We start from the raw sequence: 48,298 nt of genomic DNA, 5'->3' as shown, positions 1-48,298 counted from the left end.
AGCCAGGGGAGTATGGCTGGACGAGTTGTATGTCGCGAGCGGATGCGGTCCCGCTCAAGACGTGCCCGGTTCGGCCCCGACCTGGCGAACCACGCTTAACTCCCTGAAGGCAAGGTCGTCGAGCACATCCGCAGTGTTCTCGTCGCCACCGGCGTCCTGCCCAGGCGGGACGAGCAGATGGTCCGTCTCGAACGGCACGTGAAGAACCTCGTCGCCTCTCACACGACCGCCGAGGGAGGGAAAATCCTGCACAGGTACGCAACTTGGCACCTCCTTCGCCGGGTTCGCCGACGCAGCCGCGGCAAGGAGATCACCCACTACCAACTCGCGGTCGCGCGGCAACATCTGCGGGCGGCCGTCTGCCTTCTGGACTGGCTCGAGGACGAGAACCTCACCCTTGCCACCTGCCGTCAGGCCGACCTTGAACGCTGGATGACCAGCGAGGACGTCCGTCACCGCCGGGAGACAGGCCACTTCGTGCGCTGGGCCCTGGCCCAGAAGATCACCAGCGATCTCAGCTTTCCGGCCGTGAGATGGAACGGTCCGACCCCGGCGATGGACGACGACGCCCGCTGGGACACCGCCCGTCGACTGCTGCGCGACGACACTCTCAAGCCTGAAGACCGCCTCGCCTGCCTGCTGTTGCTCCTCTATGCCCAGTGACCCGCCACGATCTAGCGGCTCACTGTCGACCACATCGAGGCGACGGACGGAGCCGTCCGCATCCGCCTCGGCGCCGTCCCGGTCGAACTTCCGGCACCCGTCGCTGAACTCGCCCTCCAACAAGTCGCGGTCCACCGCAGCCATGCCGTCCTTGCCCGGACAGACTCACCCTGGCTGTTTCCCGGAGGCCAGCCCGGTCGTCCGATCAGCACCTGGGCCATGGGCGAACGGCTCCGCAAGCTCGGCATCCGGCTCACGGAAGCCCGCTCGACCGCGCTCTTCCAGCTCGCCACCGAGCTGCCCGCCGCAGTCCTCGCACGCACCCTCGGCATCGACATCACCGTCGCCGTCAAATGCCAGCGAGCCGCCGCCGGAGACTGGGCCGCCTACGCCGCCGATGTCAGCAGAAAAAACCTGCAGCGGCCCGGTTGAGTGGTCAGGCAACCGATCTCGCCGCACTGGCAACACACAACGCTTGACCACCAGAATCTCACCATGGACGCAGGACTCGCAGGACTTCTCGGTGGCGTCATCGGTGCGGCGGTCGGGGCGGTCGGGGCTACGGCATCCGCGTGGATCACGGGGAGGAAGGCAGAGCAACAGGCCAAGATCCAGTCTGAAGCTCAGCTGGGGCAAGCCCGCCTTCAGATTGATGCTGAACGGACTCGTGCTCTTCGCGAATCACGCAAGAGTGCCTACTTGGCCTTTGCTGAAGGCTGGCACCTCGTATTTGGAACGCTGAGCGAAGCGAGCATCAAGCTCGGGGGCATCGAAGCAAGCGACCCTCCCGAGGAGCGCGAAGAGCGGCGCCAAACAGCCCGCCGCCTCTGGAACGAAGCACGTGCTCTCAACCGCTCCCTCGACCGCCTTCAGCACGTCGTTTACGTGGAAGGTCCCCACCAGATGGGGGGCGCAGCACAAGCGGCGACTGGCGCCTTGGTGACGTACTTCGGCGCAGTCCTGGACTGGCTGCACGCGGTTGACCACGGAGCAGAAACACCGCAACACGGGTCAGATCAGCAAGGAGCCAGCAGCGACGCACATGGCAAGCTCCTGGACTTTCTCTACGCCGCGTCAGACGCCACCGGTCTGGACATATCAGACACCAGAGCTCCGTGAGCCTGGGGAATTCAGCCAGTTTCAATACCCGACTCCACCACTAGCCGTCTATCCGACCGAGGCCATCGAGGCCCACCACGCGTTTATCGCCCGCCGTCGCACCCTGCGTCCGAACGAGGAATACCGCATCCCACCCCCGGAAGAATGGGACTCCTTCCTGGGATACTTCGAGCGCCGCAAGCTCTCGGTGGGCACCTGCGGCCGGGCCTTCGGCACCAGACTGCGTCCGCTGTCCAATGCTCCGCCCTGATCCAACCCAGCATCCCCGCCTTGTCGAGATCCGCGACAACCTCATCGCCCGGGTTGCTGAAGCGTAACGGGAAGGGTGGCCGGGCGAAGTCGAAGGGCTCCGCGTCAGCCTGGCCAGCGCAGAGGAGAAACTCAACCAACTGGCCACGGAGGAGCGGCGAAGGGCGACCGTCGTGCACCTTGGCATGCCCACCTTCGGGCAGATGGCCACTCGGACAAGTGAAGTCGCGACCCCATGACGGTGCATTGAGCGATGTGCATCTTGAAAACGGCTGGTCATCGGGGCTGGTCTCGGTGGGTGGTCGTCTCCTCGGCTGGCCGCGGGCGGGTGCCTGTGGTGAAGATCGTCTGACAGACCGATGAGTAATGCCGCCACGCCAGGTCTACACGCAGTGAAACCAGTCTGGAGGAAGACCACAGGAGGTCGAAGTGTCAAGGCGGGCTCGCAGCCCATCGTTCAAGATCGGCCTGCCCATGCTGATTCCCCGGGCACCCCTTGTCCTGACGGTCGCACCGTACGACCGGGCCGAAGCCTGGTCACCAGGACACGGACAGCGGCACCCACGACTTTCATACCTGGTACAACCCGATCGAGTCGACCTTCGCGACCGTCCGGCTGCGGACCAAGGTCACCAAAGGGGCCGGCTCTCGAGCGGCCGCACTTGCCATGGTGTTCAAGCTCGTCGAGTCCGCCCAGACCCGCTGGCGAGCCGTGAATGCACCTCACCTCGTCGCCCTCGTCCGAGTCGGAGCCCACTTCGAACGCGGCTACCTCGTGGAACGGCCGCAGACGACCGCAGCATGAATCATGAACAGGGTGGCGGACCTGCCTCAAAATTCGAGATCATCCGATCATGTCGGATGACACGCCAGAACAGAGCCTCCCAGCCGGCTTCGGGTTCCGGCCGTATCGGGGCGACGAGGACCACGGCCCCATGGCCGCGGTGCGGCTGGGATGTGTCGAACGGGACCGGGTCGACGCCCGTTCGGTTGTGGAAGGGCTCCCGACAGCGGCCGAGATCGCCGAGGCATCTGCCAAGCTGGACGAGCCGTCCAAGAACCAGGTCCTGGTGGTGCGCGACGGGAGCGTCGTCGGCTACTTGACGATCCGGTGGTGGCAGGAGCGGGACGATACGTGGCTGTACCTGCACCGCGGTTACCTCTTGCCCGAGCATCGCGACCAGGGCATCGGATCAGCCATGCTGAGCTGGGCCGAAGAGCGGATCCGCCAGCTCGTCGAAAAACATGGCACGGTGCGGACTGCAGTGATCGGTGCGAACGCCGTGGTCTCCGAGCAGGACGCCACGGCGCTTCTGCTCGCAGCCGGCTACCGACGTGTCTTCAGTCTGGTCGAGCTAGAGCTGGGCGATCTGCAGCAGTTGCCCGAGCCGGACAGCGAACTCCCGGCCGGCATACGGACGGGGCCGATCGGGACCAGCCACTACCGTGCGGCCTGGAGGACAGTCGTCGATTCGTATGCGGACACCGGTTTCACTCAGAAATGGTCCTTCCAGGACTTTGTCGACACCGCCGACCCGGCATGTTGGAGGGCTGCCTGGAACGGGCAGGACATGCTCGGCGTGGCCCTCTGCTCCATCCGCAGCCACGACCACACCGTGGGCGAGGTGGAAGAGCTAAGTGTCCGAACGGACAAGCGACGCCTCGGAATCGGCCGGATCCTGCTGCTGGACGGGCTGCGAAGCCTACGCGAGCGGGGTGCAACGACTGCCATGCTGTACACGGGCACGGCAAATCCACACCGGTCCTACGATCTTTACGAGAGCGTGGGGTTCCGGAGACAGAGCGAGTATGTCCGTTACCGCAAGCCGCTCGCTTGATCGACCGGTCATTGGACTGTCCGGTCGGTCCACAGAATTTGACTATTCCTCCACCCGAGCCCTCCTAGACCTACTGCTCACTCACGCTTTCCCAGTGAAATGATCTCTCTGAATTGCGCGATTCGGGCAGGCGGCACCCGGTTGCAGGCGGCGCGATGCCCGTGAGGTCTGGGCACAGAAGGTCATCGCTGGGCACCTCTCAGCGGTCAGAGCACCGTCGCCGCCATCACTGTGGCTGCCTGCACCACCTTGAACCACGACGAGCGCCGCGGCTGTGGCCAGGGCGGCTGCACCAAGCCCGCCATGATGCGGGCTACACGCTCGCGGGCCGCAGTCTTCCAGGCCCGCTTCGGCGCCCGTCGTCATCGACGGATCCGTCTGGCAGGCAAGCGGGCTTCCATTGAGCAGTGTGCATCGTGAAAACTGCAGGTCGGATGGTCTGGTGTGCGTGGGCGTCGGGATGCTCGGCCAGGTCCGGGTCGGTAGTCCAGCGACAAGATCGTCGGTCATCGGGCAACTTCCTTGTTCGTGAGGACCAGCAGGGCCCGCACCAGCGCGGTCGCCCACTTCGGATCCTTGCGGACCTTGCCCAGGACGCGCCAGCACGATCCCCCGCGATCTTTCCCGCAGGCAGGGCCCGGCACCGCGAGCCGATCTTCTTCATGTGACCGCGTATCAGGTCGGCGAGCCAGTTCAGGGCGGCGCTCGCCAACGGCAGGCGGGCGGTGTAGACAAAGCCGTCAGGGGCCCTCGACGGTGTCGTTGTTTTTCTTCACACAAACTCAACTGCCGCCGGCAGCCGGTCGCTGAGCGGTCAGGACCGGGCTGCTGGTGCCGCGGCGCGGGCGCGGTGTGCGCGGATCTCGTCGTGGTGGTCGGTGGCCCAGCCGATCAGGGAGGTCACGATCTCGTGGAGGCCGCGTCCCAGCGGGGTGAGGGCGTACTCGACGCGCGGCGGGACCTCCGCGTATGCGGTGCGGGTGATCAGACCGTCCTCGTGGAGCTGGCGGAGCGTGAGGGTGAGCATCCGCTGGGAGATTCCGGGGACCTGGCGCTGCAGGTCGGTGTAGCGCAGCGGGCCGGCCTCCACCACCGCGATGAGCAGCAGGCTCCACTTGTCGCCGACGCGGTCGAGGACCTGCCGGATGAACTCCATGTGCTCGGCGGGGATGGCGGCGCAGGGCCCCACTGCCGCCGCGCCGCCCGAACTGCTGGTGACCTCCATGACGCACATTCCTCTCCGGCACGAACACCGATGTGCCTTTTGTATCGACTTCCATACTGGCCCATCGTGGCGCTACGAACAAAAAGTAGGAAGCAAGCGCAGGCATGGGAGGCGCGTCGTGAAGATCGAGATCTGGGCCGAGGTCACCTGCCCCTGGTACGGACTGGGCAGCCACCGTCTGGACCGGGCTGTGGAGCGGTTCGAGCACGGCGACGAGGTGGAGGTCGTCCACCACTCGTTCCCGCTGAGCAGCTCCTTCCCCGTGGATGAGACGTTCAGCGTCCGTGACGCGCTGCTGCGCCGGCACGGCATGGGCGGCACCCAGGCCGAGGCGTCCACGCGTCGGATCGAGGCGCTGGCCGAGGCCGAAGGGCTCACCCCCTACAAGGTGCTGGACAACCTGGTCGCCAACACCGACCTGGCGCACGAGTTCCTCGCCCACGCCTCCGCCGAGGGCAAGAACCGCGAAGCCTGGGACGCGATCTTCCGCGCCTACTTCGGCCAGGCCCGCCCCGTCTTCAGCATGGACGACCTGCTCGACCTGGGCCACGAGATCGGCCTGGACCGGGAGGGCACCCGCCGGGCGCTCACCGAGCACCGCTACCAGCGCCACGTCCGCGACGACGCTGCCCGCGCCCAGCGCCTGGGCGCCACCGGCGCCCCCTTCATCGTCGTCGACGGCAGGTACGGCATCCCCGGCGCGCAGGACAGCGACGGCCTTCTCCACGTGCTGCGCACGGCCTGGGACGCATCCCACCCGCTCACCCTGACGACCGACGGCGACGCTGCGGTCTGCGGCCCCGACGGCTGCGCCGTACCGGCCCGCAGCTGACCTCCACCGGTCACCCCACGACCCACCCTTGATCGATTTGAAAGGCTGAAATCTCCATGTCCTACCTGCTGCACATCGACGCCTCCTCGCTCGGCGAGGCATCCGTCTCCCGTCAGGTCGCCGAGTCCTTCCGTGACGAGTGGAAGGGCGCGGTCGTCCACCGCGACCTGGCCGTCTCCCCCGCCCCGCACCTCAGCGCGGCGGGCATCACCGCCCGCACCACCGACCCCGCCGCCCGCACCCCCGAGCAGGCGAAGGCCGCGGCGGTCCAGGACGAACTGATCGAGGAGTTCCTCGGCGCCGACGCCTACCTCTTCACCGTGCCGATGTACAACCTCACGATGCCGTCCGTGTTCAAGGCATGGCTGGACCAGATCATGGTCGCCGGGCGCACCCTGAGCTTCGACGGAGCCCCTCCCACCCTCGGCCGCCCGGCCGTGCTGATCTCCGCACGCGGCGGCGGCTACGGCCCCGGCGCCCCGAAGGAGGGCATGGACCACCTGGTGCCGACGCTGGAAACCGTCCTGGGCCACCCGGCCAACCTCGGCCTCGACCTGACGACGGTCCTGCCGGAGCTGACCATGGCCCCGTACGTGCCGATGATGGCCCCTCTCCTCCCCCTCCACGAGGCGTCCATGACCAAGGCGCACGACGAGGCCCGCCGCCTGGGCTCTGCCCTGGCCGGCCGGCCGGCCGCCTGATCCACCTCTGAACTGCCCGAAAGGCGTTTGATCACCATGAGCAACCTCCTGGTCCTCGGCGGCAGCGGCCGCACCGGCGCCCACGTCCTGGAGCACGCCGCCCAGCGCGGCCACCGCGTCCGCGCCCTCGTCCGCCACCCCGACACGGTGCAGGCACCGGCCGGCGTCGAACTGATCCAGGGCACCCCCGCCAACATCGACGACATCCGCAAGGCCGCCGAAGGCACCGAGGGGGTGATCAGCGCGCTGAACAACGCCCGCACCTCCGACAACCCATGGGCCAAGCCGGTCAGCCCGCCGATGTTCATGACCGACGCCGCCCGCAACACGCTCACCGTCATGGGCGAACAGGGCATACCCCGCATCGTGCTGACGTCCACGCAGGGCGCGGGCGACGACTGGGCCCGGCTCAACCCGCTGGTCAAGGCGTTCATCAACCTGTCGAACGTCAAGGCGGGCTTCGCGGACCACACCGGCCTCGACCGGGTCGTGCGCGCCTCGTCCGGCATCGACTGGACCCTGGCCCGCGCCGTCGCCCTCACCGACAAGCCCGCCAGCGGTCCCGTACGGGCCGCCGAGGCCGGCACCGAAAAGCCCGGCGCCCGGATCAACCGCGCCGACCTCGCCCAGTTCCTCGTCCAGACGATCGAGGACGACACCTGGATCCGCAAAGCCCCCCTCGTCTGGAACACACGAGGATGACCCACCCCATGATCCACACCCACCTCATGCACCACAGCTGTCCGACCTGAGGCGCGCCGTCCGTCGACGGCGACGCCGGACTGGAGTGACATGACAACAACTGACACCCCCCGCACCGACATCGAATTCAACCAGCGCCTGCGCGTCGTGTTCGACGATCTCCAGAAGACGTTCGGGGGGTCCCTCCTGGAAGGAGCGGCAGCATGAGCAGCACCACCGGATCACAAGGTCGCGGCGTCGTCGTCACCGGCGCCGGGTCGGGGATCGGACGCGCCACGGCACTGCGGTTCGCGCAGCTCGGCGACAAGGTCCTCGTCGCCGATCTCAACGCCGACGGCGCCGAGGCGGTCGTCAAGGAGATCGAAGCGGGCGGCGGCACCGCCCGCGCGGTCGTCGGCGACCTGAGCGACCAGCACACCGCCGACGAGGTGATCAGCACGGCCGTGGAAGCCTTCGGCGGCCTCGACGTCCTGGTCAACAACGCCGGGATCATAGACACCATGACCGCCACCGCCGACGTGAGCGACGCGAAGTGGGAGCGGGTCATACGGATCAACCTCACCGCTCCGTTCCTGCTCACCCGCGCCGCCCTGCCCCACCTGCTGGGCCGCGGCAACGGCGCCATCGTCAACACGGCTTCGGAGGCGGCCCTGCGCGGCAGCGCCGCCGGCACCGCGTACACCGTCTCCAAGCACGGGATCATCAGCACGGCGCCCGTCTCTCGCTCGCCCCCGACGTCCCCACGCCGGCCTCGCTGGTGGAGGCCGCGGACCTGGGGGCGGCCGGAGCGTACGTCCCGCACATCGAAGCCATGTACCCCCTCGACCGGATCGCCGAGGCCCACGCCCGCAGCCAGGCCGGCCACGCCCGGGGCAAGCTCGTCATCAAGATCTGAGCACGCCGCACGGCCCCGGCGATCGGCACCGCCCTACTCAACACGATCGCCGCCTACGCCAAGACCTCCCCCGTCACCGACCACCTCACCACGGCCACGACAAAGCCACAGCAGCAACTGCTCCGGCCTCGAAACCCAGACGCTCGTGATCGCACACTGACGCCGACCCATCCCCTTACCCCGTTTTGACCTGGCTGGGCATGACGCCGTGCCCATCGCATCCCACCTGCACACCTGCCTGCCCGGGCCGCCGACACAACGGCCCATGTCCCCGAATGGTTCATGATGGACAGACGAGCACTCCTGACCGACGACCGCAAGTCCGCTCTGGGCGACAAGGTCACCGGCAGCGTGAAGGTTCAACCAGTCGATACCGTCAGGCAGTTGAAGGGCGCCGTCCTGGCCCAGGGAATGACGGATGGTGGGCCAGGCCAGGGGGGATCCGCAGGTGACGAGGGTGGTCAGGTCGTCGGGGCCGGGGCCGGTGTCGTCGCGGGTGAGCATGTCGAAGGCGATGACGCTGTCGTAGGGACGGCAATCGCCCGCTGATGACGTGTCGCCGCTGCGCGTCAGCCTGCCGCCACTCCGCGCCCGGGGCCCGGGCCGATCCGAAGGCGACCATGGCCTCGTTGAGGTCGCTGGCCGTCACGTCGGCCGACGGTTTCGCGGCGAGCAGGTTCAATGTCAACACGCCTGTCCCCGCGGCCAGTTCGAGGATGCGCCGAGGGTGGAGTGCCGCCGCCCTCGCGGTCAGGTCCTCGGCGAAGGGCTGGCGGACCACGGGCACGTGGTACTGCTCATAGGCCGCCGGCATGGACTCGGACCACCGCTGGTCGGCATTGATTCCCGTCACCCTCATGACGGTAGTGCCGCACCCGGAGACCTCTGCCCCGCCGCGCCGCCCTGCACCCTGGAGCCGGCCCTGCCTGACAAGTCGGCAGGGCAAACGTTCTCTGACGCGGCACCAGGGTCCAGCTCACGGCCGGGGGCACCGGCCGGATCCGCCCGGAGCGCAGGCTGGTCCTGCGGAGTGATCCGTGGACGGCTGCCCGGATGATGGCATCCGTTCGGGCAGTCGGACTCGTCAGCGGGTGCGGAGCCGGTGTTCGGTGATCCAGCGGGTGGCAAGGAGTCCCGCGGCGGCGGTGAGGACTACGGCGGCGATGACGGTGGCCGCGGTCCCCGGCCTTCAGGATCTGACCGCAGTCGACGTCCTGGAGGCGGTCCTGAAGTTCAGGCCCGCTCGCTGCCAGGACCAGGACGGTCCGGAAGCGTTCCGGGCGCTCGCCGCGGGTCGGACGGCGCCGAGCATCCTGAGCCGGGCGTCGGGATACCCCAAAGTGTTGGGGTTCCGGAGCCAGCTTGGTGCGCCGAGGATTTTCCGTATGGACACCATTGAGCAGAACAAGCAGACCGTGACCGCTTTCATCGACGCGCTGTTCACCAGGGGTGACCTGTCGGCCGTCGACGTCTACCTCGCCGAGGACTTCGTCAATCACGACCCGCCGGTCGGCGTCGGCCCGGACCGGGAGGGCATGAGGGCCGCAGGCGCCCTGTTCCGGCAGGGGTTTCCGGACTGGCATTCCGACCTGGGTTTCCTGGTCGGCGAGGGGGAGCTGGTGGTCGAGCAGTTCACCGCCTCCGGCACCCAGCAGGGCGAGGTGATGGGCGTCGTGGGTGACGGGCGCACCGTGGTCCTGAAGGGGATCAACATCTTCCGGGTCCGGGGCGGCCGGATTGTGGAGCGTTGGGGCCGTCTGGACGACCTCGGACTGTTGCGCCAGCTCGGGCTCGTGCCGACGCCGGCCTCGGCGTAGCGTCGACGTCATGGCCACCGGCATCCCGGAGCGACGCGTCGAGCGGCTGATCGACCGCTGCTACGCAGGCCTGGACCTGCCCGAGCTGACCATCGAGGTGCTACGCCGTTTGCCGGACATCCTCCCGGTGGAGGCCGTCTTCTTCGCGTCCGTCGATCCGGCGACCCTGCTGTTCACCTCGATGGCGGCCCAGGAGCCCTTGGACGGCGTCGGTTCCCTCTTCCTGGACAACGAGTACGGGCGCGAGGACGTCAACAAGTTCACCGCGCTCGCCCGAGGGCCCGACACGGTCACGTCGTTGGACCGGGCCACCCGGGGGCAGCGCTGCGAGAGCGCCCGCTACCGGGAGATCATGGCCGGTCTGGGCCTGGGCGATGAGCTGCGGGCCGCCCTGACCGCCGGGCGCGACTGCTGGGGCGTGCTGTGCCTGCATCGGGCTGACGGGGAGGCCGGCTTCTGCGGCCAGGACCTCGATGTACTGAGGAAGCTCGCCCCGCACCTGGCCGAGGGCCTGCGCCGTACCGTCGTCCAGGAGACGCTGAGGCGAGTGGGGCCCGCAACACCGGGCACCCCCGGCGTGATCGTGCTCGACCAGGAGCTCGCCCTCGTCTCGATCAGCCCGGACGCTGAGCAGTGGCTCGCCCGGCTGCGCGGCCCCCGGATCGTGGGACTGCCCGTACCCGTGTACTCCGTCGCCGCGCACCTGGCCACACCCGATGACGTGCCGGGGTCGGCCGCGGCGGACCGCCACGGATCTGTCCGGCTGCGGACGAGCGATGGTCAGTGGCTGTCTCTGCACGCCACCCGGCTGCGGGGCCCTGCGGGGGAGCAGATCGGCGTGGTCGTCGAACCTGCCCCCGCTGCCGAGATCGGATCCCTCATCCTGGCCGCGCACGGCCTCACCCCGGCGCAGAATCGGGTGACCGCCCTTGTGCTGGAGGGCTGCTCGACCCGGGAGATCGTGGAGCGGCTCCACGTTTCCGCCTACACCGTCCAGGAGCACCTGACAGCCGTCTTCGCCCGGTTCGGCGTCCGCAGCCGACGGGAGCTCATCGCCGCGCTCCTCTCCTCGCACCGGCCGAGCCAGGAGTGCCGAGTCGCAGGGGGGAAGCGATCAAAGGATCCACCATGACGAACTCGAATGCTGAACTGATCGGACGGGGTTACCGTGCCTTCGCCGAAGGCGACATCCCCGGTGTCCTTGAGCTTTTCGACCCCGACATCACGTGGCACGTCCCAGGGCACAGCCCGCTGTCCGGCGACTACCACGGCCCCGACGGCGTCTTGAAGTTCTTCGGCCTGTGCATGGACCTTTCCGGCGGGACCCTCAAGGTCCCGGCCGACGAGATCCTCGCCGACGGGGAGCGGGTCGTGGTCCTCAGTGAGGTGTCGGCCGAGCGGCACGGCAAGTCCTGGTCCTCCCCGGAGGTCCACGTCTGGCGCGTCGTCGCTGGGAAGGCCGTGGAGTTCCGCGAGTTCCAGGGCGACGAGAAGGCCGAGGACGCCTTCTGGTCCTCGTGAACCTCCAGCTGGCCCCAGGCGCGGCCCTTCCACCCTTGCAGGGATGATCGCGCCCGCACCGACGGTGCCGCGGTCGCGGTCAGGAGGTCACGACGTTGAACGCGGGATAGATCTTCGGCCGAACGTCCGGGGCGCCAACCTCCTTGAGCATCGGCATGAGAAACTCCCCGAACTGTTGGAAGGCGTCCTCCGACTCCCAGACGTCCACGACCAGCCAGCCGTTCGGCGTGGGGCCGGCCGCGTGTGAGATGAGGCCCGGGACGGGCCAGTCGGACGCCTTCTTGACGCCCCCGCGCCCGCCGGTGATGTGGTTGGTGCCCTGCTCGTACATGGCCTGCGTCATGCCAGGCATATCGAATACGGCGATGATCGCCACAGCGAACTCCCGTGTGAGAATGCGAAATCGGACGAGCACCAGTCGAGCATCCCGCGGGATCTGTCGCGCGCTGGTCTAGGGGGGATGAGTGAGGCCGACCTGGTCGGCGGTCGAGTGGCCAGGCGACTGATCCATCGTGCCCGCCATGGCCGCTCCCAGAAGGCTTCACCGTTGCTGGCTCCACGACCACAACCCGGAGTTGCCGCGGCTGCGCTGCTGGCTGCTGGCTGACCCTTCTTGATCGCGGCCGCCGGCACCGCCCCGAGGTGACGCCCCGGCGCCACGGCCAGGGCCAATCGATGGCCGGACTGAACGGTCGGCCCGGGTCACAGCGTTATCCAGCTGTGTAGGTGTACTACCACCAGGCGATCTCGGAGTTAGACGCCGGCGGTCGCACGCCCGGGCGCACGGACCTGCGAGTTCATTTCACTGGCGAAGTGTCGTTATTCGAGAGTTGCAGTATTCACTCGCAGGCAATGTAGGCCCGTAACAGGCTTGGCCAGGTCAGCGGTGACAGTGTGGCAGCAAGCCGGGCCGTCCGCCGGTGTGGACGCGGCGGCAGCTCATAGACGGCATACGGTGGCGGACCCGGACCGGTGCCCCCTGGCGACGTGCCGGAACGCTATGGGCCGTGGGACCGGGTCTACGACCTGTTCCGGCGCTGGCAGAGGGACGGGACCTGGGCGAGGATCTCAGCCGGCTTCAGGCCGAGGCGGACGCCGAGGGCCTGATCACCTGGGACGTGAACGTCGCCTCCACCGTCTGCCGGGCCCACCAGGACGCCGCCGGAGCGGCGAAAAGGGGGACCTCCAGAAGGAGCCGCCCGGCGGGATCTTCGCCGAGCCGGCCGCCCACGCACTCGGACGATCCCGCGGCGGACTGACCAGCAAGATCCACCTCGCGGTCGAGCAGGGGCAAAAGCCTTTGTCCGTCGTGACCACGGCCGGGCAGCGGGGCGATTCCCCGCAGTTCGAAGCGGTCCTGGAAGCCATCCGGGTCCCCAGGCTGGGGCTCGGCAGGCCGCGCAAGCGTCCCGACCGGGTTCGGGCCGGCAAGGCGTACTCCCGCGGCAACCGCTCCTACCTGCGCAGAAGCGGGATCAAGGACACAATCCCTGTCCCTGCGGACCGTGTCCGCAATCGCCTCAAGCGCGGATCGCGCGGCGGGCGGCCACCGACGTTCGACAAGGACGACTACAAGCAACGGCACGCCGTCGAGTGCGGAATCAATCGTCTCAAGCGCCACCGGGCCGTCGCCACTAGGTACAACAAGCTCGCCGTCCGCTACACGGCGACAGTGCTGGTCACAGTCCTCAACGAGTGGCTGTGACCAGCACTTTCCCACCAGACCCTAACCGGCACGCCCGGGCGAGTGCCCCGGCATCTGCCCCGCGCCCTGGATCAGGCACTCCGTCAGGTAGTCGCCCGTGTCCTCATCGATGGTCACGCCGTGGGTCTCGCTGCGGAAGCCGGGGAAGCGGCGGTCGAAGGACTCCAGGGCGGTGAGATAGCGCAGCAGCGGGCCCTCGGGTGCGCCGATGGACTCGCCCGGCATCAGGACCGGGATGCCAGGCGGGGTGACCGTCACCATGGCGGCCGCCACCCGGCCCGCCGCCTCCGAGATCCGGACCCGCTCGGTGTCACCCCGCACCAGCCGCTGGTAACAGTGCTGAGGTGGCGCCACGGGCTGCGGGAGCTGCTGGAAGGCCCTGTCCAGAAGCTCCACCAGGCGCACCGAGCGCAGTTGCTCGTGCATCTCCTGGCACAGCCCGCGCAGGGTCAGGCCCGCGTACCGGCGGGGATGCGCGGCGACGGCCTCCGGCAGGACCCGCTCCAGTGGGGCGTCGGCGTCGTAGAGGGCCTTGAAATCCGTCAAGGCGTCCAGCAAGGTGCCCCACTTGCCCTTGGTGATGCCCATGGAGAACAGGATCAGCGTGGTGTAACTGTCGGTCTTCTCCACCACAATCTTCCGGGAGGCCAGATAGGCGGTGAGCACCCGGGCCGGGATGCCCTCCTCGGCCATCTCGCCGGTGGCGCTGATCCCCGGACAGGTCAGCGTGACCTTGACGGGGTCCAACATGCAGTGGCCCTCGGTCAGCCCGGGGAAACCGTGCCAGTCGGCGCCGGGCTCCAGCAGCCAGCAGGACTGCTCGGTGCGCAGCAGTTCCGGCGGGGCTTCCTCGAGCAGCAACCGTTCGCCGGTCACCGGATCGGTGACCGTGTCCGGCTGCCACACCCCGAAGAACCACGGCGGCCGGTCCCCGGCGCTCTCGATCCGCCGTCGCAGGCGCACCATCTCCTGACGGAAGCGGATCGCCTCGGTCACCGCCTCGTCGACCAGCCACTCGCCCTGCGGGCCGTCCATCATCGCCGTCGCCACGTCGAGCGAGGCGATCATCGGGTAGAGGGGCGAGGTGGTGCCGTGCATCATCAGCGCCTCGTTGAACCGGTCATGCTCCACCGGTGCCCGCGGTGCGGATCGCATGTGCACCATCGCGCTCTGCGACAGCGCCGCCAGCAGCTTGTGCGTGGACTGGGTGGCGAACACGGTCGGGCGGTCCGGGCCGGGGAAGGCATCCTCGTCCACCGACATGCCGTAACGGCCGGCGTAGAGCGGGTGGAAACGGGCGTACGCGAACCACGCCTCGTCGAAGTGCACCCGGGGCGTACTGGCGGCGAACGCGCGAGCGGTGGCTACGGCGTCGTAACTCAGGCCGTCGTAAGTGGAGTTGGTGAACACCGCGTACTGCGGGTGCGGGGACACCGCGCCCTCGGTGAGCGGATGCGCGGCGATCCGGGCCACCACCGCGTCCGCGGCGATCTCGGCCGGGGGCAGCGGTCCCGCCAGGCCGTAGCCATTACGGGTGGGGACCAGGTAGACCGGCCGGGCACCCGAGACGACCAGGCCGTGCAGCACGGACTTGTGGCAGTTGCGGTCCACCAGCGCGATCTCGTCGCGGGTGACGCTGAAATGGCCTACCAGGCGATTGCAGGTCGAGTCGCCGTGCAGCACGAAGTAGGTGAGTTCGGAGCCGAACACACGGGCCGCGTTGCGCTCGGCCTCGCCGATCGGGCCGGTGTGCTCGAACAGCGAGCCCAGTTCCTCGACCGAGATCGACAGGTCGCTGCGCAGCAGCCGCTCCCCGAAGTAGTCGTGGAAGGCGCGTCCCGCCGGCGACTTGAGGAAGGCGACACCGCCGGAGTGGGCCGGGGTGTGCCAGGAGTATTCGTGGGCGTCGTCGAAGCGGCGCAGTGCCCGGAAGAACGGCGGCAGCACGGATTCCCGGTAGGCGTGGGCGGCGGTGGTGATGCGGCCCGCGATGAAGCCCGGGGTGTCCTCCAGCGGCCAGACGTAGCCCACGACCGACTCGGACACCCACAGCGGAAGCTCCCCCAGACCCTCGCCGGCCATCACCAAGAAGACCGGCAGGTCCCGGAATCGGCGCCCGATCCGACGCAGCACAGCGCCGCCGCCCGGGGTCCCGTCGAGGGTGCTACCCGGCCGAGCGAGTGTGCCTCCCGGCGCGGCGAGCGCGGCGCCGGGCCCGTCACCGGCAGCCCTGGGAAGGTCCCAGGCCACCAGCGCCGCCGCCAGACCAGCCTCGGTGCGCAGCACCGCGTCCGCGTCCTCAGCCGTTACCGCCCACCGGACTTCGAAGCCGCCCGCCTCGATCGCGTCCCGGATCTTCCGTAACTGCTGGACCCCGGCTCCCTCGCCCCGAGGGTGTTCCGGTACCGCGACCAGGATCCTGCTGTCGGCCATGCGCTCTCCCGCCCTCCACGGCGGCGCCCCGGCCGCCCCGGTCAGTGTCCTGGCGGCACTTCGGGCAGAACGGCGGCCAGGACGGCAAACCACCGCTATGGCGGAAACCGCCGTCCCGACGTTGACTTTCGCAACACGTCCTAGTGCCTCCCACGGACGACCTCGCTGTCGATTCCCTGCTCAGCGATCATTCGCAGTTCCTAATTGGCAGCCGAGTCGTCGTGGGGTACCGGGCGGCCAATCAGTGGAAGCCACGTCATCGGCTATCAGGTGACAGCCACACCCGGCACCCCTGGGTGGGTGAACCATACGAAGGGGTCACCGCCTCCCACAGGACAACGTAGGGATCGGGTGACGGGGTCGATGCCCGCAACGCACGAGGCTCCTGTGCCGTTGGGGGAGGTGTTCGAAGTCTCAACCCACAGGCACAGGAGCCGCGTTGGTTCCGTATTCTGCCGCACTCGACCTGCCCCACACCCTGGTCGAGTGGGTCACCATGCTCATCGTCACCCGCGAGGGTGACCGCCGCTGCAAGCTCCCACCGCACCAGCGTGCCCAGGTCGGCCTGGTGTACCTGCGCCGGCACGACACCCTCGCCCAGCTCGCTGCCGGGTTCGGCATCTCCGTGGGCACCGCCCACGCATACACGACAGCCGTCGTCGACCTGCTCGCCGACCGCGCACCCGGTCTGCTGCGCGCACTGCGCGAGGCGGACCCGGACTACGTCCTGCTCGACGGCACCCTGGCGGAGTGCGACCGGGTCGGCGACTGCCGGGCCGACTTCTCCCACAAGCACCGCCGGCACGGAGTAAACGTGCAGGTGGTGACCGACCCGGCCGGGCGGCTGCTGTGGATCTCGCCGACGCTGCCCGGCCGCGCACACGATCTCACCGCGGCCCGCTCCCACCGGATCATCCGGATCTGCGAACGCCAGGGCGTCCCCATCCTCGCCGACCGCGCCTACCTGGGAGCGGCCCGTGGGTGACAACACCGCTCAGACGCCCGCCGGGCCGCGAACTCACGCCAACCCAGCAAACCGTCAACCGCGCGCTGTCCGCGGCACGGGCACCGGTCGAGCGAGGCGTCGCACGCCTGAAGTCCTGGCAGATCTTCCGCAGATCCCGGTGCAGCCCGAATCGAATGTCGTCAATCTCTGCTGCCGTCCTCACTCTCGAGCGGCAGCGCTGAAAGACCTCAGTAACTCGCGGGTGCAGGGCCGACCTTGGCCATTTCGCTTACTGGAACGGCTTTTGTCCACAGATTGACCGGCGGGAGCGCAGATCGTTCGTTCTCGACCGCATTGTTCCGATGTACTTCATTAAGAACCTCAACAGGCCTTGGCATGGCGCGAGGCCCTCGCCGCGCACCATAATCGGCGCGCTGGGCACGGAAGGGGGGCGCTGTGGCCGACGGTGGCTCCGACGGGCAGATCGCCGTCGTCATGGACCTCGCGAGGCGAACCTTGGGATCCGGCTTCCTGGTCGCTGCCAATCATGTCCTGGCCTGCGCGCATGTGGTGGCGGACGCCTTGGAGGCACCCGCGGGAGGCGAACGGCCTCGGGGGCAGATGCTGGTGCAGCTCCCGGAGCTGCCCCGCCTCCGACCCGGCCAGGCCCGGCCCGCTCCCGCTGGCCTCGCCATGAGTCGCACCGTGCCGTCGGTGAGGTCGGCGCTGCTGGAGGCACTGCGGTCGTTCACGCGGGGGGCCTTCGCTCTGGATCTCGTCGTGGAAGGCGCACCCTCCATGGACGTGTGGGACGACAAGCTGGCGCAGTTCGCCGCCGTGCTGGGCGAAGGGCCGTTCCACGGTGTCCGGGTATGCCGTCTGGACACGTCCGCGCCGGGGCCCCTGCGCTGTGTCGGGGAGGGCGGCCGGGCGGTGCCGGCGGACGAGCGGCTCGGGGAGCGCCGCGACGTCCGTGTGCTGTTGCTGGCCACCGACACGCTGGGGGCGGCCTGGCGCGACGGCAGGATGACAGGGCTGCTGCGCACCTGCGCCGACCACACGTCGCTGGCCGTGATGCAGGTGCTGCCGCAGCGGCTGTGGTTCCGCGCTGGCAGCCCTGTCGTCGATGTGGAGTGGTGCGCGGACGCCCCTGGCACACCCGCCGACGCCTTACACCGCAAACCTCCGGGGCTCGCCTTCGCCAGGCAGTCAGCGCCGCTCGACGACGCGGTGCCACTGATCGGCTCCGACCCGGCCGAACTGGGGACCTGGGCTCGGCTGACCGCCGACGGTGACGCCTCGTGGCAGCGGGGACTGGGGCTTCTACCGGAGCCGGGGCCGCGATCCACACCGGTGTCCCGGCCGCAGGACGGGGAACTCGTCCGCCGCTTCCGGCTCACCGCCGAACCGGACTCGGTCCGGCTCGCCGAACTGCTCGCGGTCGCCCCCGTGGTCACGGTCCCGCTACTGCGCGGCATGCACCGCCGGCTGCTGCCCGACCGGGGCGACTTCCCGGTCACCGAGGCGTCCCTGAGTGGCCTGCTCACCCCCGCGCCCGTCTCCGACGCGGTCACCGAGCGGGCCTACGTCTTCCAGCCCGGCGTCGCCGACGCTCTCAAGTCCGCCCTGTCCCCGGCGGACGTACGGCGTGCGCGGAGCGTCGCGGAAGAGTTCCTGCCGGTCGACGTGTGGGAGAGCGTCCGACTGCGGCCACCGGCCTCGGTCGGTTCACGACCCGAACGGGATGCGGGCGGGCCGAAGTTGGAGGTCTCGTACCAGCGTCTCCCCTCGCGCAACGGCTACTTCACCTGCCGGGCAGGGCTGCTGGAGAAGCTGCGCGCGACGTTGACGGCCGGCGGGGCCCGCGCGTGCGTGCTGTACGGCACTGGTGGCGTGGGCAAGTCCCAGACCGGGCTGGAGTACGCCCACCGGTACCAGGGCTGCTACGACTTCGTCTGGTGGATGGAGGCGGCCAGTCCCGCCATGGCCACACAGGCGCTGGAGGAGCTGCGGGCGGCACTCGGCATCGCGCCCGGCCCCTCGGGGGTGCCTCCGGCGGCCGCGGTCCTGGACCGGCTTCGCCGCGGCCGGGTGCGCGACGGCTGGCTGGTGGTGATGAACAACGCCGAGTCCCCCGACCGGCTGCCCCCGCTGCTGCCGCACGGCAACGGGCACGTCATCATCACGACCCGCAACCTGAGCTGGAACCAGCTCCCGGACTTTCTGCCAGTCCCGGTCTTCGAGCGCGCCGAGAGCGTCTCCCTGCTGCGCCGGCTGGTGCCGGAGCTGCCCGCCGACGACGCCAACGCCCTCGCCGAGCGGGCCGGGGACCTGCCGCGCGCCGTGGTGCAGGTCGGGCGGTCCCTGTCGGGGTTCGGCATGGACGTGGCCGCGCATCTGGCGGAGTTCGACGAGCTGTGTGCCACGTTGCTCCAGCAGAACGATCTCCTGGACTATCCGGTGTCGCTCGTGGCGAGCCGGCAGGTCACGCTGGAGGCGCTGGGGCGGGAGATGCCCTCGGCCGTCCAGCTGTTCCATGTGCTGTGTCATCTGGGTCTGGGGCCGGTCCCGCAGGACCCGTTGTTCTCCGCGGTGGGGCTGTCGATGCCGCCCGGACCCGGGGCCGTGCTGCGCCAGGCGCTCCCTGTGCATCAGGCGTTGCGGAGGCCCGGTGACACCGGGCTCGCGACCGTGGACAAGGAGATCCACGGCATCGAGGTGCACCGGGTGCTGCAAACCATCGCACGCCGCCGGTTCATGGATCACCAGCAGCGCCGCCAGGCCGACGGGGCTGTCCTGTGCCTGCTGGCGGCCGCGGTACCGACCTCGCCAGCCGACCCGCGCGGCCGACGGCGCTTGGCCGAGATCGTCCGGCGGCTGAACCTCGACCGGGCGCTGGCGAGCGAACCCCGGGACGTGCGCGCCCTGGTCCTGGCCACCGTCCGTCATCACCAGGTCCTCGGTGACGTCGACGCGGCTCGCGTCGCCGCCGAAATCGCCCAGCTCTCCTGGCAGTCGGGGACCGGGGCCCGGCCGACCAAGCTGGAGGAGATCCGGCGCTGCCTGGAGAGCCTTTCGCCCACCGTATGAGCCGCCCGCTGAGGCGTCACCCGTCCGCCGTCCGCCGTCAGGAGGCAACACCTGTGCGTCCGCTCACCGACAACCCCATCAGCCGCCCCGAGGACGACGCCTTCCACTTCGAGCCGTATGTCACCGTCCTGCACGAGGCAGTCGCCCAGGCCAAGCCGCTGCCGCTCACCGTCGGGGTGTTCGGCTCCTGGGGGTCCGGCAAGTCGAGCTTCCTGAAGCTGTGGGAGGAGCGCTTCGCGCGGGAGAAGGTCCGCACGATCTGGTTCAACCCGTGGAAGTACGACCGGAAGGTCGAGGTGTGGGCGGCGCTGCTGCACACGATCCTCGCCGAGCTGGAGAAGGAGGAGAGGCTCGGCGAGAAGGCGCGCCGGCTGGCCAGGGCGGCGACCTGGCTGTCCGTCAGGGCCGGTCTGGGAGCGGCGACGGCGCTCGGCACCGGCGGTGTCATCAAGGGCGAGGCCGTGGATCAGATGCTCCAGGACATCGCCGTACGGGACTCGGAGCAGTACCGGCAGATCAACCGCTTCGAGACTGATTTCGCCCAGGCGGTCAAGGAGTTCGTCGGCGACGAGGGCCGGCTCATCGTCTTCGTGGACGACCTCGACCGGTGCACGCCCGAATCCGCCATGACCGTACTGGAGTCGCTGAAGCTGTTCCTGGCCGAGACGCAGTGCGTGTTCGTACTGGCCCTGGACCTGGATGTGCTGGCTGCGGTGGCCACCAACAAGTTCGGCGAGGCGCTCAAGGGCGCACCGGCCGAGGTGGTGTCGGGCCTGGCGTATCTCGACAAGATCGTCCAACTGCCGTTCTTCCTGCCGGATGTGGGCTTCGACACGCTGCGGGCCGCCTACGGCACGACCATTCCGGATTTCGCGGACCTGGACTTCTTCTGGGGTCTGCTGCGGCACAGTCTGGGCAACAACCCCAGACGGCTGAAGCGCTACCTCAACGTCCTGAGCATGGCGCTGGCCGTCACCCGGGCCCAGACCGGCAGTGCTCCGACTCGCCTGACGGGCCTGCAGCTTGCGTTGCTCCTCATCTTCCGGACGCGGTACCGGAGTTTTTTCCATCACCTCGCTGCCGAACCGGACAGCTGGCGCGTCCTGACGGACTATTTCGAACGCGTGCAGGGGGATCCGAGGAACGCGGCGAGCTTCCGGACGGGTTTCTCCGGCGCTCTGCACCACTTCGCACTGGACGCCGAGCTGGAGAATCTGCTCATGTACGGCGGAGGGGATCGCGTCACCCCGCCGGACGGCCCCGCCGTGCTGGCGCTGATCAGCACGCTGCGCAGGACGGCCGGTCCGGACGGCGTCCCCGACTGACTGGGGTCAACTGCCTCGCTTGCGGGTGAACATGACGATGTCGTCGTCGATCCCGACCAGGATCCGGGTCGGCGTGGCAGTGACGGCGTATCCTTCCAGGGGCAGCGCGATGCAGTCGGCCGGCTCGTTCGACAGCAGGTCCCACACCCGTAGCGTGCGGTCGGCACCGGTGGTGAAAGCGAAGGGTCGGCCGTCCAGCTCGGCGCACGCCGCCGCGTAGACCCGGGCCGTGTGTCCGGCGAGGACGGCGCGCCGGGTACTGTCGGCGAGGTTCCACACCTCGACGCCGTCGCCGCAGGCGACGACATGGGGCTCATTCATGATGTGCGCGAGCGCGAGGACGGACACCCCTCCCGTGGCGCACCGCAGGACCTCGCGTGTCTCTCCGTCGGTCAGGTCCATGAGGTGCACCTCGGGATCGCGACCGCCCCAGGCCAGGGCCGCGTGCGGGCGTCCGTCGAGCTCGGTGCACACCACGGCGTAGGCGCTGCGGCCCGGATCGTACTCGTGCCGGGAGGGCCGACCGCAGTGCAGGACCCGTTCGGGACGGGAGTCGTCCGCCATGTCCCAGAGCCGCAGGGTCCAGTCGCCGCCGGTACTGAGGGCCTGTGGCTGCCACTGGAGGGTGGCGCAGGTCAGGGCATGGACCTGGTTCTCATGGCCGGTGCGCACGGACCGCTGCCGGGCGCCGGTGAGGTCCCAGACCCGTACGGTGTGGTCGGCACCGCCGGTGACCGCGTAGGGGCGTCCGCCGATCATGACGCAGTCCAGGCTCGGGGGATGTCCCCAGCCGCCGGCGGAGTGGCCGGTGAGCTGAGCGCGCGGTGCCCCGCTGTCCGCGTCCCAGACGCGCAGGACGTCGTCGCGGCCGATGGTGACCGCGTGCGGGCGTCCGTCGATGGTGACGCAGGCCGCGCCGGAGACCTGGGCGGTGTGCCCTCTCCTGATGGTGTTGATGCGGCTGTCCTCGGTGAGGTCCCACACGCGGGCGGCCGGCTCTCCGCTGCCGGTGATCGCATGGGCGCGTCCGTCGATGCCGATGCAGGCGACCGCGTTCACGCCGGAGGCGTGGCCGGTGAAGGCGGCCTGTTCCCTGCCGGTCTCCAGGTCCCACAGGCGCACCTTGCCATCCCGGCCTCCCGTGACCGCGTGCGGACGTCCCCCGATGTCCGTGCAGGCCAGGGCGGACAGACCGGACGTGGATCCGGTGAGTGTCGTACGCGGTGAGCCGTCGTCGAGGCACAGCACCCGCGGCTCTTCGTCGGTGCCGTGGGCGACGACGTGCGGGAGTCCGTCGATGGTGACGCAGGCGACGGCGTGCACCCAGCGGCTGTCGCCGGTGAGGACGGTGCGCAGGGTGCAGTCGACGAGGTCGTACACCCAGATCCCGCCGCCCTGACAGCCCACGACGGCGTGCGGGCGGCCGTCGATGTCGGCGCAGCCGAGGGAGGTGACCGCTCCGGTGTGGTCGGAGAGCCGGCGGCGCAGTTCATGCGTGGCCAGGTTCCATACGCGCACCGCGGCCTCGCCGGTCTGGTTCCCGGTGACGGCGTGGGGCTGCCCGTCGACGACCGCGCAGGCCACGGAGCTCATGTGGCCGAGGTCGCCCGACGCGACGACCTGCCCTGTTTCCTCGGCCAGGTCCCACAGCCTGACGGAGCCGTCGCCGGCGCCGTTGCCCAGAAGATCGGCGGGGCTGACCGTGACCGCGTAGGCCCGGCCCTCGAACTCGTAGCCCGCCACGGCGTTGATCCTTCCCCGGTGCCCGGCGAGAGTGCCCGTCTCGGAGCCGCTGGTGAGGTCCCAGATCCGGATCACGCCGTCGGGGAAGAAGGGGGAGGTGCGGGGACCAGGGGCCTCGCTGTCGATGGCGAGGACGTGCGGGCGGTCGTCGACCCGGACGCAGGAGATTCCCACGGCGTGACCCTGACGGCCCGTCAAAGTCGTGCGCAGCGCGCTGTGCACGAGACTGCCGGTCGCCCAGAGCGGCCGCCAGGGCCGCCCCTCGGCGAACGCGCGGACGGTGTCGTCGGGCCGGTTGAAACGGGCGGCGTCGATGGCGAGGATGTCGCGCCGCTCCCTCGGCGAGAGGCTCGCGTGGACGCTGGCCGAGGCGCGGTAGACCGAACCGGCGACGCCCCCGACGGTCGGCGGCGCCGTCCGCAGGGAACGCATCAGCGAGGCCGGACCGGCGTACACCAGGTACTCGTTGTCGTCGAGGAGCTGTTCGAGCATCCCGCCCGCGGCCGCGTGATCGGCGAGGTGCTCGCGGATGTAGGGATGGGCCCGCGCCCAGGCCTGTCCGCCGCTCTCGGACCGGACCTGGGCCAGCAGGGCTTCGGCGATGGCCCGGTGGGCGGCCGCCTCGCTGCCGGGCGTGCGCAGATGCTCGGCCAGCGTCTCGTGGTAGAGCCGGTAGCCCGATCCGCCGGCGGCGTCGACCACGTATTCACCCGCGTTCCTGTGCAACCACTCCAGGTCCTCCGGGTAGCAGCGCTCACCGGCAAGTGCCTCTACGACGGTTCCCCACACCGAGGACCAGGGCAGTCCGCTGCCCTGGGCGTAGGCCAGGGGCGTCAACAGGCGGGTGACCTTGTCCCGTTGCGGGCCGAAGCGGTCGAGGTAGCCGGCGAACGCCTGCCCGATGTCACTGGGCAGGTCCCGCTCCCAGCCGGGCCGTGTGGGATCGACGGTGATCTGCCCCTGCACCAGGGCGCGGGCGGTCATACGGGCGACCAGGAAGCAGGTTCCGGCCCGCTCGGCGATCCCCTGCGCGACCGTCTCGGCCAGGTCCGGGCGGTCGCGGTAGGGGGACAGGCTGTCCGGCTCGTCGGCGTCCAGGAGCAGGCTGCGGGCGTAGCCGAGGATGTCGTCGCGGGTGAAGAAGCCTTGCCGGTCCAGGTCCAGGACGGTCGTCGCGCGGCCGAGGGCGGGCAGCAGCGGGCGCCGGGCGCCCACGATCAGCCGCACCCCGGGCATCGCGGACAGCGGCTGGAGCAACCGCCGGGCGATCTCGGCGCCTTCCGCGCCGTCGCCGGCGGGTCCGGCCTCGTCCAGGGCGTCGACCACGACGGTCACCGGTGTGGTGCGCTGCCCCAGGGTCTCCAGCAGTGCGTCCCGTCCGTCGCCGCCCGAGCTGGGCACCCCCACCACGGCGGCCAGATCGTCGATCAGGTCTCCCACTGAGGCACGCCACGCGTCCAGGGGCACGAGGGGCATGCCGGGCGGGACAAGGGGGTTCGGGCACGCGTCCGGTGGCAGCAGGAGTCTTCCCAGGACCGCGGACTTCCCGGAGCCCGGGTCGCCGGTGACGACCCGGGCCCGGCGGTCGTGCCAGCCGGCGAGCCATCGGCCCAGTTCCGCCAGGACCGCGGCGCGCCCGACGAAGTGGTCCCCGCGCTCTCCGAGGTGCTCAAGGCCACGGGCCCGCGGTTCGAAGCGGCCGCGGTGACGGTGTCGTAGACGATCGATGGCGGCGACGTCCAGGCCGTCGGGCGGCAGGTCGGGGACGTGCCGAGGGTTGAGGAAGAAGGGGTCGGGACCGGTGTGGTCGGCGGGGTGCAGCGAGACGTGCTGAGCCAGGCGCCGCGCGCGGAAGTACTGGTTGATCCGCTCGACGACCTCCCGCAGCGGAAGGAACTCGGCACGCGCGCCGAGACACGGCTGCTCCAGGACCTGCCCCAGCGCGTCCGGGAACGCGCTCTCGCCGGGCTCGTCACGTACGCAGAGCAGGGTGGGGGAGGTTGCCGTGGCGGGCGGTTCGGCGTCGGCGGAGCGGACGTCACGGATGATCAGGAGGTGCCCGGGCGGCCGCTGTTGGAGCCGGACATCCAGGTCGTCGGCTGTGGACGAGTACGCGACGACGATGTCCTGCGCACCCAGGCCGACGCTCTCGGCCCAGTCGGCGCGTGTGGTTTCCGCCGTGTAGCCCCGCGGCACCAGCAGGTCGCGCAGGCGTGGCACGTCGGTGATCAGGAACCGCCGCTCGGCTGCCATGCGACCACTCCCCGTTGCTCGTCCCGGCCAGCTCCATGGTGAGCCTAGGAGGTGGTCCGCAAAAGGGCGCGTGCGAGCTCTTCGCGCCCGTCGCCGGCGCCTACGACGACCCGGTCATCGCCGTGATCGACGATTCTCTCCACGACAGCAACTCCCTGAGGATCAAGGCGCCGCGGCGATGGTGTCCAAGGCTCCCCGGGCACTCGTCTGGGTCACCCAGTTCGTGCGCCGCTGCCTGTGAGCCGCCGACCTGGACGGGGAGGACGACTTGAAGAGGGTGCTGAGCCGCCTTCTATGATGGGGATTCTTGGAAACGGCCGGTGTTGCTCCTCGCCTCGCTTGATCCAGTTCTCAACGACCGGGGAGGGTTGGCAGGTATCGTCGGCGACAAGCCGATGCCGCGAGGCTGGTCAAAGGCAGTCCGTGCTTTCGGCCCGGCTCGGGCTGTACGAGGCTCTTCCGGGCGGGCTTACGCCTCTTCGTTGGGAATGACGAGCCGTTCCGCGTAGCGGCTGCGCATCGCGTCGCTGGCCGCGGGGCCCGCGGTGAAGACGTAGGCGGTGCTGTCGTCGAGTCGGCGGCCGGTCTTGGCGTCGACGACGACGGGCTCGACCTCCTCGCCGCTGTGCGTGTCGACGAGGATCATGCTGCGCTCCGCCGGCTTGAGGCGGGAGTTGCCCCAGGCGGCCAGGGCGACAATCACCGGACGCAGGGAGCGTCCGAGTTCGGTGAGTACGTACTCGTGCCGGACGGGGCTGGTCTGGTAGGGCCGGCGCTCCAGCAGGCCGTCCGCGACGAGGGTCTTCAGCCGGGTGGTGAGCATGCTGGAGGAGATGCCCAGGCTCTCCTGGAACTGGTCGAAGCGGGTGTAGCCGTCGAAGGCGTCGTGGAGGATCAGCAGTGTCCACCACTCGCCGACGTGCTCCACCGTCGTGGACAGCGGGCACTCGCGGTCCTCCAGCCTGATCCGGCTTGCCACGGCGACCATCCCCTCAGTTACTGCTAAAGTCGAAGTAGGTAGCTTCTATTTTAGCAGTCGAAACGGGAGCGGCGCCCCGAACAGTCGCGCCCGGAAACGGACCACAACGTGACCACATCCATCAGTGAATCCCTCGAAGGCCGATGTGCTCTGGTCACCGGCGGCACCAAGGGCACCGGAGCCGCGATCGCCCGGCGGCTCGCCGAGGCCGGCGCGACCGTACTGGTCACCGCCCGCAGCCGCCCCGCCGACGTCGAGGAGAAGACGTTCATCACCGCCGACCTGTCCACCGCCCAGGGCGCCGCCCACGTCGCCTCCGAGGTGGACGCCCGCCTGGGAGGCGTCGACATCCTGGTCAACACCCTCGGCGGCTCCGAAGCGCCGGCAGGCGGATTCGCCGCGCTCAGCGAGGACGACTGGGCACGAGAGCTGAACACGAACCTGCTGGCCGCTGTCCGCCTGGACCGCGCACTCCTCCCCCACATGATCGCCACAGGCAAGGGCGCGATCGTGCACGTCACCTCGATCCAGCGCCGCATGCCGCTGTGGAACGGCACCCTGGCCTACGCCGCCGCCAAAGCCGCTCTGACCACCTACAGCAAAGGACTGGCCAACGAGGTCGCCCCGCACGGCGTCCGCGTCAACACCGTCTCGCCCGGCTTCGTCCAGACCTCGGCCGCCGACAACCTCGTCGCCCGGATCGCCCACGACGCCGGCATCTCCCAGGAAGCAGCACTGGGCCGGCTCATGGACACCCTCGGAGGCATCCCGCTCGGCCGCCCCAACCGCCCCGAGGAGGTCGCCGAACTCGTCGCCTTCCTCGTCTCCGACCGTGCCTCGGCCATCGTCGGCGCCGAACACGTCATCGATGGCGGCACCACCCCCACCGTCTGAACCCGCCACCACCATCAGGAGCGTCATGCACGACAACCAGCCCCGCACCATCGCCCCGGACGACCTGCCCGAGGTGATCACCCGCTACCTCACAGCGCACCGCGCCCAGGACACCGCCACCGCGGTCACGGCGTTCACCGACGACGCCACAGTGATGGACGACGGCAGCACCTACCAGGGCAGCGCCGCGATCGAGCGGTGGCTGAACCGATCCGCCACCGAATTCACCTACACCATCCACCTCACGAACGCCCAGGAGACCGACCCGGCCCACTACATCGCCACACACCACCTCGAAGGCGACTTCCCCGGCGGCACCGTCGATCTGCGCTATCAGTTCACGCTGCGCAACGACCTCATCGAACACCTCGCCATCGAACCCTGAGCCCGCTCCCACACCACCCGTCTCCCACCCACGAGAGAGATCCCACCCAGCCACTGGACCCCAAGAGGAAGCCCTGCAGTTCGGCATCCACTCACAGATCAGCATCTGCACGTCTGAGGAATCAAGGTGAGCAACTCCGGAGCCATCCTGAGTACAGGGTGAGGAAATTCAAATATCCCCATCATCTACGCCCGCCGCAGTGGCAGGCCCGGTCTGGGAGCGGTTCGCGGACGGTCTTACTTGCTCGGTGTCTTCGGCGAGCGCAAATTGCCGGTCCCATGCGAGCGGGCGACTCGGGCAGCTGCAGGCAGATCGGCCGCAGCCGGTTCAAGATCTCCGGCGGCACGACTCCAGGACTCGACATGGGCCGAGACTAGTGCCGCATCAGGCGGAGAGCGGCCGGGCGGTGGCCTCGTCCGGGGTGTCGGTGAGGGCAGGTTTCCGCCGTTGACCTTTTCCGTAAAGTTGGCCAATTCAGACGTCGGATGATCATATGTTGTCGGACATGCTGCTTCGAGGCCTTCGCGCCAAGGGAACTCTTGAGCTTTTCGTGGCCAGTTGCTCAGGACTGGGCTGTATCGCTGCACTGATAGCAGTCGTCATGGGTCAATTGACCCCGTGGTGGGTGCTGGTCCTCGTGCCCCTGGGACTGTTCAACGCGATCGAGATCATCGGCTACTTCGCCTACCTGCCGGTTGTCGTGAAACCGTACGTCCTGGGTTCCGCCCGAGCCGCCGGCGGTGACCGGAAGGGGCAGGAAGAAGGGCAGCGACGCGGCACCTTGCTCTGGCAGCTGGATACTGGCGGAGCCGTGAAGGAATCATCACCAGTCGTGGTCGACGGTAGTGTCTACGTCGGATCTTGGAACCACCTGCTGTGGGCCGTCGACGCCGTGTCCGGCGAGGAACGCTGGCGCTGCAGGATAGGCGGCGTGGTGGCAGCCTCCCCGGCCGTCGTCAACGGCACGGTGTACATCGGTAGTTGGGACAAGAACCTGTGGGCGGTGGATGCCGTCTCGGGTCAGGAGCGGTGGAGGTTCCCAACGGCCGGCCTGGTGCGGTCCACGCCGGTGGTGGCAGACGGCATGGTCCTCTTCGGCAGCAACGACGGTTACTTCCGGGCGGTCGACGCCGCTACCGGCGAGGGCCGGTGGCAGGTCGGCGTCGGCAAAGGCGTGCGCTCCTCGCCAGCCATGGTGGGGAACTCGGTGTACGTCGGCAGCAACGACGGCTTTCTGTGGGCGCTGGACACCGTTTCCGGCCAGGTACGGTGGCGGCTGAAGACGCTGAGCGGGCTGTGGTCCTCGCCGGTGGCGGCCGAGGCAACCCTCTACGTCGGCAGCGCCGACCGGCACCTGTGGGCAGTGGACGCGGCGACAGGTCAGGTCCGGTGGAAGCTGCCGGCGGGCAGATGGGTGAAGTCCACCCCGGCCGTGGCCGACGGCATCGTCTACTTCGGCACCACGGACGGGTATCTGTGGGCGGTCGACGCGGTGTCCGGCGAGAGCCGGTGGAGACGCAAGGTAGGGGTCTGGGTCCGATGGGCTCCGCTGGTGGCCAACGGCACGCTGTACATCGGAACCAACGACGGCCGCATCTGGGCGCTGGACACGCTCTCGGGCGACGAGCAGTGGACGGCGCAGACCGGCAGCCCCATCTTCTCCACCCCGGCGGTGACCGACGGCGTCCTGTACTTCGGTCTCCAAAACGGGCGCCTTCTGGCTGTCCGCGCCTGACCAGAGAAGTACCGGGTCACGGCTACGGGACCTGGCTACCCCAGGGCGGTGGCGATGACAACGAGCCGGTAGTGATCACCGATTCCGGTGAGCATCTTGCAGTCAGGCGGTCCGGGAGGAGGCGGCAGCCGCCGTTGTCAGGCGTCGGGCGGCCGGCCTACCGTTCTCGGACTCGCGAACAAAGCCACCAGGCTTCGTTCACTTCGAGCGTCAGCGCTCGTCAATCAGCCTGCTCCGCCGCGCCGGGCCGCTGCTTGGGCCCATGACAGAGCTGCGGAGTCCGGGATATGGAAACGGCCACCAGCCAGCACGAGCCACACGGCCCGCAGGGCATCCAGGCCGGCCAGAGGGTCACCGTCTACGACCAGGATGTCGGCGCGGCACCCGGCGGCGAGGCGCCCGGTCTGATCGCTCAGTCTGAGTGCGGAGGCGGCGTTGGTGGTGGTAGCGGCGCCCACGGGGTGGGTCAGTCCTGCTCCGCCGGTGGAGATGTCGGCGGTTGAGGCGCTTGCTGGCCCGGGGCTCGGTGTCGGGTATCAGCGTGTCGACGGCGTACGTGCCCACGGGGAGGTCGTCGACGACCCGGTTGATGCCGAGGCAGCAGCGCGAGCTCTCATCCGCGCCTGCTGCATCTGGGTCAAGGTGCGCTGCCAGGCGTTGCGGTAGAGGCGAAGAGCACCGGCGGGAAGGGCCAGGGCGAACGCGGCGACCAGGTATGCCCAGACGTACGCGCGCAGGCCGAACCGGTCGGGAAGCATGGTGGAGGGATCGGCTGGGTCGATCAGGACCGTGGCCTTCTTGTCGGTGTTCAGCGCCTGGTCCCGCTGATGGTAGGTACGCCCCGCGATCTTCCACGTGTAGGTGCACTTGTACGTCATGGAGTCGACGTTTCCGTCCTGGTCGAAGTAATACTTCGGGGTGCAGTCCGTGACGGTGGCCGTCACTTTCGAACGGTGTTCCAGGTAGTCCTGCTGGCTCCGGATCCCCATATTCACCATGTACAAGGGAGCGGCTGGGAGATCCGCGACGACATCCAAAGCCTTCCTCGTCCTCGGACGCGCACTGATCTGCTGGCGACGCCTGAACTTCCGACAAAAGTTCAAGACAGGCACAGCCAACGTTGATGGCCTGGTGCCGACCTCAGGCTGGCTTGCGCCACACGGAGATGTGCTTCGCGGAGTCCTGGGTGAACGCAGACCCGTCCCAGTCCGCAACGCGACGTTCCAGTTCGAGCCCAGCGATCCGCGCCATCAGGTCGAGCTCCGCCGGCCACGCGTACCGGTGCCGGGAGTTGCCACGGCGGTAGCGGCCGTCTTCGCCGTCGAGGGTGAGATGGTGCGAGACGAGAATCTGCTCGACCAGGTCGAAGGTGTCGAAGCCGAGATGCCGGTCGGAGACATCGAACGGGACCGCGACCTGCCCCGGCGGCAGGAATCGCAGTGGCGGCACGCCCAGCTCGATGACGAATCGGCCACCAGGCGTCAGGTGACGTGCGGCGTTGCGGAAGCACTCGACCTGCTCGTCCTGCGTGAGGAGGTTCGTGATCGTGTTGTAGACGAGATAGACCAGGGTGAACTCGCCGGAGACGAGGGTCCTGGCCATGTCTCCGATGGCGACGGGGAGCATGCCCTCGTCGATCTTCCGCCGCAGGACCGCTGCCATGTGCTCAGACAGTTCGATGCCCACAACGGGCACGCCGCGTTCCCGGAGCGGGACGCCCACTCGTCCAGTTCCGATGGCGAACTCCAGTGCCCGGCCGTCTCCGGCGAGTTCGGCGAGGAAGGCGAGAGTCGGTCCGAGAACGGCAGCCGAGGACGATTCGGCTTCCTCTGCGTCGTAGCGGTCGGCGGTCGCGCGGGTCCACAGTTCACTGCTCGTCACGGGTGGCCACTGTGCCGGGCGCCGTGGGGCGCTGTCGACGCATTTAAGTTCTCCGCGTCTCAGCGTGCACCGCCTACAACTCGTTGTCGCCTTGCCAGGGCTTCAGCCGAACCGCCCCGCACGCCGGATCTTCAGTCCTGGAATGACCAAACCACCTTGGAGATCATTTCGTTAGGAGTTCTAAGGGCCCGGCGCCCCGAAGCCGGGATGCCGGGCCCTTACCGGGGCGCGGTCAGGCGGGGCGGATGTTCTCAGCCTGCGGGCCCTTCTGGCCCTGCGTGACGTCGAACTCGACCTTCTGTCCCTCCTGCAGCTCGCGGTAGCCCTGGCTGGCGATGTTGGAGTAGTGGGCGAAGACGTCGGGGCCGCCGCCCTCCTGCTCGATGAAGCCGAAGCCCTTCTCGCTGTTGAACCACTTCACTGTGCCCTTGGCCATGACTGTCTCCTTTGAGGGAAACCGGGCACGCACCCTGCGCGACCGGGAGGTGATCGCCCTGGTCCGGAGAGGCGCTGAACAGCAAGAATGCCCGTGATGGCGATCACGGGCGAACGGAACTTCGGAACCACGACTGCTGATCACAACGCTATAACGGCATGACGGTAACCGCTAGCGAAAACGCGCCAGCATCCAGCCCGGAACGAAGGGCGGGATCGCCCGCAAGGCTCGGCCGATGATGATCAAGCAGTTTCGCGCCCTTCTTCTGCATAAGGCTGCGGCGAGGCATGGCCTCGCCCCGCCGCCGGCTGTTCTCCGGGTGGGCCCCACCGATCATGCGTGACCGGCCCCTCCTCACACGACGTCACCTTCGACTTCCCGGAACCGGCTGGAGACCGACGGGCCGCCCCCGCGCGACCTCGTCGTCGAGTTCGATGGGTCACCACATCGGCTTCCTGCATGGCGGGGCGGGGGCAAGCGCTTCTGGGACACCGCCATCTGTCTGCCCGTCGCAGCGAAGCTGCCTCGGGGCCCTCTCAGCCCACTTGCTCCTGAGCGCCGAGGACACCCGAGTCTCGACCACTGCGAGTGGACCAGTGCCGAGGCCCGCCGGGAGGAAGCGAACGCCGGAAAACACGACAGGGTGCACGAGGTCGTCTCCAGCACCGGGCGAACGGTTCGGCCACGGAAGGTGGTACCGCTTTCACCGCTCCCTGTCCCCGGTCGCCAGCGTGATCCGATCGTGCCGAGGCACGCTGCGGGTGCCCCGCTGCGTCGGGAGAAGGAGATCGCACAGGCAATGGATCACCCTGTCCCGCTTTCCGGGTACCGTCAGGGTATGAGTCATCCGCACCCCGAGCTGAAAGCCGCGCCGCCCCTTCCCGAAGGAGGGCTGCGGGTCATCGCGCTGGGCGGCCTGGGTGAGATCGGCCGCAACATGACCGTCTTTGAGCACACGGGCAAGCTGCTCATCGTCGACTGCGGCGTGCTGTTCCCCGAGGAGACCCAGCCCGGCGTGGACGTGATCCTGCCGGACTTCACCTCGATCCGGGACCGGCTGGACGACATCGTGGCCGTGGTCCTCACCCACGGCCACGAGGACCACATCGGCGGCGTGCCGTACCTGCTACGCGAGCGGTCCGACATTCCCGTCGTCGGCTCCAAGCTGACGCTGGCGTTCCTGGAGGCCAAGCTCAAGGAACACGGAATCCGGCCGCGCACGGTGCGAGTGCGGGAGGGCGACCGGCGTGGCTTCGGGCCCTTCGACTGCGAGTTCGTGGCGGTCAACCACTCCATCCCCGACAGCCTCGCGGTCGCGATCCGCACTCGGGCCGGGATGGTGCTGCACACTGGCGACTTCAAGATGGACCAGTTCCCTCTCGACGACCGCATCACCGATCTGCGCGCCTTCGCCCGCCTCGGCGAGGAGGGCGTGGATCTGTTCCTCACCGACTCCACCAACGCCGAAGTACCCGGCTTCACCACCTCCGAGCGTGAGCTGAACCCGGCGATCGAGCAGGTGATGCGCACCGCGCCACGCCGGGTCATCGTCTCCAGCTTCGCCAGCCATGTGCATCGCATCCAGCAGGTTCTGGACGCCGCCCACCAGCACGGCCGCAAGGTCGCCTTCGTCGGCCGCTCGATGGTCCGCAACATGGGCATCGCCCGTGACCTGGGCTATCTCAAGGTCCCGTCGGGTCTGGTCGTGAGCACGAAGGAGCTGGAGAAGCTCCCGGACCACAAGATCACTCTGGTGTGCACCGGCTCCCAGGGCGAACCAATGGCCGCGCTGTCACGGATGGCCAACCGCGACCACCAGATCCGCATCGGCAAGGGCGACACCGTCCTGCTCGCCAGTTCCCTCATCCCCGGCAACGAGAACGCCATCTACCGGGTGATCAACGGACTCACCCGGTGGGGCGCCCACGTGGTCCACAAGGGCAACGCCAAGGTCCACGTCTCCGGACACGCCAGCGCCGGCGAGCTCGTGTACTGCTACAACATCGTCAAACCCCGCAACGTCATGCCCGTGCACGGCGAATGGCGCCACCTGCGGGCCAACGGCGACCTCGCCATCCGTACCGGTGTCGACCCTGAGCGGGTCGTCATCGCCGAGGACGGCGTCGTCGTCGACCTCGTCGACGGGCACGCATCCATCACCGGCAAGGTTCCCGCCGGCAACGTCTACGTGGACGGCATGGAAGTCGGCGGCGCCACCGAAGCGTCCCTCAAGGACCGCCTCACCCTCGCCGCCGAAGGCGTGGTCACGGTGGTGGCGATCGTCGACGCGGACACCGGCGCCCTCGCCGAGGCCCCCGACTTCCTGGCCCGCGGCTTCGTCCACGACGACGCCACCTTCGAGCCGGTCATCCCCGTCATCGAGAAGACCCTGGCCACCGCGGCCGAGGAAGGCGTCGGGGACGCGCGTCAACTCGAACAACTCGTCGCCCGCGCCGTGGCGAACTGGGCGTTCCGCACCCACCGTCGCAAGCCCCTCGTCATCCCGGTCATCATCGACGCCTAGGTCCAATGCCGTGACTCTGTTGGTGATCTTGGCGGGGTGGTGACGGCGGTCGCCGGTGGTGGTTGGCTGGTCGGTGGCGGGGTGGCCTCGGTTTGGGGCGGTGGACGGTGTCGATGCGTCCGGTAAGTTTCCAGCGAATTCCCCCGATGACGGTCCGGACGGCGTGGGCGGCGTGTCCGAAGGGGACGCCGGTGATGCTGATGCGGGACCGGCTGGATGTCGTGTTCGCTGACGAGGACTTCACTCATCTGTATCCGGTCGATGGCCGACCGGGTTTCTCGCCGGGGCAGTTGGCGCTGGTGTCGGTGCTGCAGTTCGCGGAGAACCTCTCGGACCGTGCGGCGGCGGATGCGGTGCGCACGAGGATCGACTGGAAGTACGGGCTCGGCCTTGAACTGGACGATCCGGGATTCGACTTTTCGATGCTCAGCGAGTTCCGGGCCCGGTTGGCCGAGGGCGACCGGGCGGATCAGCTGCTGCAGTTGATGCTGGACCGCTTGGTGGCGGCCGGGCTGCTCAAGGGGCGGGGCCGACAGCGTACCGACGGCCCTGCCCAGACCGCGCCCGGTGCACCTCCTCAGCCACAGGCCCCCGCTCCGTCGCAGTGCTGCCGCGGGCACTGCATGAGATCCAGATGCGCAATCGGCTCGACCAGCAGACCGAGCAGTGGCAGCGTCGGTACGCGATCCGCGCAGGCATCGAGGCCACGCTCTCACAATGCGTCCGAGCGCACGGCTTGCGCAGAGCCCGCTATCGAGGCCTGGCCCGCACACACGTGCAGCATGTCCTGACAGCCATGGCCTGCAACCTCAGCCGCCTCGCTGACTGGCAGGACACCACCTCATCGACCCGCCGCGCATCTCGCTTTCAGACTCTCTGCACCACAGCAGGATTCACCATCGTCTGACCACCCAAGATCACCAACAGATTGATCGCTCGTTGATGTGAGCATGGGGAAGCGCCAGTCGCAGCCGTGGATCGTGTCGGACGAACTGTGGTCGCTCATCGAGCCGTTGCTGCCCGAGCCGGGCCCGAAGCTGGTCGAGGGCAGACCTCGAGTGCCGGACCGGCAGGCTTTGTGCGGGATCCTGTTTGTCCTGACACCGGCATTCAGTGGGAGTACCTGCCCCAGGAGCTGGGCTTCGGCTCGGGCATGACTTGTTGGCGTCGCCTGGCGGCCTGGAATGAGGCCGGCGTCTGGGACCAACTGCACCAGCTACTGCTGAACAAGCTGCGCTCGAAGAACCAGCTGGACTGGTCGCGGGCGGTGATCGACTCCTCCCACGTCCGGGCAGCGCGCAGGGGCCCAAAAGCGGACCCAGCCCGGTCGACCGCGCACGCCCGGGCAGCAAGCACCACGTCATCACCGACGGCCAGGGCATCCCGCTCGCGGTGTCGCTGACCGGCGGCAACCGCAACGACGTCAGGCCCGCCGCGCGGCGCGTGCCGCCGCCGGCGCCGAGGGCGGCGAACTTGGACTTGGCACCTTCCGCTGGGTCGTCGAGCGGACTATCTCCTGGCTGCACGGCTTCCGACGCCTACGCATCCGCTGGGAACGACGCGACGACATCCACGAAGCCTTCCTCGGACTTGCCGTCTGCCTGATCACCCATCGGCACGTCCAACGCCTTTGTTAGGGCCAGTAAGCCCGTACCGGCGGGCCACCTGTGCCGCCTGATCAAGGACGGACAGCCCATCATTCCGGGTCGCCGAGTGCAGTGCCCGCTACTGGTCGCCGGCACCGCGGTGGGCCAGGGCCAGCTTCTGGTGGGCGACCGACCAGTCCTCCATACGGAGCCCGGATACTCCTTCCCCCGCGTGGGCAGCAACGTGATACTCGATCGGCGTCACTGCAAAGAGGGGGACTCGGGTGGCGGACGATGACGACCCACCGACGGGGTGGGACGAGGGCGAGTGCCGGATGTGGGAGGCCTACCGGCGCGGCGAGTGGTGCGAGGGTGTGCCGGAGGTACGGGGAGAGGCCGTGCGCCAGCTGTTGCTGATCACTCCGCCCCCGCGCTCGGGCCACCTCGCCCGGCTCCGGCTGCGGGGCGTGCGGATACGCGGGGAGCTGGACCTGTCCGAGGGCGTCGTACGCGGCGCCGTACGCCTGCGGCGGTGCCGACTCGACGGGACGCCGCACCTGGACGGCGCACAGTTGGAGGCGCTCGAACTCGACGAGTGCCGGCTGCCCGGGCTGCGGGCGCACAGTGTGCGGGTCGCCCGGGAGTTCAAGGTCACCCGCTGCACGGCGAACGGGACACTGGACCTGCGCTCGCTGACCGTCGGCACCCATCTCTCCCTCGACGGCACCAAGGTCCGCCCCGGCCCCGGGGAAGCCGCCATCGACGCCCGGTCCGTCGCCGTGGACGAATCCCTGTCGGCGACCGGTCTGGAATGCGCAGGCACCTTCTACCTGACCAATGCCCGCGTGCAGGACCTGCTCATACTCCGGGGAGCGACGATCAGCACCCCCAGGGGAAATCTCCAGATGTCCGAGCTCACCGTCGGCGGCGGCCTGTACATGGGTCGCGGCTTCTCCTGCGCTGGAACGGTCAACCTCTGCGGGGCCTCGATCGGGGCGTCGCTGGAGCTCCTCGACGCGACCCTCACGGGCCCGGGCCTGGACGCGGGCGACTACGCGCTTCATCTGGGCTGCGCCCAGATCGGAGGCGATATCCAGGCCGAGCGGGGGCTCGTCGTCGACGGACCGATCACCCTCGCGGACACCTCGATACGCGGCAGCGTCGTCCTCAAGGGCGCCCGCCTGAACCACCCTGCGGGTACGGCGCTCACGGCGGCCCGCGCACACATAGGCGGCGACCTCGACTGCCGCAACGGCCTCTCCGCGCACGGCACCGTCGACCTGTGCGACGCCCGGATCGGCGGCTCGCTCCTGCTGGACGGGGCCGAACTGACGGCACCCGGGGGCGACTCGAGCGCCCTGAGCGCCAACGGGATCGACGTGGGCGGGGTGGCACACCTCGGTCGCGGCCTGACCGCTCACGGCAGGATCGGCATCAGCAATGCCACCGTCCGCAGTTACGTGTCCTTTCACGGAGCGATCCTGGACGCGGCCGGCGCAGAGGAGGCCCTCGCCTGCCGGGGCACGACGGCGGCCCAACTGTCCCTGCAGTTCGCGCAGTCACCCAAGGGACACGTTGCCCTCAGCCGAACCAAAGTGATGCTGATCCGGGACAGCCCTGCCCACTGGCCGACATCCCTCAGAGTGGACGGCACCGTGTACGACATGCTGCGTCCCACCCTGCCCGCCGCGGAACGCCTCCCCTGGTTGATGCGGGACCCGGAGGGTTTCAAGCCCCAGCCCTACGAGCAACTGGCCGCTGTCTACCAACGCCACGGCCGGGACGCCGACGCCCGGACCGTCCTGGTCGTCAAGCAGCGCAGCCTGCGGCCAACCCTCGCCTTCCCCGCCCGGCTGTGGAGCCTGCTGCAGGACGCCGCGGTCGGCTACGGATACCGCCCGCTGCGGGCCGTATGGCTGTTGGTGTGCCTGCTGGCCACCGGCTCCGCACTCTTCGGGACATGGCACCCCGAACCCGTGGGCGGCGGACCCTATCCGCGCTTCCAGCCCGTCATCTACACCCTCGATCTCCTACTGCCACTGGTCGACCTCGGCCAGGAACGGGCATACGAGCCGTCCGGGGCCATGCAGTGGGTGGGGATCATCCTCATCGGCACCGGCTGGCTGCTGGCCACCACCGTCGCGGCCGGCGCAGGACGAGTCCTGCGGAGAACCTGAATCGATGGTCACCACACTTCCAGGCGATGACTCCACCCCGGCCTCCCCCAAGAGCCAGCGCTACGCCTGGCTGCGCGACCCGTTGAACCGCACACATCTCTGCGCCGACGACCTCGAACACGTAGTCGAGCACCCGGAGTCCGTCTCCGACGGCGAGCGCGTACCGGACGGCACACCGCCCGTACCGGTGCCCTGCTCCGCCTGGTCGAATGCGTGAACGCCGCCCGCGTCGCCGACCTCCAGCTGGCCGAGCGGCGGCGGGAGTAACACCGTGAGGACGAGGAGAACTGACCAGGCAGCCTCAAGGAACAGTCCGGATACCGCGTACCGAGTGACGCCCCGGGGCGGCGGGCACGCGTTCTGTTGCTGGAGTGCGCGTGCCCACCGTGGGAGCGTCGCGGGGGCTCTGTGCTCTCCGCGTCATCGCCCCGACCGGGACATCGGATCAGGAGAGGTCGAACCGGTCGAGGTTCATCACCTTGTCCCACGCGGCCACGAAGTCACGCACGAACTTCTCTCCCGCGTCCTGGCACGCGTAGACCTCCGAGACGGCCCGAAGTTGGGAGTTCGAACCGAGGACGAGGTCGACCGCGGTGGCGGTCCACTTGAGCTCGCCCGTGGTGCGGTCCCGGCCTTCGAACACGTTCTCGTCCGAAGTCGATGTCTGCCACTGAGTGCCCATGTCGAGCAGGTTGACGAAGAAGTCGTGGGTCAGTGTCTCCGGCCGGTGCGTGAAGACGCCGTGCGGGGATCGCTTGAAGCCGGTGTTCAGGACCCGCATGCCGCCGATCAGCACCGTCATCTCGGGAGCGGTCAGCGTCAGCAGGTTGGCGCGGTCCAGCAGGAGGGTCTCCGGCGACAACTTCTCTCCCGTGCGGAGGTAGTTGCGGAATCCGTCGGCCCTGGGTTCGAGCACCGCGAACGACGCCACGTCGGTCTGCTCCTGCGAGGCGTCCGTGCGCCCCGGTGCGAACGGGACCGTGATGTCGTACCCGGCGTTCTTCGCGGCCTGCTCGACGGCCGCGCACCCGCCCAGGACGATCAGGTCGGCGAGCGAGACCTTCGTTCCGCCAGCATGCGAGAGGTTGAAGTCCTGCTGAATCTGCTCCAGCTTCTGCAACGCCTCGGCCACCTCGGGCAGGTGGTTGACCTCCCAGTCCCGCTGCGGTGCGAGCCGAAGCCGTGCCCCGTTGGCCCCGCCACGCTTGTCGGTGCCGCGGAAGCTCGCCGCCGCCGCCCAAGAGGTGGTGACCAGCTGGGAGATGGACAGTCCCGAAGCGACGATCCTGGTCTTGAGGGCGGCGATGTCCTCGTCTGTGACAAGTTCGTGATCGACCTCGGGGACGGGATCCTGCCACAGTTGCGGCTCGGGAACCCACGGGCCGAGGTAGCGCGCGACGGGTCCCATGTCGCGATGCAGCAGCTTGTACCACGCTTTGGCGAACGCCTCCGCGAGTTTGTCCGGGTTTTCGTGGAAGCTCTTCGCGATCGGGCCGTAGGCCGGATCCAGCTTCAGCGCGAGGTCCGTCGTCAGCATCATGGGAGCGTGCCTCTTCGACGGATCATGAGCGTCGGGCACCGTGTCCTTGGCCGAAGGGTCCGTGGGAGTCCACTGTTTGGCACCGGCGGGGCTCGTCGTCAGCTCCCAGTCGTACCGGAACAGGTTGTCCAGGTACCCGTTGTCCCACCTCGTCGGCTCGGTGGTCCATGCGCCCTCGAGCCCACTGGTGAGCGCGTCGGCACCCTTGCCGCTGCCGTACATGTTCCGCCAGCCGAGGCCTTGCTGCTCGACAGGGCAGGCCTCGGGTTCCGGACCGATGTACGCGGGGTCGACGGCACCATGACACTTGCCGAAGGTGTGACCGCCGACGATGAGTGCGACCGTCTCCTCGTCGTTCATCGCCATGCGCCCGAATGTCTCGCGAACGTCCCGGGCGGCGGCGATCGGATCCGGGTTGCCGTTGGGCCCCTCCGGATTGACGTAGATCAGTCCCATCTGCACCGCACCGAAGGGCGTGGCGAGTTCCCGGTCGCCGCTGTAACGCTCATCTCCGAGCCAGGTGTCCTCGGGCCCCCAGAAGATTTCCTCGGGTTCCCAGATATCCTCTCGCCCGAAGCCGAACCCGAACGTCTTGAACCCCATTGATTCCATCGCGCAGTTGCCGGCGAAAACCAGGAGGTCGGCCCAGGAGATTTTCCGGCCGTACTCCTGCTTGACGGGCCAGAGCAAACGGCGCGCCTTGTCGAGACTCGCGTTGTCCGGCCAGCTGTTGAGGGGGGCAAAGCGCTGAGCGCCGCTGCCGCCACCGCCCCGGCCGTCGGCGATCCGGTACGTGCCCGCGGCGTGCCAGCTCATCCGGATGAAGAGCGGCCCGTAGTGGCCGTAGTCGGCAGGCCACCAGTCCTGCGACGTCGTCATCACCTCGAAGACGTCCCGTTTCAGCGCGTCCAGGTCGAGGGTCGCGAACTCTTTCGCGTAGTCGAAGTCCTCGTCCATCGGATTGGAGAGGGACGAGTGCTGGTGGAGAATCTGAAGGTCCAGCTGATTCGGCCACCAGTCCCGATTTGTTCTGGGCCGAGTCGGCGTGGGGGTCGGTGAGGGGATTGCTGGGTTCTCGCTTTCGCTGCCGGACACGTCCGTCCTTCTTTCTGTCTCGGTGTTTCCACCCGCAATGCCGATGATGGTGATGTGTCGGCGTCCGTATGGTCGCGCACCGCACGCCGCACCGCTAAGAAACACGCAGAGCACCCTGCATGACAGACGTGCGATTAGCGGCTGCTTTCTCCCCCGGACTTCTGGCGCAAACTGCATCCGGGTTCCCGGATATTCTGACCGCAAACCGTCGGAGAAGTGGCCGGGAACTCACGCCGGCGCCCTCACGTCGGGGCTCCCGGGCCGGCCGCCTCCTCGTCAGGGGGCGTCGCCACGTCGGGCCGGTGCCGGGACGGGCTGCTGGACGGCCTTGGGCAGGGCCTGTTCGGCCCAGATCACCTTGCCCTGCGGGGTGTACCGGGTGCCCCAGCGCTCAGCCATCTGCGACACCAGGAACAGGCCCCGGCCGCCCTCGTCCGTGGTCGCGGCGTACCGCAGATGCGGTGAGGTGCTGCTGCCGTCGGACACCTCGCAGATCAGCGTACGGTCGCGGATCAGCCGTACGTGAAACGGCTCGGCGCCATAGCGGATGGCGTTGGTGATGAGCTCACTCAGGACGAGCTCCGTGGTGAAGCCGAGTTCTGACAGGCCCCAGGCTTCGAGCTTCTCGGACACGGCGTCGCGCATCCCCGCGACCGCCGCCGGGTCCGGCGGTACATCCCAGTCGGCGATCCGGTCGGGCGGCAGTTCCCGTGTGCGGGCGACTAGCAGGGCGACGTCGTCCTTGGGGCGCTCGGGGAGCAAGCTGTCCAGCACGTCCTGGCAGGTCTCCTCGGGCGGCCGTCCGGGGTGGCCCGTCAGCGCATCGCGCAGCAGTTCCATCCCCAGATCCAGGTCGCGCCTGCGGTCCTCGATGAGGCCGTCGGTGTACAGGACGAGCTGGGTTCCCTCCGCGAGGCACAGCTCCGCGGTCTGGAACGGCATGCCGCCGAGGCCGAGGGGCGGGCCGGCCGGCACGTCCGGGAAGGTGACGGTTCCGTCGGGCCGGACCAGTGCGGGCGCCGGATGCCCCGCACGCGCCGTGACGTAGCTGCGCGTCACGGGGTCGTAGATCCCATACAGGCAGGTGGCGCCCACGAGGCCTGCGGCACTCTCGGCCGCCTCGTTCTGGTCGATGCGGCCGACCAGGTCGTCCAGATGGCTGAGCAGCTCGTCGGGCGGCAGATCGAGGGCGGAGAAGTTGTGCACCGCGGTCCGCAGTCGACCCATCGTGGCGGCGGCGTGGAGGCCGTGGCCGACCACATCGCCCACGGCCAGTGCCACCCGGCTCCCCGGCAGGGGAATGACGTCGAACCAGTCCCCGCCCACGCCCGACTGGGCGGGGAGGTAGCGGTAGGCGATGTCGACGGCGTTCTGCTCGGGCACGGCCTGGGGCAGCAGGCTGCGCTGAAGGGTGACTGCCAGGGCGTGCTCACGGGTGTAGCGGCGGGCGTTGTCGATGCTTATCGCGGCACGGGCCACCAGTTCCTCCGCCAGCGACAGGTCCTCCTCGTCGAAGGGCTGACGTGGTCGCGCGCGCCAGAAGTTGGCCATGCCCAGCACGACGCCGCTGGCCTGAATGGGGGCGCTGATGAGGGAATGGATGCCGTAGTCGATGATCGACTCGGCGCGCCCCGGGTCCTGCACGCGCCAGCCCGTGGCCGTCGGCAGATCGCTCACCAGCTGGGAGCGTCCGCTGCCGTAACCGCGCGCCTGGGGCGTGGAGGGAAGGTAGTCGAAAAGCCGCCCCTCTTCGGAGAGCGGATGGTCGTCCCGGATGCCGCGCACGGCAGCGCGTCGCATGTCCTTCGCCGTGAGCGCCGGCTCCTCGCCGTGCAGGACGGCGTCGGCCAGGTCCACAGTGACGAAGTCCGCGAAGCGGGGAATGGGGACGCGCGCCAACTCGTCGGCGGTGCGCAGCACGTCCAGCGTGGTACCGATGTGGAGTCCGGCGTCGTACAGCAGCCTGAGCCGTTCCCGCGCCACATCTGCCCTGCCGGTCACCGCCTGCAGTTCGGTGGTGTCGCGCAGCGTCACCACCGTCCCTTTGGCGCCGCCCTCGCGATCCGTGGACCGCTGGTTGACCGCGAGCAGCCGATCTCCGGCGAGGTGCACCTCGTCAGTGGCCTCGTGTCCGGAGGCGAGAAGCGCCTTCGTATCGGGATCGAGGCCCGGCAGATCCGAGACAAGCCGTCCCTCGACGTCCGGGGGCAGCTCCAGCAGTCGTCTGGCTTCGTCGTTCGCCAGCATCAGCCGCCCGTCGGCAGCCACGATCAGCACCCCTTCCTTGACGGAGTGGAGCACCGTGTCGTGGTGCTCGTACATCAAGGTCATCTCGTCCGGGGCCAGGCTGTGTGTCTGCCGCCGCAGCCGTCGGCCCACCAGGACCGTCACACCGATGGACAACGCGAGCGCCCCGGCCCCTGCCCCCAGGATGATCGGTAGCTGGCGGGCCACCTGACTTTCGACGTTCTTGACCTTCATCCCGGCCGAGACGAGGGCGACCACGTTGTTGGCGGCGTTCTTGATCGGGACCGTGGCCTGCACCTCGCGACCCAGCGGGCCCTTGACGCTCTCCACGTAGACCTTCCCCGCCAGCGACGGCCCGATCTTGCCCACGAACCGCTTTCCGATCCGGTCCGGCAAGGGGTGCGTGTACCGGATGCCCTTGGTGTCCATGACCACGATGAAGTCGACGCCGGCGGCCCGGCGCGCCGCCTCGGTGCGCGGCTGGAGAATTTTGCTCGGCTCCGGGGCCCGCAGTGCCGCCAGGATGCCTGGTGAGTGCGCGAACGTCTGCGCGACGGCCGTGGAGCGGCGCTTGGCCTCGGCGCTGGTGTCCCGCTCCGACTGCAGGACAAGGGCAAAGACGCCGGCGATTACGAGCAGCACCACCAGGGCCACCTGGAATACCAGCACCTGTCCGGCCACGCTTCGCGTGCCCTTGCTGATCAGCCCCTTTGCAGAGGGGCGCCGAAAACGGGCGAAACGACTCGCCATGCGACCTTTCTAACACCGGTGATCCCAAGTGGCCAGGCCTGCCCGCCCTGCCCTTGCTCGGCTGGGTTCGGGTGTCTGTGCGGTCATGCGCGGCCTGGGCCGGTCCTCCGGGCGGGGCAGGCCGCCCCGATCGCTCACGTGTGGTGCGTGACGTCCCCGCGCAGGATGTCCGATCAGGTCGATATGATGCATTTTGTGATCATGCTTGGGCGGCTGTGGCGCCGTCGTCCTGCCTACGGCGGCCGATGGGAAGCTGCCCGGCTGTCACCCGTGATCCTGACCGTCCTCATCGCCGGCCTGGCGTTCTCCACACCCAGGGAAATCGCCGTCAGCCGCCTTCTGCCCGCCGCACCCGCCCTTGCTGCCGCGATGTGGCCCGTGCTCCCCACGATCCTGTTGGGGGCGTTCTGCCTGCTGACCATGATCGTTCTCAGCTTCTTCTACACCGATCTGGGGACGCAGTACACGTCGGCCGCGATCATCGCGGTCACTTTGGCGGCCGCGTACGCGAGCCATGTCCGGCTTCAGCGAGAGGAAATACTCTTCCAGGTCCGGCTCGTCGCCGACGCGGTCCAGAAGGTGCTGCTGCGCCCGCTGCCGCGCCGCATCGAGGACGTGGAGATCGAGTCGCTGTATCTGGCGGCCCAGGAGCAGGCCCGGATCGGCGGCGACTTCTATGAGGCGATCGGTACACCACACGGGGTCCGGCTGCTCATAGGCGACGTACGCGGCAAGGGCATGGCCGCGGTGGGGGCGGCCTCGGCGGTGATCAGCTGCTTCAGGGAGGCCGCCTACGACGAGCCCGACCTGCAGGGCATCATCCACCGGCTGGAGACCACCATCACGCGCCACAGCGCCGCGTTTCCCGTCCAGGACCAGTCGGAGCACTTCGCCACCGCTCTCCTCGCCGAGATCCCGTACGGCGGCGGCCACATGCGACTGCTCAACTGCGGGCACCCCCCACCGCTGATCGCGCACCGTGGGCAGGTCCGGGTCCTCGAGCCCGCCATCCCCTCGCCGCCCCTCAACCTCGCCGAGCTGATCGGTGACCGCTACTGGGTCGACATCGTCGCCATCGCCCCGGGTGACCAGTTGCTGCTGTACACGGACGGCGTATCGGAGACCCGGGACCACACGGGCCAGTTCTTCCCGCTGTCCGACTGGATGCGGCGGCAGGGCCTGGAGCAGCCCCGCGAGCTGCTCGACCGGCTGCACAGAGATCTGCTGCAGCACAGCGGCGGAAGGCTCGACGACGACATCGCCGCCCTCGCGCTGAAGTGCTCTCGGGGGCCATGACGAGAGGAGCTGCGGGGTGTCGTCCCCCGGGCCCGCCGGCTTCGGCTGCACCGACTTCCGGCGGGCACCCCTGAGCGAAGTTGGCGCTCGGGTGGAGGACCACCGAACCGTCGCTGAAACCGATGGCGAACGCCTTGCCGGACGGGTCGAACGTCGCGGCGAGAGCCAGGACCGAGTCGGGCGGAGCGTCGATGAGGCTGTCCCACCGCAGACCGCCGCCATCCTTGGGGCGGGCGACCTGAGTGCAGCCGACCGGACCGGTACCGTCCCCGACGGGCACGATCCAGGGGCCGGGTGCGGTGGCGATGGCGTCAACACGCGGGGCACAGCCCGTCCAGTGGAGAAGGGCCGGCCGGGCTCCGGCACGCGGGGCGGCGGAGTGGACAGAGCCTCCGCCCGTCCCGATCAGGAGCTGGTTTCCGGTGGTGTCGAGAGCCACGGCGCTGACACCGGCGCCGGGCATGTCGATAGCCGAGTTCGCGCAAGAGCGGGGGCTGAGTCATGCGGTGCCGGGCGCGGGGCGTCGACGTGCAGCCGTCGCCGGCGGTCCGCGCCCGGCCCCCATCCACGCTGGTCGCCGTCACACCCGTACCGCATCTGCACCGCAGGCACCGGGACTTCGGCACCCCTCAGGACGCCTCCACCGCCGCTTTGATGCGCTGCCCGAACGCGGGCGCGTCCTTGCGCGCGGCGCCCAGTGCGAAGCCCACCAGCAGCTTTCCGATGCCGTGACCTTCGAGGACGTTGAAGATCCTCACCTTGGTGGTGCCCGGACCGGTGGACTCCAGGTCGTAGCCGCCTTCGTCGGCCGTCACGATGTTTTTCGAGGTTTCTGCCCAGCGAATTCGGTGAGGGGCCTCGAATTCGGTGATCCGGAACTTCCGGCCCGTCTTCATGCCGGCGTCCTTGACCGTGCTCGTAAAGACCGTGCCGACTGCTGTCGGTCCCTCCGGAGTCTTCGTGATCGCCTGGACCCTCGGGCTGAACTTGGGGTCATTCGTGCCGTCGGAGAGAAAGGCGAAGACTTCCTCGATGGGACGGTTGATCTCGGCTGTCGCCTCAAACTGACCGGCCACGATTCCTCCTGTGCTGCGGTCGCTGGAGTTGCGGCTGAGCGCACGCTGGTTTGCCGAGCACCATCAGCGTATCGCCGCGGCTCCGCCCACCGCTCGTCATGGGCGCCAGGACGCCGACACGGAGATCGGGGACCTGTGCCGAGGCACTGACGAGGGGGGAACTGTTCAAGTTGCTGTGGGCCAGAGAATGAAGTCGGCGAACGCGCGTCGAGCGGGTTCAGGCCCGACTTCGTCCAGGGCCGCCCGCACGGCGTGCAGGTGGGCCGGGGTCATCTCGAGCGGGGGTTCGTCCGGCTGGTACGTGGTGCGGATCGGGTAGTCGACGCCGGGCTCGCGGGTCATCTCGATGTGGCAGCCCAGTACGTGGGTGACGGCACGGCGGTCGGCGAATGCGATCAGCCGGTCGATGGTCCGTGAGAAGGCCGGCCAGTCCTCGATGTACAGCCGTCCGCGGTAGACGGTGTCTCCGGTCAGCAGGAATCCGGTCCACGGGTCGTAGAAGGTGATGGCTGCGGCGTCATGGCCTGGGGTCGCGAGAGCTTCCAGCACCCGCCCGCCGAGGTCGAGGGGCCGTACCGCCTCCGGGGCGTCGGCGAACCCGAAGTACGTCCAGGACGCATCCCGATCGGCACCGACCACGATCGTGTCCGGTCGGTCGAGGAACTGGCTGTCTCCCGCGACGTGATCGCCGTGCGAGTGCGTGTGGAGTACGAGAAGGCCATAGGAGTCGCGGGGGTTGTGCGCCAGCCACGTCTCGACAAGGTCATCGACAGTCCGGCGCACCGGAAAGAATTCGGGTGACGCCGTGGCACCCGTGTCGATCAGGACCGCCTGGCGATTGCCGAACAGTAGGTACAGGAACGGGGCCTCGTAGTTGATGGCCTTGTTCTGTCTGAGCAACACAGTGTGCTCGTCGGACCAGTGCACTTGAAGATCGGGGTCGGTGTTGTGCTTGGCCGACGGTGACCCGTGAATCCAGTCGACGCCCAGGGGCTTTGCGCTGAACTTCCGGACATCTGGTTCGCCCGTACCGGACACGATGCCTCCCGAAGTGCGTCGTCTTGGCGGGCCGGGTACGTCGCACAGCTCGTCCGGGAAGACACGCGGCTTACGGCTCCAGCAGGGACGCTATCACCGGACATTGTGTACGAGGTGTACGAGCGAGCAGCTGCCCGGTGGCGGATCAGGGCGCGGTGAACAGCGTCGGGAAGCGGGGCGCGAGCCAGGGTTTGCGTCCCCAGGCAACGACCTGTCCCCGCCCGATGGCCCGCCACGGGTTGCGGCGGCCCAGCGCGATGAGGAGGAAGGCCACGGGCTCGATCAGGATGGTGCAGTCGGGACGTCTTGGAGGCGCCGGGGTCACGTGCACGGCGCCGTCGCCCAGGCTGACGCCGAACGCCGGGCCGCTCCGGAGGCGGATGGCGTAACGGACGGTCAGGCCGGCGATGGCCGCCGTGTCGACGACGCGGGGCATGACCGAGAGCATGAACGGCATGCACAGACCGACACGGTCGCGGTCGATCATGTGCGGGCGGTTCAGGGCGCGAGCGAGGTCGTAGCCGTGGCCCAGCATGTGTGTGAGCAGGTAGGACGCGAGAACGTGCCGGTCCATGGGACCCAGCGGCGTGACGAGTGCGGGGGCGCTCTCGTCGCTCGCGGCTCGATCCGCGGCGTCGAGGAACGCGGCGGCCTGCTCGGCGATCATCGATGCCAGCGGTTGTGCCCGGCGCTCTGCGAACACGGTGAGGGACTGTGCGTTGGCGGCGGCCAGACTCTGCGGCGTGCCGTCGCCGTAGGGGCGTGCCTGTCCGGATGCGAGGTCGGCCATCAGCTCGTTGGCCAGTGCCAGATGGGCGGCGGCCTCACCGACCGTCCACTGCGAATCCGGTACGGGAACGGTCGTGTCGGAGGCGTCTTTCAACAGCTTGGCGATGTCAGCGGCGGTCTGCCGTATCGCTCCTGCGAGCCCTTGGGGCAGTGGCCCCTGGATGTCCTGCTGCGCCGTAGGCTGCACGCTGCCCGTTCCCTCCCGCCGACCGCGCCCCTCGCGTATCCGGCGCGCCGTACCCAATCAGACTGGGAGACGCGCGACAAGCCGTCGTACCTGATCGGGAGTGCCGGAGCCCTGACAGCCGCACCCCGGCGTATGCGCGGTGGCCCGCGGCTGCGCGGCTACGTAGCGTGCGGATGAGGCGACCGCTACGCCGGAGGACGTCCAGTGGAGACACGTGTCGATGAGATCACCGACGGCATCCGGAATTGTGGGCAGATCCGTTCTCAAGGAGCCCTGTCAGTGTCCTGGCCAGCCTGATCTGCCCGGAATCCCCGCCCCGCCGAGGAGCACGTCGAGGCGGAGGGGACGGAGGCCACGCGACTACGCGGGCGCAGTGCCGGACGCGGCGGTCCGACCGGTCGTTGTCCCGTCGCCGGTAGACCGGCGCCTGAGGTGGCTCGAATTGGGGTTCGCGTTCGCGGTGCAGAAACGGCACGACAGCACGTGATCGGCTCGCTGGCGCCCGCCGGACCGGCTGGCCGAACAGGCCTAGTCCCGGAGCGTTCGGGGCAGTCCGAACATGGGGAAGAGGCCGTTGTCACCGAAGCGGGTGATGGCGGAGATCCGGTCGCCCTCCAGCGAGAGCA

36 protein-coding genes, 8 pseudogenes and 1 riboswitch are annotated in these 48,298 nt (G+C 68.9%); of the genes and pseudogenes, 27 read left to right on the top strand and 17 right to left on the bottom strand.

Annotation, left to right across the window (positions count from 1 at the left end):
- Positions 1–54: 54 nt before the first annotated feature.
- The gene (locus tag IH68_RS56835; RefSeq protein ID WP_159403856.1) at positions 55–807 is read right to left on the bottom strand and encodes a hypothetical protein; all 753 of its coding nucleotides are present in this window, start codon (positions 805–807) and stop codon (positions 55–57) included.
- Between the two features lie 75 nt (positions 808–882).
- On the opposite strand from IH68_RS56835, the gene IH68_RS51005 reads away from it, so the two are divergent.
- The 4 genes and pseudogenes from IH68_RS51005 (at position 883) to IH68_RS0146270 (ending at position 3,869) form a co-directional block, all read left to right on the top strand.
- Positions 883–1,095 carry a hypothetical protein gene (locus IH68_RS51005; protein WP_078912922.1) on the top strand — a complete coding sequence of 71 codons (213 nt, stop codon included), beginning with the start codon at positions 883–885 and terminating at the stop codon, positions 1,093–1,095.
- Between the two features lie 63 nt (positions 1,096–1,158).
- Positions 1,159–1,782 carry a hypothetical protein gene (locus IH68_RS56830; RefSeq protein WP_159403855.1) on the top strand — a complete coding sequence of 208 codons (624 nt, stop codon included), beginning with the start codon at positions 1,159–1,161 and terminating at the stop codon, positions 1,780–1,782.
- Positions 1,783–2,614: 832 nt separating this feature from the next.
- Positions 2,615–2,836 (top strand): annotated as a pseudogene (locus IH68_RS0146275) (IS256 family transposase); the annotation flags it as partial.
- A gap of 49 nt (positions 2,837–2,885) precedes the next feature.
- Positions 2,886–3,869, top strand: coding sequence for a GNAT family N-acetyltransferase (locus IH68_RS0146270; RefSeq protein ID WP_030949141.1), 984 nt, complete (start codon positions 2,886–2,888; stop codon positions 3,867–3,869).
- 814 nt (positions 3,870–4,683) lie between these two features.
- Here the strand turns inward: IH68_RS0146270 and IH68_RS0146265 are convergent.
- The gene (locus tag IH68_RS0146265; protein WP_107057658.1) at positions 4,684–5,094 is read right to left on the bottom strand and encodes a winged helix-turn-helix transcriptional regulator; all 411 of its coding nucleotides are present in this window, start codon (positions 5,092–5,094) and stop codon (positions 4,684–4,686) included.
- Positions 5,095–5,212: 118 nt separating this feature from the next.
- Between IH68_RS0146265 and IH68_RS0146260 the strand changes: the two genes are divergently transcribed.
- The 6 genes and pseudogenes from IH68_RS0146260 to IH68_RS57500 all read left to right on the top strand — a co-directional run bounded on the left by IH68_RS0146260 (position 5,213) and on the right by IH68_RS57500 (position 8,773).
- Positions 5,213–5,926 (top strand): DsbA family oxidoreductase, encoded by a 714-nt coding sequence (locus IH68_RS0146260; protein ID WP_030949137.1) that lies wholly within the window; start codon positions 5,213–5,215, stop codon positions 5,924–5,926.
- Positions 5,927–5,982: 56 nt separating this feature from the next.
- Entirely contained in the window at positions 5,983–6,627 is a 645-nt protein-coding gene (locus IH68_RS0146255; protein WP_030949135.1) for an FMN-dependent NADH-azoreductase, read from the top strand.
- Between the two features lie 36 nt (positions 6,628–6,663).
- Complete coding sequence (locus IH68_RS0146250) at positions 6,664–7,329, top strand: NAD(P)-dependent oxidoreductase (protein WP_030949132.1); 666 nt, start codon at positions 6,664–6,666, stop codon at positions 7,327–7,329.
- Between the two features lie 203 nt (positions 7,330–7,532).
- Positions 7,533–8,033: pseudogene (locus tag IH68_RS54575) on the top strand (SDR family NAD(P)-dependent oxidoreductase); the annotation flags it as partial.
- 26 nt (positions 8,034–8,059) lie between these two features.
- Positions 8,060–8,224 (top strand): annotated as a pseudogene (locus tag IH68_RS54570) (zinc-binding dehydrogenase); the annotation flags it as partial.
- Positions 8,225–8,506: 282 nt separating this feature from the next.
- A complete protein-coding gene (locus IH68_RS57500) occupies positions 8,507–8,773 on the top strand; it encodes a hypothetical protein (RefSeq protein ID WP_199932006.1) in 267 nt (88 codons plus the stop codon).
- Between the two features lie 10 nt (positions 8,774–8,783).
- On the opposite strand, the pseudogene IH68_RS54565 reads toward IH68_RS57500, so the two are convergent.
- Positions 8,784–9,038 (bottom strand): annotated as a pseudogene (locus IH68_RS54565) (class I SAM-dependent methyltransferase); the annotation flags it as partial.
- A 349-nt stretch (positions 9,039–9,387) separates the two neighbouring features.
- Here IH68_RS54565 and IH68_RS0146225 point away from each other — a divergent pair.
- The 3 genes from IH68_RS0146225 to IH68_RS0146215 are packed head-to-tail and all read left to right on the top strand — an operon-like array spanning position 9,388 to position 11,562.
- Entirely contained in the window at positions 9,388–10,041 is a 654-nt protein-coding gene (locus tag IH68_RS0146225; protein ID WP_234341821.1) for an ester cyclase, read from the top strand.
- A gap of 10 nt (positions 10,042–10,051) precedes the next feature.
- Positions 10,052–11,173, top strand: coding sequence for a helix-turn-helix transcriptional regulator (locus IH68_RS0146220; RefSeq protein WP_051834083.1), 1,122 nt, complete (start codon positions 10,052–10,054; stop codon positions 11,171–11,173).
- A complete protein-coding gene (locus IH68_RS0146215) occupies positions 11,170–11,562 on the top strand; it encodes a nuclear transport factor 2 family protein (RefSeq protein ID WP_030949120.1) in 393 nt (130 codons plus the stop codon). The genes IH68_RS0146220 and IH68_RS0146215 overlap by 4 nt, the downstream gene beginning before the upstream one ends.
- A gap of 79 nt (positions 11,563–11,641) precedes the next feature.
- Here IH68_RS0146215 and IH68_RS0146210 read toward each other — a convergent pair whose 3' ends face one another.
- The gene (locus tag IH68_RS0146210; RefSeq protein WP_030949116.1) at positions 11,642–11,938 is read right to left on the bottom strand and encodes a hypothetical protein; all 297 of its coding nucleotides are present in this window, start codon (positions 11,936–11,938) and stop codon (positions 11,642–11,644) included.
- A 523-nt stretch (positions 11,939–12,461) separates the two neighbouring features.
- Here IH68_RS0146210 and IH68_RS60045 point away from each other — a divergent pair.
- Positions 12,462–13,267 (top strand): annotated as a pseudogene (locus IH68_RS60045) (IS5 family transposase); the annotation flags it as partial.
- A 21-nt stretch (positions 13,268–13,288) separates the two neighbouring features.
- Here the strand turns inward: IH68_RS60045 and IH68_RS0146195 are convergent.
- The gene (locus IH68_RS0146195; RefSeq protein ID WP_030949108.1) at positions 13,289–15,700 is read right to left on the bottom strand and encodes an Orn/Lys/Arg decarboxylase N-terminal domain-containing protein; all 2,412 of its coding nucleotides are present in this window, start codon (positions 15,698–15,700) and stop codon (positions 13,289–13,291) included.
- A 439-nt stretch (positions 15,701–16,139) separates the two neighbouring features.
- On the opposite strand from IH68_RS0146195, the pseudogene IH68_RS50995 reads away from it, so the two are divergent.
- The 3 genes and pseudogenes from IH68_RS50995 (at position 16,140) to IH68_RS0146180 (ending at position 21,061) form a co-directional block, all read left to right on the top strand.
- Positions 16,140–16,888, top strand: a pseudogene (locus IH68_RS50995) (transposase).
- 214 nt (positions 16,889–17,102) lie between these two features.
- Positions 17,103–19,736: an FxSxx-COOH system tetratricopeptide repeat protein gene (gene fxsT / locus IH68_RS0146185; RefSeq protein WP_030949105.1), complete on the top strand. Its 2,634-nt coding sequence runs from the start codon at positions 17,103–17,105 to the stop codon at positions 19,734–19,736.
- 53 nt (positions 19,737–19,789) lie between these two features.
- Positions 19,790–21,061 carry a KAP family P-loop NTPase fold protein gene (locus IH68_RS0146180; RefSeq protein WP_030949101.1) on the top strand — a complete coding sequence of 424 codons (1,272 nt, stop codon included), beginning with the start codon at positions 19,790–19,792 and terminating at the stop codon, positions 21,059–21,061.
- A gap of 6 nt (positions 21,062–21,067) precedes the next feature.
- On the opposite strand, the gene IH68_RS0146175 is transcribed toward IH68_RS0146180, so the two are convergent.
- Positions 21,068–25,057, bottom strand: a complete 3,990-nt coding sequence (locus IH68_RS0146175; protein ID WP_030949097.1) for a hypothetical protein — start codon at positions 25,055–25,057, stop codon at positions 21,068–21,070.
- Positions 25,058–25,526: 469 nt separating this feature from the next.
- Positions 25,527–26,045: a winged helix-turn-helix transcriptional regulator gene (locus tag IH68_RS0146170; protein WP_030949095.1), complete on the bottom strand. Its 519-nt coding sequence runs from the start codon at positions 26,043–26,045 to the stop codon at positions 25,527–25,529.
- Between the two features lie 99 nt (positions 26,046–26,144).
- Between IH68_RS0146170 and IH68_RS0146165 the strand changes: the two genes are divergently transcribed.
- From IH68_RS0146165 to IH68_RS0146155, 3 genes are all read left to right on the top strand, one after another.
- Entirely contained in the window at positions 26,145–26,930 is a 786-nt protein-coding gene (locus IH68_RS0146165; protein WP_030949094.1) for an SDR family oxidoreductase, read from the top strand.
- 25 nt (positions 26,931–26,955) lie between these two features.
- Positions 26,956–27,315 (top strand): nuclear transport factor 2 family protein, encoded by a 360-nt coding sequence (locus IH68_RS0146160; RefSeq protein WP_030949093.1) that lies wholly within the window; start codon positions 26,956–26,958, stop codon positions 27,313–27,315.
- Positions 27,316–27,916: 601 nt separating this feature from the next.
- Positions 27,917–29,050, top strand: a complete 1,134-nt coding sequence (locus IH68_RS0146155) for a PQQ-binding-like beta-propeller repeat protein (RefSeq protein ID WP_159403854.1) — start codon at positions 27,917–27,919, stop codon at positions 29,048–29,050.
- Between the two features lie 224 nt (positions 29,051–29,274).
- On the opposite strand, the gene IH68_RS54550 is transcribed toward IH68_RS0146155, so the two are convergent.
- The 4 genes from IH68_RS54550 to IH68_RS0146140 form a co-directional block, all read right to left on the bottom strand.
- Positions 29,275–29,508 (bottom strand): amidohydrolase family protein, encoded by a 234-nt coding sequence (locus IH68_RS54550; protein WP_078912918.1) that lies wholly within the window; start codon positions 29,506–29,508, stop codon positions 29,275–29,277.
- A gap of 78 nt (positions 29,509–29,586) precedes the next feature.
- Positions 29,587–29,994, bottom strand: a complete 408-nt coding sequence (locus IH68_RS0146150; protein ID WP_159403853.1) for a hypothetical protein — start codon at positions 29,992–29,994, stop codon at positions 29,587–29,589.
- A gap of 196 nt (positions 29,995–30,190) precedes the next feature.
- Entirely contained in the window at positions 30,191–30,931 is a 741-nt protein-coding gene (locus tag IH68_RS0146145) for a class I SAM-dependent DNA methyltransferase (RefSeq protein WP_030949088.1), read from the bottom strand.
- 232 nt (positions 30,932–31,163) lie between these two features.
- Positions 31,164–31,367 carry a cold-shock protein gene (locus IH68_RS0146140; protein ID WP_014670069.1) on the bottom strand — a complete coding sequence of 68 codons (204 nt, stop codon included), beginning with the start codon at positions 31,365–31,367 and terminating at the stop codon, positions 31,164–31,166.
- Positions 31,368–32,205: 838 nt separating this feature from the next.
- On the opposite strand from IH68_RS0146140, the gene IH68_RS0146135 reads away from it, so the two are divergent.
- From IH68_RS0146135 to IH68_RS54545, 4 genes and pseudogenes are all read left to right on the top strand, one after another.
- Complete coding sequence (locus tag IH68_RS0146135) at positions 32,206–33,891, top strand: ribonuclease J (RefSeq protein WP_030949085.1); 1,686 nt, start codon at positions 32,206–32,208, stop codon at positions 33,889–33,891.
- Positions 33,892–34,004: 113 nt separating this feature from the next.
- Positions 34,005–34,358 (top strand): annotated as a pseudogene (locus IH68_RS60040) (transposase); the annotation flags it as partial.
- Between the two features lie 137 nt (positions 34,359–34,495).
- A complete protein-coding gene (locus IH68_RS60035; protein WP_107057654.1) occupies positions 34,496–34,798 on the top strand; it encodes a transposase in 303 nt (100 codons plus the stop codon).
- 43 nt (positions 34,799–34,841) lie between these two features.
- A pseudogene (locus tag IH68_RS54545) lies at positions 34,842–35,528 on the top strand (IS5 family transposase).
- An 88-nt stretch (positions 35,529–35,616) separates the two neighbouring features.
- Here IH68_RS54545 and IH68_RS60030 read toward each other — a convergent pair.
- A complete protein-coding gene (locus IH68_RS60030; protein ID WP_420719038.1) occupies positions 35,617–35,742 on the bottom strand; it encodes a hypothetical protein in 126 nt (41 codons plus the stop codon).
- A gap of 19 nt (positions 35,743–35,761) precedes the next feature.
- Here IH68_RS60030 and IH68_RS52205 point away from each other — a divergent pair, with 19 nt between their 5' ends.
- Positions 35,762–37,654: a hypothetical protein gene (locus IH68_RS52205; protein ID WP_159403851.1), complete on the top strand. Its 1,893-nt coding sequence runs from the start codon at positions 35,762–35,764 to the stop codon at positions 37,652–37,654.
- A 4-nt stretch (positions 37,655–37,658) separates the two neighbouring features.
- Positions 37,659–37,871: a hypothetical protein gene (locus tag IH68_RS0146115; RefSeq protein WP_030949074.1), complete on the top strand. Its 213-nt coding sequence runs from the start codon at positions 37,659–37,661 to the stop codon at positions 37,869–37,871.
- A 228-nt stretch (positions 37,872–38,099) separates the two neighbouring features.
- Here the strand turns inward: IH68_RS0146115 and katG are convergent, their stop codons facing one another.
- Both katG and IH68_RS0146105 read right to left on the bottom strand, forming a co-directional pair.
- Positions 38,100–40,289: a catalase/peroxidase HPI gene (gene katG, locus IH68_RS0146110; protein WP_030949070.1), complete on the bottom strand. Its 2,190-nt coding sequence runs from the start codon at positions 40,287–40,289 to the stop codon at positions 38,100–38,102.
- 276 nt (positions 40,290–40,565) lie between these two features.
- A complete protein-coding gene (locus IH68_RS0146105; RefSeq protein ID WP_199932005.1) occupies positions 40,566–43,286 on the bottom strand; it encodes a SpoIIE family protein phosphatase in 2,721 nt (906 codons plus the stop codon).
- A 201-nt stretch (positions 43,287–43,487) separates the two neighbouring features.
- Between IH68_RS0146105 and IH68_RS0146100 the strand changes: the two genes are divergently transcribed.
- Positions 43,488–44,582 carry a PP2C family protein-serine/threonine phosphatase gene (locus IH68_RS0146100; protein WP_234341822.1) on the top strand — a complete coding sequence of 365 codons (1,095 nt, stop codon included), beginning with the start codon at positions 43,488–43,490 and terminating at the stop codon, positions 44,580–44,582.
- Between the two features lie 629 nt (positions 44,583–45,211).
- Here IH68_RS0146100 and IH68_RS0146095 read toward each other — a convergent pair.
- The 3 genes from IH68_RS0146095 to IH68_RS0146085 form a co-directional block, all read right to left on the bottom strand.
- Positions 45,212–45,658 (bottom strand): SRPBCC family protein, encoded by a 447-nt coding sequence (locus IH68_RS0146095; protein WP_030949062.1) that lies wholly within the window; start codon positions 45,656–45,658, stop codon positions 45,212–45,214.
- 165 nt (positions 45,659–45,823) lie between these two features.
- Entirely contained in the window at positions 45,824–46,561 is a 738-nt protein-coding gene (locus IH68_RS0146090; RefSeq protein ID WP_234341819.1) for an MBL fold metallo-hydrolase, read from the bottom strand.
- Between the two features lie 147 nt (positions 46,562–46,708).
- Positions 46,709–46,773: riboswitch (guanidine-III (ykkC-III) riboswitch) on the bottom strand.
- A 68-nt stretch (positions 46,774–46,841) separates the two neighbouring features.
- Positions 46,842–47,672, bottom strand: a complete 831-nt coding sequence (locus tag IH68_RS0146085; RefSeq protein WP_030949059.1) for a maleylpyruvate isomerase family mycothiol-dependent enzyme — start codon at positions 47,670–47,672, stop codon at positions 46,842–46,844.
- Positions 47,673–48,298 lie beyond the last annotated feature (626 nt).

The organism is Streptomyces sp. NRRL S-646, assembly GCF_000720765.1.
GTDB lineage: Bacteria > Actinomycetota > Actinomycetes > Streptomycetales > Streptomycetaceae > Streptomyces.
The sequence above is the reverse complement of the archived record's forward strand: the minus strand, read 5'-3'. Positions and strand labels throughout refer to the sequence as shown.

Excerpts from the sequence above, each read along its gene's own strand:
- IH68_RS51005 (WP_078912922.1), top strand. The coding sequence starts at position 883 with ATGGGCGAACGGCTCCGCAAGCTCGGCATCCGGCTCACGGAAGCCCGC.
- IH68_RS0146250 (WP_030949132.1), top strand. The coding sequence starts at position 6,664 with ATGAGCAACCTCCTGGTCCTCGGCGGCAGCGGCCGCACCGGCGCCCAC.
- IH68_RS0146255 (WP_030949135.1), top strand. The coding sequence starts at position 5,983 with ATGTCCTACCTGCTGCACATCGACGCCTCCTCGCTCGGCGAGGCATCC.
- IH68_RS56835 (WP_159403856.1), bottom strand. The coding sequence starts at position 807 with ATGGCTGCGGTGGACCGCGACTTGTTGGAGGGCGAGTTCAGCGACGGG.
- IH68_RS0146175 (WP_030949097.1), bottom strand. The coding sequence starts at position 25,057 with ATGGCAGCCGAGCGGCGGTTCCTGATCACCGACGTGCCACGCCTGCGC.
- IH68_RS0146215 (WP_030949120.1), top strand. The coding sequence starts at position 11,170 with ATGACGAACTCGAATGCTGAACTGATCGGACGGGGTTACCGTGCCTTC.
- IH68_RS0146160 (WP_030949093.1), top strand. The coding sequence starts at position 26,956 with ATGCACGACAACCAGCCCCGCACCATCGCCCCGGACGACCTGCCCGAG.
- IH68_RS56830 (WP_159403855.1), top strand. The coding sequence starts at position 1,159 with ATGGACGCAGGACTCGCAGGACTTCTCGGTGGCGTCATCGGTGCGGCG.
- IH68_RS0146270 (WP_030949141.1), top strand. The coding sequence starts at position 2,886 with ATGTCGGATGACACGCCAGAACAGAGCCTCCCAGCCGGCTTCGGGTTC.
- IH68_RS0146195 (WP_030949108.1), bottom strand. The coding sequence starts at position 15,700 with ATGGCCGACAGCAGGATCCTGGTCGCGGTACCGGAACACCCTCGGGGC.
- IH68_RS0146265 (WP_107057658.1), bottom strand. The coding sequence starts at position 5,094 with ATGGAGGTCACCAGCAGTTCGGGCGGCGCGGCGGCAGTGGGGCCCTGC.
- IH68_RS0146115 (WP_030949074.1), top strand. The coding sequence starts at position 37,659 with ATGGTCACCACACTTCCAGGCGATGACTCCACCCCGGCCTCCCCCAAG.
- IH68_RS0146140 (WP_014670069.1), bottom strand. The coding sequence starts at position 31,367 with ATGGCCAAGGGCACAGTGAAGTGGTTCAACAGCGAGAAGGGCTTCGGC.
- IH68_RS0146100 (WP_234341822.1), top strand. The coding sequence starts at position 43,488 with ATGCTTGGGCGGCTGTGGCGCCGTCGTCCTGCCTACGGCGGCCGATGG.
- IH68_RS0146105 (WP_199932005.1), bottom strand. The coding sequence starts at position 43,286 with ATGGCGAGTCGTTTCGCCCGTTTTCGGCGCCCCTCTGCAAAGGGGCTG.
- IH68_RS0146135 (WP_030949085.1), top strand. The coding sequence starts at position 32,206 with ATGAGTCATCCGCACCCCGAGCTGAAAGCCGCGCCGCCCCTTCCCGAA.
- IH68_RS0146170 (WP_030949095.1), bottom strand. The coding sequence starts at position 26,045 with ATGGTCGCCGTGGCAAGCCGGATCAGGCTGGAGGACCGCGAGTGCCCG.
- IH68_RS0146220 (WP_051834083.1), top strand. The coding sequence starts at position 10,052 with ATGGCCACCGGCATCCCGGAGCGACGCGTCGAGCGGCTGATCGACCGC.
- IH68_RS0146155 (WP_159403854.1), top strand. The coding sequence starts at position 27,917 with ATGGGTCAATTGACCCCGTGGTGGGTGCTGGTCCTCGTGCCCCTGGGA.
- IH68_RS57500 (WP_199932006.1), top strand. The coding sequence starts at position 8,507 with ATGATGGACAGACGAGCACTCCTGACCGACGACCGCAAGTCCGCTCTG.
- IH68_RS0146225 (WP_234341821.1), top strand. The coding sequence starts at position 9,388 with ATGACGGTGGCCGCGGTCCCCGGCCTTCAGGATCTGACCGCAGTCGAC.